Genomic DNA, 56,813 nt, shown 5'->3' with positions numbered 1-56,813 from the left:
GCGCTTGAGGTTGTCCGGCAGCCGTTGGGTCTGCAGAAAAATATCCAGCTCGTGCTGGTGCAAATCGGTCAGCAGGTGCTCCACGTACAGCGTCTTGAACTCCAGGTCCTTGAGCTTTCCCATGTAATCGCGCAGCAAGCGTTTGCTCGATTGCGCGTTATGCCCTTCACCGATCACCAGCCCCGAAAACTCGCTGTGACGGATTTTCTCCAGCAATGCCTCGGGGGTGTTCGGCAGGCCCAGGACGGATGGCTCGGGCCGGGCTGGCGGCACGTGGCTGGCCAGGTACGTGTCGGCATCCGCACTCAGGCGCGCGCGGGTATCCACAAACGCCCTGAAGGCTTCCTGATGCTCCGGATTCTGCGGGAAGTAGCGCGTGTCCAGGCCATGCCGTGTGCTGGTCTGTCGGACGATGCTATCCCGGAGCGGGACGGCAATGTCGTACTCGCTGTAATGCGCGGCGGCCGCAGGCGCAGTACTGGGCGATGCTGCCGGTTCGGGGGCTTTGTACGGGGTGCGCATGGCCAATCGGTAATCGCCCCTGGCCAGCGCTTCACCCGCCACGGGGGTGTCGATCCACACGCCCACGGGTTGGTCCGTACCCACATCCACCACGCGCAGCGCGACCGCGTCCTGCAGGTCCGCCAGGCCAGGCGTTTGCTCGAAAGTACGCAGCCGGGAATGATCCACCAGGGCCACCCAGCGTTCATCCTGCTCGTCGAGGGCATCGGCCTGAATGGCTTTGTGGGAGTAATAGTTTCTGATGCTGTTGCCGCGTGGCGTCGTCGGTGGGGTGTCGCCCATTTGCAGGGCGTCGTCCAGCAAGTACGAGGTTGAGGCATCCAGGGCCTTGATCTTCACGCCCTTTTCCTGAGCCTTGCGTACCAGGGCGACGTAGGAGTACTCGGCGTTCTCGGCCAAGCCAAAGGCTTTGTCGACGGTCTTCAGGTGCCGCTCGATGTGCTGCCAGGATTTTCCGCTGTTGAGCTTCTCCAGTTTTGGACGAAACACATCACCGGGCAGGTACTCGATATAAAGGTGTTTGAAACCCTTGCTGATCAACGCGTCCATGTGTGTGACCAGCAACTGTTTACTGGCAATGGAGCCGGGTACCGCGCCAATGACCAGGTTCTTGTTACCGCTGAAGGCATCGCTGGCGATCAGTTGTGCAAACGACGTGCTGGCGTCCAGGGCCGGAAGCTCGGCGCGGGCCGGCAACGGGTCAAGGGTCTTGAAAAAGTCCTGGGCGTCGGTGGCCAGGCGTTCGGCCTGTTGCAGGTAAGCGATGCGAAGGGATTTGAGTTCAATGGCGGCGCTTCCCAGGATCACGTCTTGCGAGCCGAAATCCCACTCCGACCGCAGCAGTATCCCGGTGCGCACATCCGGGTCGAGCACCAGTTCCAGTTTGTTGGCGTACTTTGCCGGCATCTCATAAGGCTTGAGCGGCTCCGGTGTGTCGGGCAATTTTTCATACTTGGGCGCGCCACCGGTGACGCCGGTGCGGCGCCAGACGCCTTGTGCATCGGGCGCGGCCACGCGAGTCGTGGAGATCAGTTTGCCGGTAGGCGGATCGAGTCGGTACAACAAATAACGTCCGATCGGGTCCGGGGTGTTCTTCGCCCAAAGCAACTCGCCATCGAACAACACCGCCTGCATGTCTGCCGGCGCCAGTGCCGGGGGTTGCAGGGGATGCACCAGTTTCAGGGCCTCGCTGGCCGCGGTGGCGCTCTGGGCGGCCTCGCGCAGGGCCGGTGTTGCCAGCTGTTTAAGGGAAACCAATGCCGGACGCAGGTCGGTGAATGCCGCGCCGGCGCTGTTCAGTACATAACCGATCAGGTGTGCCACGGCGGCGCTCGTGTCGCCTTGTTGATAGGCGTTCAGGGCCAGCATGCCGTCCTTGAACGCCAGCAGCATGCCCAGGCTCAGGCTGACGATGGGAAACGGTGCGGTAGCAATGGCGGTGACCCATTCCACGCAGGTCCAGAGGATGCCCGTGATCATCTGGGTGCGATTGGCCGTGGTGCCTTCAACGTCGTCGATCCTGCGCTGCAGCTTCATGTCGTACAGCGCCTGGCGCAAATCCAGCAGGGGCGGCTGGGCGCGGGTTGCGTCATAGCGTGCCGGGCTGGTGTCGGTTTTGTTCAGGTCCTCGGGCAACTGCGCCTTGGCGGTCTCCAGAAAGGTGCGCACGTTGGCCTGGGATTGGGCGCCGACCCGCAGGGTGAAATAGGCGACCATGCCGGGCACCTTTTTCAACAGGTAGTTGAACTGCCTGGCCTCGCGAAAGCTGATGCCATCCGGTGCGTTGGGGGTGTAGAGCAGCGTCGGAAAATCAGCATGGCTGAAGAGGAAAGTGCCCATCACCCATTCGCCATTGATCAGCAGGCGATGAATGGCGTAGGTGCCGCGTGTGTCGGTGGCCGTTTCATCCATGCTGGCGATACTGCGTTCCAGCCAGGTCCAATCGACCCCGGCGATGTGGCCCTCGAGCCGGCACTCCAGGGCGGCGTTCTGCATCTGGCGCTGGGTGATGCTCAGCGTTGCATTGCGCCGCAGGTCATAGTCCGCGCTGCCGACATTCAGCAATCGGGTCCGCACCTCGCTGATGTAGCGCGCGCCGACCCAGGTGCCGGTGACCGAGCGGGCGACTTTTTCCGCGGTCAACGCGCTCAGGTCAATCCCCTTGGGGCCTTTGAATTGGGCGGCGCGGGAGAACTTCTCGTCGAGGAACCCCACACCGTCGGCATAACCGTCGCGGTACAGCTGGGTATAGGTCAGGGGCGGCGGGGTCAATGAGCCGAGCAGCGCCGGCGGTGAAAATGCCCAGACGGTGTCGGGGTCGACATCGTTCTGAGGCCGTCCCAGCAGCAGGTTCAGGCGTTTTTTTGCCTGTTCATGCAGGTAGTCGGCGAAGCTGGGAAACTGCGCGTCAGACAGCGGAAAGTCCTGGTAGGTGAGCAACGCGCCTTCGCTGTCCTCGGCCAGTTTCAACAGCTTGCGGCGGTTGTCGGCGTGGGTGGAGCGGTACCAGTTCGGGGTGCTGAACTCGTAATCGTCGACGCGGCTCGCCAGCACATGGGCGGACATGGCCTTGAGGCAGTCGGCATGGCTGCCGACGTTGCCAAAGCTGATCTCTTGGTACTCGCGGTCTTGAACCTTGAAGCTCAAGCCGCTCAACACCCGCTTCATCGCTGCGCGAAAACGCAGGGCGACCCGCTTGATCAGGTAGTCGGTCAGGGTGCCAGGCGGATGTTTTTCACCGTTGTCCAGGCTCCAGCCGAGGATGTGCTGCTGGCACGCAAGCTCAGTGTCGAAGGCCTGGAATTGCTGCTCCCGTGGTGCCTCGGGCGTGCACAGCAGCAGGCGGGTGACCGTGCCGCTGGCGTCGGTTTGGCGCAATACCCATATGTCCTGCAACTGGGCCGCATGCAGTGACAGGGTGGCGGCGCTCAGGCGCGCGTCGGTGCCCTGGCGCAGATTCTGCACCAACTGAAAGTCCTCTTCACTGAGATGACCCTGGAGCATGGCGGTATAGGCCAGCGCGTTGATCCGCTGGTCGAGCATCTGTTCGATCGCGCGGCTGAGCGCAGGCTTGGCATGCATCTGCTGTTGCAACTCACCGAACTCGATACGCGGCTGCAGGGTGGTCAATACCTGTGCCAGCCAGGCGTGGGTCAGGTCCTGATAGGCCGGCGGCAGCGGTGCCTCGTGGTAGGTCAGCGTGGTTTTGTTCAGGAAGTCCGAACCCGGCTCGGCATCACCGGCCTGCAGCCCGCGCAGGGCCAGGTCAACCAGATTGCGGTCGTGTTCGTATTCACCGATGGGGTCGACGTAGCGCCGGGTGTTGACCAGCAGGTGTTCCGGCGCCAGGTCGTGGATGTCCAGCTCATCGCTCAAGCGTTCAAGCAGTCGATAGCGGGCCAGGGCCTCAGGGGTAGCGACCGGGCCCAGCACGTCGAGCAGATCCTGGCGCGCCGCGTTATAGCTCGCCAGGTGAGCGGCGAGCGCGGCCCGCCGCGGTTCGCTGGCGCTGCGATACCAGTCCCGTGCGCTGTGGCGCAGGTGACGCTCCAGCAGGCGTCGGCTGCGCCATTGCAGACGTGCTTCTAAGTCCGGCAAGGCCGCCGCGATGGCCTGGTCCAGGGCGTCGATCAGCACAGCGGCCTCGTGGGCCGGATTGTCTACCAGGCTCAAGGCGCGCTCGATGTCCTCGGTGCGCTTGTCGAGCAGGGCGTTGTAGGTGTGTTCGAACAGCGGTTTGTCGGTGATCGGCGTCAGTTGCAGCGGCCAGATGGCACCGGGCGTCACATCGCGATAACGCACGGGCAACAGTGCCATGAAGTCGCGTCGCTGCCCGGCATCCTCCAGGCCCTGGAGCACGTGCGTATTGAGTTGTGTCAGCGAGCCGAATGCCTCGATCCCGCGCGAAGGCGTGAACAGCATCACTTCCCCTACCGGCACAGCGCTCAGGTCGGTGACCACGGGGCGGGACGTTTCAGTCAGCACAAAGGCGCCGGCCAGCTCCACCGTCAGCTCCTGGTAACGAAAGCTCAGCGCATACAGGCCTGGGCGCAACGTGGCGCCCAGCGGTACACGCGCAAGCATGGCCTGTTGCTGCGGATGCAGCAGGCGGTCCTGGGTACTGACCGCCGTTTCATTGGCCAGGGCGGTGTAGCCGGCTTCAAAGGTCATGAAGGATTTGCGCGGCTTGCCGTCAATTTGCTCGTTGCGATCGAGTGCCAGCAGATAGGTATTCAAGCTGGACTTGAGTGCTTCGACTCGAGTGAGCAGATCGCCCTGGGTGATGTCCTGATAGAGCGCGCGGCTCTTGGCCAGGAACTGCTGGCGGTAACGCTTCAGGATGCCGTTGGTTTTTTCCAGGTAGGCCAGTTCGGTAGACGGTGTGTGTTCGGGCACCAGCGGCTTTTCGATCTGGAGCAGGTGGTGCCCGATCTGATTGAGGTGGCCTTTGATACCTTCAAAGGTCTGGGATGTTGTGCTCACAGGTACGCTCTCCATGCGGGGGTAAGAACCTTGAGCATGCGCAGGCGGGCCATTGGCAGGGAGGTAGATAATTAGTTTTTTGATTGGTGGGAATGAATCTACCCGACTGCGACCTGCATGTTTCCTACAACCCTTTCAGGTTGTCCCTAGGAACTCACCTCACTAACCTTCGCCAGTCGCTGCTTATTCAGCGACCGGGACTGCAAGCCCGCCGAAACCTCACCAGTTAGTCACAAGCGCCTTTATAATTGCGGCGCTTTTTCATGGTCATCCTATGGTGGCTGTGTGCGGGAGACCTTCGGGTCTACCGAGATTTACTGGTGATTCTCGGTCTTGCAGGCCTGCACACAGCTGCCACCCATCAACTGCAAGTGATGCTGGTAGCGCTTACTTCACACCAGAGGTTTACCATGATCAAAGACAGTCCAAATCCCCCATCCGCCTCTCAACCCACCGACCAACTCTTCACCGTACTTCCCCATCTGAACAGCGAAACCTTGCTTGCCAATGCATCCCAGGACCTGGCGTCCGTGCAGGCGCTTGCGGCCCATCTGGCGTTTGGCATCGACGGCTCGCAGCGTGATGCGGTGCTGGGGATTCACCGGATGGTGGAGGGGATCCAGTTGATGGTGGATCGAGTGCTGGATTTATCCGAGGTGCCTGCGCAGCAGTAATTCGGCGCCGATGAGGCCCATTCGCGAGCAAGCCGCTCCCACATTTTGATCGGTGCCCGACTTGGCAATACGATCAAATGTGGGAGCGGGCTTGCTCGCGATTGGCCAGTACGGTCACCGCAGCTCTATACCCCGGCGCCTACCTCACGACCACCAACCAAGCGCTCCAATGCTTCTCCCAACCCCGACGCCTGGTCACCCATCAACAGGTGCCAGACCCCGCTATCCAACTGGCGCACACCCTGGCAACCCAACGCCGTCAGTTGCGCTTCGGACACCACCGAATCATCGCCCAACTCCACTCGCAGCCGGGTCATCGCCACCGCTTCCAGCTGGCGCACATTGCCTCGACCGCCCAGTGCGGCCAGCCATTGTTCGGCTTCCTGCACATTCACCGCAGCCGGCTTATCCACAGGCGCAGGCATTACGGGAGCGAGGGCCGCAAACCCTGGCATCGCCAACCGAATCTCATCGGCAATGCTGTCCGCCAGCGGCCCGACCACCACCTGCAAACTGCCGCCATTGCCGGGGCGAACCACGGCCATGGCGCCCAGGGCTTTCAACTCGGCATCCATGGCCTTGTTGCGGTCGACCATGTCCAACCGCAGGCGCGTGGTGCAGGCGCCCACACTGAGCAAATTGGCCGCACCGCCCAAGGCCCGGATATAAGCCGTGGCGCGCTGGTTATCAGTCATCGCTTCAGCCTGTGCCACCTGGATATCCTCACGGCCCGGGGTCTTCAGGTTGAAGCGGCGGATGCAGTAGCTGAACACGCTGTAGTAGATCGCCGCGTATGCCAGGCCCACCGGGACTACCAGCCAGCCATTGGTGGATTTGCCCCAGCCCAGCACCATGTCGATAAACCCACCGGAGAAGGTAAAGCCCAGGTGGATATTCAGCAGATTGGTCACCGCCATCGACAGGCCGGTGAGCAGTGCATGGATCAGGTACAGGAACGGCGCGAGGAACATGAAGGCGAATTCGATCGGCTCGGTCACCCCGGTGAGGAACGACGTCAGGGCCATCGACAGGAAAATCCCGCCCATCACCTTGCGCCGCTCCGGCAGGGCGTTGCGGTACATCGCCAGGCAGGCGGCGGGCAGGCCGAACAGCATCACCGGGAACATGCCGGTCATGAACTGGCCGCCTTTGGGGTCGCCGGCAAAATAGCGGGTCAGGTCGCCGGTGACGACGGCACCGGTGACGGGGTCGGTGAAGGTACCGAACACAAACCACGCCATATTGTTGAGGATATGGTGCAAACCGGTGACGATCAGCAGGCGGTTGAACACGCCAAATACGAACGCGCCGAAGCTGCCGCTCTCCATCAGCAATACGCCGAAGCTGTTGATACCGTGCTGGATCGGAGGCCAGATCAGGCCAAAGATCACTCCCAATGCAACGGCCGAGAACCCGGTGACAATCGGCACAAACCGCCGCCCGCCGAAGAACGCCAGGTATTCCGGCAGCTTGATGTCCTTGAAGCGGTTATACAGCGCACCGGCCATCAGGCCGCTGGCGATACCGGCGAGCATGCCCATGTTGATGCTGCTGTCCATCACCTTGAGGGTGGAGATCATCACCAGGTAACCAATCGCCCCGGCCAGTCCCGCCGTGCCGTTATTGTCACGGGCAAAGCCCACGGCGATGCCGATGGCGAAGATCAGTGCCAGGTTGGCGAAAATCGCCTGCCCGGCGTCGTGCATCACCGCGATGTTCAACAGGTCGGTGTCACCCAATCGCAGCAGCAGGCCGGCAATCGGCAGGATGGCGATGGGCAGCATCAGCGCGCGGCCCAGGCGTTGCAGGCCTTCGATGAGTAATTGGTGCATGGCGGGTCTCCTTTTTCTTGTTGTTGTCAGCTCAGCGGCCAGTGGTGTTGACAGGCTTGGCGAACCGCCCTGGCGCTGCTCAGGTCAAGCAGGCCAAGGCTCAGTTGCCGGCATTGCGCCGCGTCCAAGTGACGGACGCGGTCCTTGATTTCTGCGATCTGCGGCGGGCTCACCGACAGTTCGCTGACTCCCAGGCCGATCAACACCGGCGTGGCCAACGGGTCGGACGCCAGGGCGCCGCACACGCCGACCCAACGTCCGTGTTTCGCCGCGCCGGCGCAGGTCTGGGCGATCAGCCGCAACAGCGCCGGGTGCAGGGCATCGACACGCGCGGCGAGGCCCGCATGGTCGCGGTCCATGGCCAGGGTGTACTGGGACAGGTCGTTGGTGCCGATGGACAGGAAGTCCGCGTGCTCGGCCAATTGTTCGGCCATCAGCGCCGCAGCGGGCACTTCGATCATCACCCCCAGCTCGGGGCGCTGGCTCAGTTCCAGCTCTGCACACAACTCATCCAGGCGCTGGCGAATCTGCAGCAGTTCGTCGACTTCGCTGACCATCGGCAGCAGGATGCGGCAGCGCGCCAACGGGGAGACTTGCAGCAGCGCCCGCAGTTGCTGGTCGAGCAGTTCTGGACGTACCTGGGCCATGCGGATGCCGCGCAGGCCCAACACCGGGTTGGCTTCGGCGGGCAGCGGCAGGTAGTCGAGCTGCTTGTCGCCACCGACATCGATGGTGCGGATGATCACCGACTTGTCGCCCATGGCGTCCAGCACGGCTTGATAAGCGTGGCATTGTTCCTGTTCATCTGGCGCGGTGCGGCGGTCGACGAAGAGGAACTCGGTCCGCAGCAGGCCGACGCCGTCGGCGCCGTTTTCAAAGGCCACCTGGGCCTCGGCGCTGGAGGCGACATTGGCGGCCACTTCGATGTTCACGCCATCGCGGGTTTGCGCCGGTTGTTGGGCCTGGGCCTGTTGCTGCCGACGACGCAGTGTCTGCGCGTCGCGGATCCGGTGGACTTCGGCATGACGCGCCTCGCTGGGGGCCAGTTCCAGGCGGCCGTTGCCGGCGTCGAGCACCACGCGCTGGCCGTGCGGCACATCGAGTACCTCAGCGCCCAACGCGACGACACATGGCAAGCCTTTGCCCCGCGCCAGGATGGCGACATGGGACGTGGCGCCGCCTTCGGCCATGCAGATCCCGGCAGCCTGTTGCGCACTCAGGTGCAGCAAATCCGAAGGAGTCAGTTCATGGGCGCTGACAATCGCTCCCGCAGGCAATTCGAAATGCCAGGCTTCACCCAACAGTGCGCGCAGGACCCGTTGCTGCAGGTCGCGCAGGTCGTTGGCGCGTTCGGCGAACAGCGGCTTGCCCAGGGCCAGCAATACCGCGCACTGCGCCTGGATCGCATCGCGCCAGGCGTGGGTCGCGGCGCTGCCGTGTTCGATGGCGTCGGCGGCGGCTTCCAGCAGGGCGGGGTCTTCGAGCAGGGCCAGGTGGGCGGCGAAGATCTCTTCTTCTTCGACGGCCTTGCGTTGGCGCGCCTGGTCCAGGGTGCTGCGGATTTCACCGCGCACCTGCTCCAGGGCTGCGTCCAGGCGTTGCAGTTGTTCGTCAGTGACGTGATGGCCGGGGTCCGACGGCAACTCGATACCGGCCAGCCGAAACAACGGCCCGCAGACCAGGCCCGGTGCCGCGCACACGCCCTGCAACACATCAACTTCCGTCGTTGCCCGGCGCGGCATGGCGACGACCGGTGCGTGGTGTTCTGCCTTGACGGCGGCGGACAAGGCCGCGACCAGCGCCTGCAGCGCGGCCTCGGCGTCCTTGCCGCGACAGCTCACGCGCACCTCGTCGCCTTCGCCAATGCCCAGCCCCATCAGGCCGATCAGGCTGTCGCAGGCGGCCGACCTGGCGCCGAAGTGCACCTGCGCCTGGCTGCTGAAACCCTGGGCGGTCTTGCGGATCAACGCCGCCGGCCGCGCGTGCAGGCCGCCACGGTGAGTCACGCGCACGCTGGCGCTGGCTTCGGCGACGGCGTTATCCACCGCCGCTTGCTGCGCTGCGTTCGCACGCGGCACAACCTGCACCAGGGGGTCGCCCAGCCTGACGGTTTTCGCGGCCAGCGGGCGCAGTTCAAAGTGTTCGCCATTGGTGAGGATGATCAGGCTGACCAGGCTTTTGCACTGGCGGGCGATACGGTCCAGGTCAAAGCGCACCAGCGCCTGCCCATTGCTGACCCGGGCGCCGTCCTTGACCAGCAGGGCAAACCCTTCGCCGTTCAATTCGACCGTGTCGATGCCGATGTGCAGCAACACTTCGGCGCCGTTGTCGGCGCGTATCGTCAAGGCGTGGCCGGTGCGGGCGACATGGATGACCACACCATCGCACGGCGCATGCAGGCAATCGTTGAGCGGGTCGATAGCCATGCCGTCGCCCAGGGCGCCGCTGGCGAACACGTCGTCAGGCACGTTGCCCAGGGCCAGTAACGGCCCGCTGAGGGGGGCGTTGAGGGTCAGTTCATTATTGTTGTTGGGCATGGGCACGGTACTCATCAGGAAAGCGCGACTCAGTGAGTGCGGGTAACTTTGCTCAGGTGGCGCGGCTGGTCCGGGTCCATGCCTCGGGCGACGGACAGGCCGGCCGCCATGACATAGAAACTCTGGATCGCCAGGATCGGGTCCAGGCTCGGGTGTTCGGCGCGGCTCAGGGTCAAGTCGCGTTCGGCGATATCGTCCGGTGCTGCGAGCAGCACGCGGGCACCGCGTTGGCGCATATCGGCGGCCAGGCTCAACAGGCCGGCTTGCTCGGCACCCCGTGGTGCGAAGACCAGCAGCGGGTAGTCCGCGCCGATCAAGGCCATCGGCCCGTGGCGCACCTCGGCGCTGCTGAAGGCTTCGGCCTGGATCGCCGAGGTTTCCTTGAGCTTGAGCGCCGCTTCCTGGGCGATGGCAAAACCGGCGCCCCGGCCGATCACCATGAGTTGCTGGCAGCCGCGCAGCGCCTCGATTGCGTGGGTCCAGTCCTGCCTGGCGGCTTCACGCAGGCCTTCGGGCAGGGCCTGGCAGGCTTGCAGCAAGTCGGGCTCCTGGTTCCAGTGGCCGATCAACAGCGCGCTGGCGCTGAGGGTGGCGATAAAGCTCTTGGTCGCGGCCACGCTGAGTTCCGGCCCGGCGCACAGGGGCACATGGAATTCGCAGGCGGCTTCCAGCGGCGAGTCTTCGGCGTTGACCAGCGAGATGCTCAAGGCGCCACGCTTGCGCAACAGGCGCAGGCTGTTGACCAGGTCCGGGCTCTGCCCCGACTGGGAGAAACCGAACGCTACCTGGCCGCTGACTTTCATGGGTGCTTGCAACAAGGTCACCACCGACATCGGCAACGACGCCACCGGGATGCCGACATGCTGCATGGCCAGGTAGGCGAAGTAGCTGGCGGCGTGGTCCGAGCTGCCCCGCGCAATGGTCATCGCCACTTGCGGCGGCTGGCGGCGCAGGCGGCCGGCGACTTCTTCCAGCCGTGGGCCCAGGCGTTGCAGTTGCGCCGCGACGGCGTCACCGGAGGCCAAGGCCTCTTCAAGCATTTTTGAAGACAATGGTTTCTCCTTCGACCATGACGTCGGTGAGGTGCAGGGAGCGGTCCAGGCGCACGCAGTCGGCAAAGCTGCCGGGTTGCAGGCGACCGCGTTGTTCCAGGCCCAGGTAGTCCGCCGGAAATTGCGACAGGCGTTGTGAGGCTTCGCTGATGGGCAGGCCGATCTTCACCAGGTTGCGCAGCGCCTGATCCATGGTCAGGGTGCTGCCGGCCAGGGTGCCGTCGGCCAGGCGCACGCCGCCCAGGCATTTGGTCACGGTGTGGCTGCCCAGCTTGTACTCGCCGTCGGGCATGCCGGCGGCGGCGGTGGAATCGGTGACGCAGTACAGGCACGGGATCGCGCGCAGGGCCACGCGCATGGCGCCGGGGTGCACGTGGAGCAGATCCGGGATCAGCTCGGCGTACTTGGCGTGGGCCAGTGCCGCGCCGACGATGCCGGGTTCGCGGTGATGCAACGGACTCATGGCGTTGTACAAATGGGTGAAGCTGGTGGCGCCGGCGGCGAGGGCGGCGACGCCTTCTTCATAGCTGCCCAGGGTGTGGCCGATCTGCATGCGCACGCCGCGTTCGCTGAGGGCGCGGATCAGGGCGTCGTGGCCGGCGATTTCCGGGGCGATGGTGATCACCCGGATCGGCGCCAGGCGCAGGTAGGCTTCGACTTCGGCCATCAAGGCGGTGTGGGCGAAGTTGGGCTGCGCGCCGAGTTTTCCCGGGTTGATGTAGGGGCCTTCCAGGTGCACGCCGAGTACCCGGGCGCTGCCCGTAGGACGCTGCTCGCAGAAGCGCCCGAGTTGGCCGAGCACGCTGGAGATTTCATCCACCGGCGCGGTCATGGTGGTGGCCAACAGCGACGTCGTACCAAAACGCACATGGGTGCGGGTGATGGTCTCGAAAGCGTCGGCGCCTTCCATGATGTCTTTACCGCCGCCGCCGTGGACGTGCAGGTCGATAAAACCCGGCAGCAGGTAGGGCAAGTCGTTTTCAGCCGGGTCGCAAGGTTCGCCCTCGATGGCGATGACCTTGCCGTGCTGGTGCACCAGGCGGCCGCGCATCCAGCCGTGGGGCGTGAGGATATTGTCTTCGGACATGGGCAGTTCTCTAAGGCCGCAACTCGGCGGCAAAGTCATAACGGCGAAGCTCTGCGACAAAGTCGTAGTAGTCGTTGCGGCAGTAGGTGTCGGTGATTTCGATCGGCGTGTTGTCGGCGGTGTAGCCGACCCGGGTCATCAGCAGCATGGCGGTGCCGGGGGCGATGCCCACCAGCCTGGCGAATTCGTCCGAGGCGTTGATCGCCTGGATGTGTTGCAGGGCGCGAACGATGGGTTTGCCGATGCCTTCCAGGTATTCGTACAGCGAATGGCCGATGGCTTGCGGCTGCGGCAGTACCGAGGCGGGCATGGCGGTCATCTCGATGGCCATCACGGTGTCATCGGCCTTACGCAGGCGTTTGAGACGCGCCACCTTGTCGGTCGGCGACAGGCACAGGCGGATCAGTTCTTCGTGGGTCGGCGGGGTGATCTCGCGCTCGAGCCATTGGGAGCTGGGCACAAAGCCCTTGAGGCGCAACATCTCGCTGAACCCCGACAAGCGCGACAGCGGCTGTTCCAGGCGTGGCGTGATAAAGGTGCCGGAGCCCTGGCTGCGGCGGATCAGGCCTTGGGCGAATAACACTTCCAACGCTTTACGGGCGGTGACCCGCGAAATGCTCAGCTGTTCGCTGAGGGCGCGCTCCGAGGGCAGGGCCTGTTCGGATTTCCACTGGCCGGCATGGATCGCCGCTTCGAGGTTGCGGGCCAATTGCAGGTACAGCGGCGTGGATTGCTTGTCGTCGGGACGCAGCGTCAGGATGGGGTTCATCTATGAAGTTTCCGATGCGGTTATTGGAGTGTTGTCGCCCGGTATTGGCCGGAAGCTAATACCACTTAAATACCATGTCAATGCCGCTAAAACGGTGCAAGTACCGGTTTCAGGGCGCCTTAATGGTGCCTGGTATCAAGTGGTATTAGAGAGGTCTTTATCGCGCGCAGAAATGCGCAGCCCGCGCGGTGAACTGGTATTCACCGGCAGGCGTGGGAGGGGGAGGGAAATATTTTTAATTAAATTACGAACGGTCGAAGATTTACGGGCGGATCTCGATCAGCGTGCCGTCCTTGACCAGGTTCCAGACTTCGCGCATGTCGACGTTGCGCATGCCGATGCAGCCGTCGGTCCAGTCCAGGGTGTGGAACCACTGCTCCGGGTACTCTTCGGTGTCGGGCGTGCCGTGGATCATGATCATGCTGCCGGGCTTCACCCCTTCGCGGCGGGCGCGGGCGGCATCGCTGATATTCGGGTAGGAGATGTGCATGGACAGGTAGTAGCGGTCGCTGGTCTTGCGCCAGTCGATCCAGTACAGGCCTTCCGGCGTGCGGCGGTCGCCCTCGATCAGCTTGTGGCCCTTGGGGTTCTTGCCCAGGGAAATCCGATAGGTCTTGAGGGGCTTGCCGTCGTTGATCAACTGCAATTGGTGGGCGGACTTGAGCACCAGGACTTTTTCGACCGTCTTGCCGCCCAGGGTTTCCACGGTAGAGGCCGGCGAAAGCGTGGCGAACGACAGGCAGATCAGAGCAAGCAACCAACGCATTAAAACGGTATCCCTGTGGCGACGAGCTGCCGAATGGTTATTGGGCGGGCTTGGAAAGAGGTGGCACGGCTTCGCTGCGCACCGGGAACGACTGCTGGCGGCGGTCAGCGAAAAAGTATTCTAGGGTACGCCCGACCGTGCGGAAAGCCAGCTCGGACCAAGGGATGTCCGCCTCGTCGAACAGCTGCACTTCGAGGCTTTCGGGGCCTGCGGCGAAGTCCAGGTCGACCAGTTCGGCGCGGTAGAAGATATGCACCTGGCTGATGTGCGGCACATCGATCAGGGTGTAGAGGCTCAGGTTGCGCACCCGGGCGCAGGCCTCTTCCAGGGTTTCGCGCATGGCGGCCTGTTCCACGGTCTCGCCGTTCTCCATGAAGCCTGCGGGCAGGGTCCAGTAACCCAGGCGCGGCTCGATGGCGCGGCGGCACAGCAGCACTTTATCGCCCCATACCGGCAGGGTGCCGGCGACGATATTGGGGTTCTGATAGTGAATGGTCGAGCAGTGATCACACACGAAACGCAGGCGGGCGTCGCCTTCGGGAATGCGCTGGGTAACCGGTTTACCGCACTGGCTGCAGAAATTCATGCTGGGGTTCCTGGAAAGTGCGTCTATCTTGGCTTGGCTGGCAGGGCCCTGCAAGTTGTCGTTTAGCGACATGCTCCGGGTTTTGGGGTTGGGCGCCCGGCGGCTTTGGTGCATGATGCAAGGTAGCCAACAGACCGAGATGACTCATGCTGGACGAGCTACTTCGCCGGGTAAGCAATCACACCCCCCACACGCTGGAAACCGACGGGCGTTTCCCCGAGGCCGCGGTGCTGGTGCCGATTACCCGCAGTGACGAACCTGAGCTGATCCTGACCCTGCGCGCCAGCGGCCTGTCGACCCATGGTGGCGAAGTGGCCTTTCCCGGCGGGCGCCGCGACCCCGAAGACCCGGACCTGATCTTCACCGCCCTGCGTGAAGCCGAAGAAGAAATCGGCCTGCCCCCCGGCCTGGTGGAGGTCATCGGCCCGCTGAGTCCGTTGATCTCCCTGCACGGCATCCGGGTCACGCCCTATGTGGGGGTGATCCCCGACTATGTCGAATACCTGGCCAACGATGCCGAGATTGCCGCCGTCTTCAGCGTGCCTTTGGATTTTTTCCGACAGGACCCGCGCGAACATACCCACCGCATCGATTACCAGGGCCGCAGTTGGTACGTGCCCAGTTATCGCTTCGGCGAATACAAGATCTGGGGCCTGACGGCAATCATGATCGTCGAGTTGATCAACCTGCTTTATGACGACGCCCAGATCAGCCTGCACCAGCCGCCCAAGAGCTTCATCAATACCTAAGCCGTCGTTTGAACGGCCAGCCGTGAGGGAACAGCATGAAATACCGTCTGGGCGATGCCCGCGTCGAGACCCATCCGCACAGCTGGGTGGCGCCGAATGCCACGCTGGTGGGCAAGGTCAAGCTGGAGGAGGGCGCCAATGTCTGGTTCAACGCGGTGCTGCGTGGCGACAACGAGCTGATCCTGATCGGCAAGAACAGCAACGTGCAGGACGGCAGCGTGATGCACACCGACATGGGCTACCCGCTGACCCTGGGCACCGGCGTGACCATCGGCCATAACGCCATGCTGCATGGCTGCACGGTCGACGATTACAGCCTGATCGGTATCAATGCGGTGATCCTCAACGGCGCCAAGATCGGCAAGCACTGCATCATCGGCGCCAACTCGTTGATCGGTGAAGGCAAGGAAATCCCCGATGGTTCCCTGGTGATGGGCTCGCCGGGCAAAGTGGTGCGTGAATTGACCGACGCACAGAAGCGGATGCTGGAAGCCAGCGCTGCGCACTATGTGCATAACGCCCAGCGTTACGCGCGGGATCTGGCAGAGCAGGAAGAATGAGTGCAGTTGAACGACCTGTCGCATCGCCCTGCGTGAGTATTTGTGCGCTGGATGATGACGATATCTGCACCGGCTGCCAGCGCACCGTGGATGAGATTACGCGTTGGAGCCGCATGGACAACGCCGAGCGCCGGGTGGTGTTGGGTTTGTGTCATGAGCGGGCGGTGGCGGGTGGGTTGGTGTTTATGGCTTCTGGTAAATCCGGCGCCTGATGGATCGCCATCGGGGGCAAGCCCCCTCCCACATTTTGACCGCATTCCTACAGATTAAACGCGGTTAAGTGTGGGAGGGGGCTTGCCCCCGATGAGGTCCGCCCAGACGACATATTTCCAAATGTGAAGTACCCTGTGCCCCTTGTTCACAGGTCCCTCGCCCCATGCTCTTCCTGATCGCCTACATCAGCAGCGTCGTGCTGATCAACTTCGCCTTCTCCACCGCCCCGCACCTGGACGTCATCTGGTCGGCTTGGGGCGGCCTGGTGTTTATCCTGCGCGACATGGTGCAGACCCGCTTCGGCCATGGGGCGATCATCGCCATGCTGGCGGCGCTGGCATTGTCGTATATCACCTCCGATCCCTCCATCGCCCTGGCCAGCGCCACGGCATTCGCGGTGTCCGAGTGCATCGACTGGCTGGTGTTCAGCATCACCAAGCGCCCGCTCCACGACCGCCTGTGGATAAGTTCGGCGCTGAGCATTCCCCTTGATACCTTTATCTTCTTCGGCCTGATCGGTGCGCTCACCCCTGCCGTGGTGGGCACTGCCTTGGCGTCGAAGTTCGCCGGGGTCACGGTGGTGTGGCTGATCATGGCCTGGCGCATCCGCAAGCGGGCCGTCGCCAACTGAGGCCAATTTTTACAGTTCATGTAAAATGCCGGCCTTTCTCCCCATGATCCGCTCCCCTGAGGACCTGAGATGACCCGAATCGGAACTCCATTGTCGCCAACCGCGACCCGCGTTTTGCTGTGTGGCTGCGGTGAGCTGGGCAAGGAAGTGGTGATTGAACTGCAACGCCTGGGCGTTGAAGTGATTGCCGTGGATCGCTACGCCAGCGCGCCGGCCATGCAGGTTGCCCATCGCAGCCATGTGATCAACATGCTCGACGGTGCCGCCCTGCGTGCGGTGATCGAAGCGGAAAAACCGCACTTCATCGTGCCGGAAATCGAAGCCATCGCCACCGCCACCCTGGTGGAGCTGGAGGCCGAAGGCTTCACGGTGATCCCGACCGCCCGCGCCACGTCGCTGACCATGAACCGTGAGGGCATCCGTCGCCTGGCCGCCGAAGAGCTGGACCTGCCGACCTCGCCGTACCACTTCGCCGACACCTTCGAAGACTACAGCAAGGCCGTCCAGGACCTGGGCTTCCCCTGCGTGGTCAAGCCGGTGATGAGCTCGTCGGGCAAGGGCCAGAGCCTGCTGCGCAGCGTCGACGACGTGCAGAAAGCCTGGGACTACGCCCAGGAAGGCGGGCGTGCCGGTAAAGGCCGGGTGATCATCGAAGGCTTTATCGACTTCGACTACGAAATCACCCTGCTGACCGTGCGTCACATCGGCGGCACCACCTTCTGCGCGCCGGTCGGCCACCGTCAGGAGAAGGGCGACTACCAGGAATCCTGGCAGCCGCAAGCCATGAGCCCGGTTGCCCTGGCCGAGTCCGAGCGCGTGGCCAAGGCAGTGACCGAGGCGTTGGGCGGTCGTGGCCTGTTTGGCGTGGAGCTGTTCATCAAAGGCGATCAGGTGTGGTTCAGCGAAGTGTCGCCGCGCCCCCATGACACCGGCCTGGTGACCCTGATTTCCCAGGACCTGTCACAGTTTGCCCTGCATGCGCGCGCCATCCTCGGCCTGCCGATCCCGTTGATCCGTCAGTTCGGGCCTTCGGCTTCGGCGGTGATTCTGGTGGAAGGGCAGTCGACCCAGACCGCATTCGCCAACCTCGGCGCGGCCTTGAGTGAGCCGGACACGGCGTTGCGTCTGTTTGGCAAGCCAGAAGTGAATGGCCAGCGCCGCATGGGCGTGGCGTTGGCGCGGGATGAGTCGATTGAAGCGGCTCGTGCCAAGGCGACCCGTGCTTCCCAAGCGGTTGTGGTAGAGCTCTAAAAGCATCGGGAGCAAGCCCCCTCCCACACTCGAATGTGGGAGGGGGCCTGCCCCGATAGCTGTTTATCCGGCAACCCTGTTCAAATCATTATCCCGCGTCTCTTTCAGGCACAGCACCGCAATCAAGCTGAGCAACGCCGCCGCCGACACATACCCACCGACATAACTCAGCCCACCCATCGCCACCAGCTTGGTTGCGAAGAACGGTGCGGCCGAAGCACCCACGATCCCACCCAGGTTATACGCCGCCGAAGCCCCGGTATAACGCACGCGAGTCGGGAACAATTCCGGCAACAGCGCACCCATCGGCGCGAAGGTCACCCCCATCAGGAACAGCTCCAGGGCCAAAAACAGCGCTACGGCCCAGGTCGAACCGTGGGTCAGCAATGGCTCCATGGTGAAGCCCGACAGAATCGCCAGGACCGCGCCGACGATCAGCACCGGTTTGCGCCCGTAGCGATCACTGGCCAAGGCCGCCAACGGTGTGGCCAGGCCCATGAACAGCACTGCAAAGCACAGCAACCCCAGGAACGTCTCGCGGCTGTAGCCCAGGGTCGAAACGCCGTAGCTCAGGGAAAAGGCCGTGGTGATGTAGAACAGCGCGTAGCACACCACCATCGACGCGGCGCCCAGCAGGACCGGCAACCAATGCTGGCTGAACAGCTCCACCAGCGGCACTTTCACCGGGGCTTCCTTCGCCACGGCATTGGCGAACACCGGGGTTTCATGCAGCTTCAGGCGCGCATACAGGCCGACCATCACCAAGGCTGCGCTGAGGATGAACGGGATGCGCCAGCCCCAACTGCGGAACTGCTCGTCATTCAGGCTCATCGCCAGGATCAGGAACAAGCCGTTGGCCGCCAGGAACCCGATCGATGGGCCCAGTTGCGGGAACATGCCGAACCAGGCGCGCTTGCCTTTCGGTGCGTTCTCGGTGGCCAGCAACGCTGCACCGCCCCATTCCCCGCCTAGCCCCAGGCCTTGGCCGAAGCGCAGCACACACAACAGGATAGGTGCCCAGGCACCGATGCTGTCATAACCGGGCAGCAGGCCGATCAGCGTGGTGCACACGCCCATCAGCAGCAGCGAGGCCACCAGGGTCGACTTGCGGCCGATGCGGTCGCCGAAGTGGCCGAACAGCGCCGAGCCCAGAGGGCGGGCGATAAAGGCGATACCGAAGGTCAGGAACGACGCCAGCATCTGCGCGGTACCGGAAGTCTGCGGAAAGAACACCGGCCCGATCACCAGCGCGGCAGCCGTGGCATAGATATAGAAGTCGTAGAACTCGATGGCGGTGCCGACGATGCTCGCGGTGGCGACACGTGCGGTCGAGTTGGTCGGGGCGGCGGTCGCGGCCTCTTTATAGGTGGTGCTCATGGCGGTATCCCTGACGGTCATTGCGCGTTTGGACGCGGATTATTATTGGGTCGAACACCCTTGGATCAGGGTTGTGCGCGGGGCGGCTCGGGATGGGAGCGAACACCGGTCGGACATGGTAAAGCGGTGCCTGGACACGCTGAGTGCGGGTAGCACGCGGTCGGGCGGGGCTTGGGTAAGCCGCAGGGATTATAGGAAGGGGTTTGGAATTACAACAAGTGACTGGATTGCGGTTTATCAGGAAGTCATGCGGCCACAGGCATGTGGCTGGTATGCCAGATCAGCACCTTGCTGACGCGGTTATCCTCGGTCTCGAGGATTTCCAGGCGGTAGCGGCCGATCTTCAGGCACACCGCGCAATCCGGAATGGTTTCCAGGGCCTCGGTGACCAGGCCGTTGAGGGTCTTGGGGCCGTCGCTGGGCAGGTGCCAGCCCAGGCTCTTGTTCAATTCGCGGATCGACGCGGCGCCGTCGATGATATAGCGGCCATCGGGCTGCGCTTCGATATGCGGGTTGTCCGCACTTTGCTCGTTTTCGAATTCGCCGACGATTTCTTCGAGAATATCTTCCAGGGTGACGATACCCAGGACTTCGCCGTATTCATCCACCACCATGCCCAGGCGCCGCTGCTGCTTGTGGAAGTTCAGCAATTGCAGTTGCAGGGGCGTGCTTTCCGGGACGAAGTAGGGTTCGTAGGAGGCCTCGAGCAAGGCTTCCTTGGTCAGGCTGGCGTCCGGCAGCAGATGCTGGATCAGCCGGGTGTTCAGTACGGCCTCGACCTGGTTGATGTCACTGTGGAACACCGGCAGGCGAGTGCGCGGGGAGGTGCGCAGTTGCTCGATGATTTCTTCGATCGAGTCATCCAGGTTGATACCGTCCACTTCGCTGCGGGGCACCAGGATGTCATTGACGGTGATGTTGTCCAGGGCGTGGATGCCCGGCATGCCAGGGGTACGACTGTCGTCGGCCTCGGGTTGCGGTTCATCGTCGTGGTCGGGCTGTGGCTCGTCGCTGTTTTTCACCACGCCGGGCTTGCGGGCAAACGGGCGCAGCAGCAACAGGCTGATGCCATTGAGCAGCCAGGCGGCGGGATAGAGGATTTTCAATGGCACGCCCAGCAGCGTGTTGCCGAAGCCCAGCACCGCTTGCGGATGCCGGGTTGCCAGGGCGCGGGGCAGGTAGTCGGCCAGGATCAGCAGGACGGCGCAGGAGATCAGCCAGCCGAGCCACGGGCCGTTCTGTGCCCAGGCATAAATCGCCAGCAGGGTGCAGAGGATGACCACGGCCGCACGGCACAGGCTGTTGCACAGGATCAGGCTGTGGCGCGGGAAACTCAGGCGGGCGGCAGCCTTGTCGCCCTGGCGCGTACCGGGGCGCAAGGCCAGCAGGTGTTGTTGTGCGGCTTCGATGGCGGTAAACAGCGCCGCCCATAACACCAGCAAGGCGATTACCGCGAGCATCGGCCCCAGGGGCAAGTTGTCCATTTTGGCTGCCCGTCAGATATGCAGGATGTATTCGCGAACCAGCTTGCTGCCGAAATAGGCCAGCATCAGCAGGCAGAAACCGGCCAGGGTCCAGCGAATCGCCTTGTGCCCGCGCCAGCCAAGGCGGTTGCGGCCCCACAGCAATACGCTGAACACCACCCAGGCCAGGCACGCCAGCAGGGTCTTGTGCACCAGGTGCTGGGCAAACAGGTTTTCGACGAACAGCCAACCGGAAATCAGCGACAGCGACAGCAGCGTCCAGCCGGCCCACAGGAAACCGAACAGCAGGCTTTCCATGGTTTGCAGCGGCGGGAAGTTCTTGATCAGTCCGGAAGGGTGCTTGTGCTTGAGCTGGTGGTCCTGCAACAGCAGGAGCAAGGCCTGGAACACCGCGATGGTGAACATGCCGTAGGCCAGGATCGACAGCAGGATATGAGCGAGGATGCCTGGCTCTTCATCGATCACCTGCACCGTGCCGGTGGGGGCGAACTGCGCGAGCAGCACCGTCAGTACGCCCAATGGGAAGAGCAGGACCAGCAGGTTCTCGACAGGAATCCGATAACAGGCCATCAGCGTCAGCGCAATCACCGCCGCGGCGATCAGGCTGGCGGCGCTGAAGAAGTCCAGGCCCAGGCCAACCGGCGTCATCAGGTGGGTGAACAGGCTCGCGGCATGGGCCAGCAGGGCGAGGACGCCAAGGCCGACCAGCAGGCGTTTGTCCGCCTTGGCGCCTTGGGCCAGACGAGAGCCCTGATAGAGGGTCGCAGCGGCATACAAGATGGCGGCGGCGAGGCTGGGTAGCAAACTGGGTGACAAGGGGAGCATAAATCCTGATAGACAAGCCCGAAAGGCGCTGAGTTTGGCACACACCTGCGCTCCACGAAAGACTCCAGGGCCAGACAGCGGGTGTGCATGGGCGCAGTCTTCGCTATAATCCGCGACCAGCCCACGCCGCAGGCTCGCCGAACGCTGTGTTTAATAGCGATTTACCACAGCCTGGGCCGCCATTACCTCGGTCTACCAATGCATTTCGATGAATAGGGCCTGAAAGGATCGCGCATGTTTGAAAACCTGACTGACCGTCTCTCGCAGACGCTGCGCCATGTAACCGGCAAGGCCAAGCTGACCGAGGACAATATTAAAGACACCCTGCGCGAAGTGCGCATGGCGTTGCTGGAAGCCGACGTCGCCTTGCCTGTGGTCAAGGACTTCGTCAACTCGGTCAAGGAGCGCGCGGTCGGCACTGAAGTGTCCCGCAGCCTGACCCCGGGCCAGGCCTTTGTGAAGATCGTCCAGGCCGAACTCGAAAGCCTGATGGGCGCGGCCAACGAAGATTTGAACCTCAGTGCCGTGCCACCGGCCGTCGTGCTGATGGCCGGTCTGCAAGGTGCGGGCAAGACCACCACCGCCGGCAAGCTGGCGCGCTTCCTTAAAGAGCGCAAGAAGAAGTCCGTGATGGTGGTGTCGGCCGACGTGTACCGTCCGGCGGCCATCAAGCAGCTGGAAATGCTCGCGGGCGAAGTGGGCGTGACCTTCTTCCCGTCCGACCTGAGCCAGAAGCCGGTCGACATCGCCAACGCTGCTATTAAAGAAGCAAGGCTCAAGTTCATCGACGTGGTCATCGTCGATACCGCCGGTCGCCTGCACATCGATGAAGAGATGATGGGCGAGATCAAGGCGCTGCATGCCGCGATCAACCCGGTCGAGACGCTGTTCGTGGTCGATGCCATGACCGGCCAGGATGCGGCCAACACCGCCAAGGCCTTCGGCGACGCGCTGCCGCTGACCGGCGTGATCCTCACCAAGGTCGACGGCGACGCCCGTGGCGGTGCCGCGCTGTCGGTGCGTGCCATCACCGGCAAGCCGATCAAGTTCATCGGTATGGGCGAGAAGAGCGAAGCGCTCGAGCCGTTCCACCCTGAGCGTATCGCCTCGCGTATCCTCGGCATGGGTGACGTGCTCAGCCTGATCGAGCAGGCCGAAGCGACGCTCGACAAGGACAAAGCCGATAAGCTTGCGAAAAAGTTGAAGAAGGGCAAAGGCTTCGACCTCGAAGACTTCCGCGACCAGCTGCAACAAATGAAGAACATGGGCGGCCTCGGCGGCCTGATGGACAAGCTGCCGAACATCGGCGGCGTGAACCTGGCGCAAATGGGCAATGCCCAGGGCGCGGCAGAGAAGCAGTTCAAGCAGATGGAAGCCATCATCAACTCCATGACCCCGGCCGAGCGCCGCGACCCTGAGCTGATCAGCGGTTCGCGCAAGCGTCGGATCGCCATGGGTTCCGGCACCCAGGTGCAGGACATCGGGCGCTTGATCAAGCAGCACAAGCAGATGCAGAAGATGATGAAGAAATTCTCCGCCAAGGGCGGAATGGCCAAGATGATGCGCGGCATGGGCGGTATGTTGCCCGGCGGCGGCATGCCGAAAATGTAAAGTATTCGAGCGGGAGTTCACTCCTGCTCCGACCCACAGGGATGTGGGATCTCCAGCAAACCCGCCGTTGGCGGGGGCTGACCTGCCGTTTTAACCGACGGCTCTCTAGCAGATCTGAATGGCACGCTGATAGGCGCCAGAAAAAGACATTTGCAAAAGTCCGGATATTCCTTAGAATATGCGGCCTTTCGGGCACCTATGCCCGCTGTGCATTTAGATTTGCAGCACCGACTACAGGAACGATGTTCACATGCTAACAATCCGTCTTGCCCTTGGCGGCTCCAAAAAGCGCCCGTTTTACCACTTGACCGTAACTGACAGCCGCAACCCACGTGACGGCTCTCACAAGGAACAAGTAGGTTTCTTCAACCCGATCGCTCGTGGTCAAGAAGTCCGCCTGTCCGTGAACCAAGAGCGCGTAGCCTACTGGCTGAGCGTTGGTGCACAACCGTCTGAGCGTGTTGCCAAGTTGTTGAAGGACTCGGCTAAGGCCGCAGCCTGAGCAATATGAACGCGACGCCAACTGTTGCTGATGATTTGATCGTTATCGGCAAGATTTATTCTGTTCATGGCGTTCGCGGCGAAGTGAAGGTGTATTCCTTTACTGATCCGACTGAAAACCTGTTGCAGTACAAGACCTGGACGCTCAAGCGCGAAGGTAGTGTGAAACAGGTCGAGCTGGTCAGTGGACGCGGGAGCGATAAGTTCCTGGTCGCGAAGCTCAAGGGTCTTGATGATCGTGAAGAAGCTCGTCTTCTGGCCGGTTATGAGATCTGCGTGCCGCGCAACCTGTTCCCTGAATTGACCGACGGCGAGTACTACTGGTACCAGCTGGAAGGTCTGAAGGTTATTGATCAACTCGGGCAATTGTTCGGGAAAATCGATCATCTTCTGGAAACCGGCGCCAATGATGTAATGGTGGTCAAGCCTTGCGCTGGCAGCCTGGATGATCGCGAACGCCTGTTGCCCTATACCGAGCAATGCGTGTTGGCTGTTGACCTGGCGGCGGGCGAGATGAAGGTGGAATGGGACGCGGACTTCTAAGCGTGGCTAATTTGCGCATTGAAGTGATCAGTTTGTTTCCCGAGATGTTCTCCGCCATCAGCGAGTACGGCATCACCAGTCGGGCGGTGAAGCAGGGGCTGTTGCAGCTCACCTGTTGGAACCCGCGAGACTACACGACGGATCGACATCACACTGTGGACGATCGCCCATTTGGCGGTGGCCCGGGCATGGTGATGAAGATCAAGCCCCTGGAAGATGCGTTGGTTCAGGCCAAGGCAGCCGCCGGGGAGAAGGCGAAGGTAATTTACCTGTCCCCTCAAGGCCGTCAGCTGAAGCAGGCTGGGGTCCGCGAACTGGCGAATGAGGAAGCACTGATCCTGATTGCCGGTCGCTATGAAGGCATTGACGAGCGTTTTATTGATGCTCATGTCGATGAAGAGTGGTCGATTGGGGACTATGTCCTGTCTGGCGGCGAGCTGCCGGCGATGGTCCTGATAGATGCGGTTACACGACTGCTGCCTGGAGCTTTAGGGCATGCGGACTCCGCGGAGGAAGATTCCTTCACGGACGGTTTGCTGGATTGCCCGCACTACACCCGACCGGAGGTGTATGCGGATCAGCGTGTTCCCGACGTATTGCTAAGTGGCAATCACGCACACATCCGGCGTTGGCGTTTACAGCAGTCCCTTGGTCGGACCTATGAACGACGCGCCGATCTTCTGGAAAGCCGCTCGCTTTCTGGAGAAGAGAAGAAGCTGCTCGAGGAATACATCCTCGCGCGGGACGATAGTTAACAACGTATCGATGGTAGGTCCATTGACTTACCTTAGGAGCACAGCATGACTAACAAAATCATCCTTGCACTCGAAGCAGAGCAGATGACCAAAGAGATCCCTACCTTTGCCCCGGGCGACACCATTGTCGTTCAGGTGAAAGTGAAGGAAGGCGACCGTTCGCGTCTGCAAGCGTTCGAAGGCGTGGTAATCGCCAAGCGTAACCGTGGTGTGAACAGTGCTTTCACTGTTCGTAAAATCTCCAACGGTGTTGGCGTAGAGCGTACTTTCCAGACCTACAGCCCGCAAATCGACAGCATGGCCGTTAAGCGTCGCGGTGACGTACGTAAAGCCAAGCTGTACTACCTGCGTGACCTGTCCGGTAAAGCAGCTCGCATCAAGGAAAAACTGGCTTAAGTCCAGCTTCCCGATGCAGAAAAAAGCAGCCTACGGGCTGCTTTTTTGTGCCCGCGATTTGAGGTCCGGGATAGGATCTACCTGATTCCGCCACTTTTCTGTTCGAGTCCCTATGCCTGCCATCGACCACCCCCTGATCGACCGTTTCCTCGATGCCCTATGGCTGGAGAAAGGCCTGTCAGATAACACCCGCCAGGCCTACCGCAGCGACCTGGCGCTGTTCAACGGCTGGCTGCAGGAAAAAAACCTGGAACTGATCAATGCCGGTCGCGAGCTGATCCTCGATCATCTGGCCTGGCGCCTGGAACAGAATTACAAGCCCCGTTCCACTGCACGATTTCTCTCCGGTGTGCGTGGGTTTTATCGTTATTTGCTGAGGGAAAAACTGATCGCCCTCGATCCGACCCTGCAAATCGATATGCCGCAACTGGGCAGGCCCTTGCCCAAATCCCTGTCGGAAGCCGACGTCGATGCCTTGCTCGCTGCGCCCGACCTCAGCGAAGCCATCGGCCAGCGTGACCGCGCCATGCTGGAAGTGTTGTATGCCTGTGGCCTGCGGGTCACGGAGCTGATCAGCCTGACCCTGGAGCAAGTCAATCTGCGCCAGGGGGTGCTGCGGGTAATGGGCAAGGGCAGCAAGGAACGGCTGGTGCCGATGGGGGAGGAAGCGATTGTGTGGGTCGAGCGCTACATGCGCGATGCCCGTAGCGAGCTGCTTGGCGGGCGGCCCAGCGATGTGCTGTTTCCCAGCCAGCGTGGCGAACAGATGACCCGCCAGACGTTCTGGCATCGCATCAAACACCAGGCCAGGGTCGCGGGGATCGGCAAGAGCCTGTCGCCCCACACCTTGCGCCATGCATTCGCCACCCATTTGCTCAACCACGGTGCGGATTTGCGCGTGGTGCAAATGCTGCTCGGGCACAGCGACTTATCCACCACCCAGATCTACACCCATGTGGCGCGTGCGCGCTTGCAGGATATGCATGCCAAGCACCACCCGCGAGGCTGAAAAGCGCCAATTTATGCCGCCACGGGCTGCCCTGCGGCCCAACTGTGGTAGGCTTTGCCGGTTAGCAAAGGGGACCGCCCGCACTCGTGTTTCCGTATTGGCGCGCCTGCACCCGTCCCTGCATCTGCCTTCAGGAGTTTCCATGCGCTTGACCCAGATTATTGCCGCCGCAGCCATTGCGTTGGTTTCCACCTTTGCCGTCGCCGATGACGCTGCCGAGCAGACCATCCGCAAGAGCCTGGCCAACCTGCAGCTCGATACCCCAATCGAAAGCATCAGTGCCAGCCCGATGGCCGGCCTGTATGAAGTCAAGCTCAAGGGCAGCCGCGTGCTGTACGCCAGTGCAGACGGTCAGTACATCGTCCAGGGCTACCTGTTCCAGCTCAAGGACGGCAAGCCGGTCAACCTGACCGAGAAAGCCGAGCGCCTGGGCGTGTCCAAGCTGATCAACGGCATCCCGGTGGCTGAAACCGTGGTTTACCCGGCCATCGGCGAGACCAAGACCCATATCACCGTGTTTACCGACACCACGTGCCCGTACTGCCATAAGTTGCATGCCGAAGTGCCTGCGCTGAACAAGCTGGGTGTGGAAGTCCGCTACGTAGCGTTCCCGCGCCAGGGCCTGGGTTCGCCGGGCGACGAGCAGTTGCAGGCCGTATGGTGCTCGGCCGATAAGAAAGCGGCCATGGACAAGATGGTCGATGGCAAGGAAATCAAGGCCGCCAAGTGCGCCAACCCGGTGTCGAAGCAATTTGCCCTGGGCCAGTCCATCGGCGTCAACGGTACACCGGCCATCGTTTTGGCTGACGGCCAGGTGATTCCGGGCTACCAGCCGGCACCACAAGTTGCCAAACTGGCGCTGGGTGCCAAATAAACCAGCATCGTCGAACCTTTGACGATCATGGCCTGTGGATAAGTCGACGGGCCATTAATTGAAAGCCGCAGTTGTGCGGCTGTTTTCCACGGCCGACCTAGCGTCGGCCGTTTCATGGGGAGTTCTTCAGTGAAACCGGTCAAAGTAGGCATCTGTGGGTTAGGGACCGTCGGTGGCGGCACCTTCAACGTACTTCAGCGTAATGCTGAAGAAATTTCCCGCCGTGCAGGGCGCGGGATTGAAGTGGCGCAAATTGCCACGCGTTCGCCAAAGCCTCAGTTCCAAACGACCGGTATTGCGATTACCAACGATGTCTTCGCCGTGGCCACCAACCCTGAAATCGATATCGTCATCGAGCTGGTGGGCGGTTACACCGTGGCTCGTGAGCTGGTGCTCAAGGCGATCGAAAACGGCAAGCACGTGGTCACCGCCAACAAGGCGCTGATCGCTGTACACGGCAACGAGATCTTCGCCAAGGCCCGCGAGAAGGGCGTGATCGTGGCGTTCGAAGCCGCGGTTGCCGGCGGTATCCCGGTGATCAAGGCGATCCGTGAAGGCCTGTCCGCCAACCGCATCAACTGGGTGGCTGGCATCATCAACGGCACCGGTAACTTCATCCTCACCGAAATGCGCGAGAAGGGCCGTACCTTCGAAGACGTACTGGCCGAAGCCCAGGCCCTGGGGTACGCCGAAGCCGACCCGACATTCGACGTGGAAGGCATCGACGCGGCGCACAAGCTGACCATCCTGGCGTCCATCGCCTTTGGTATCCCGCTGCAGTTCGACAAGGCCTACACCGAAGGCATCACCAAGCTGACCACTGCCGACGTGAACTACGCCGAAGCCCTGGGCTACCGCATCAAGCACCTCGGTGTCGCACGCAGCACCCCGGCGGGTATCGAGTTGCGTGTGCACCCGACGCTGATCCCGGCCGACCGCCTGATCGCCAACGTCAATGGCGTGATGAACGCCGTGATGGTCAACGGTGACGCTGCCGGGTCCACCCTGTTCTACGGCGCCGGTGCCGGCATGGAGCCGACCGCTTCGTCGGTGATCGCCGACCTGGTGGACGTGGTTCGCGCCATGACCAGCGACCCGGAAAACCGCGTGCCGCACCTGGCCTTCCAGCCGGATTCGCTGTCGGCCCACCCGATCCTGCCGATCGAGGCCTGCGAAAGCGCCTACTACCTGCGCATCCAGGCCAAGGATCACCCGGGCGTGTTGGCCCAGGTGGCCAGTATCCTGTCGGAGCGCGGTATCAACATCGAGTCGATCATGCAGAAGGAAGTCGAGGAGCAGAACGGCCAGGTGCCGATGATCCTGCTGACCCACCGGGTGCTCGAGCAGCACATCAACGATGCCATCACCGCGCTGGAAGCCTTGCAAGGCGTCGTGGGCCCGGTGGTGCGGATTCGCGTCGAACACCTGAACTAACCGATCTGTTCCAGAGGCCCCGTGTGTGCGGCGGCCTCTGTTCGAGAATGTTTTAGAGGAGCCAGTCATGCGTTACATCAGCACCCGCGGCCAGGCACCGGCCCTGAATTTCGAAGACGTCTTGCTGGCAGGCCTTGCCACCGACGGCGGCCTGTACGTGCCGGAAAACCTGCCACGCTTTACCCAGGAAGAAATCGCTTCGTGGGCCGGCCTGCCGTACCACGAGCTGGCGTTCCGGGTGATGCGCCCATTCGTCACCGGCAGCATCCCCGATGCTGATTTCAAAAAGATTCTGGAAGAGACCTACGGCGTGTTTTCCCACAGCGCCATCGCGCCTCTGCGCCAGCTCAACGGCAACGAATGGGTGCTCGAGCTGTTCCATGGCCCGACCCTGGCGTTCAAGGACTTCGCCCTGCAACTGCTGGGTCGTCTGCTGGACTACGTGCTGGAGAAGCGCGGCGAGCGCGTGGTGATCATCGGCGCCACCTCCGGTGATACCGGTTCGGCCGCCATCGAAGGCTGCAAGCACTGCGAAAACGTCGACATCTTCATCCTGCACCCGCACAAGCGTGTGTCGGAAGTACAGCGCCGCCAGATGACCACCATCTTCGGTGAGAACATCCATAACATCGCCATCGAAGGCAACTTCGATGACTGCCAGGAAATGGTCAAGAACAGCTTCGCCGACCAGGGCTTCCTCAAAGGCACACGCCTGGTGGCGGTGAACTCGATCAACTGGGCGCGGATCATGGCCCAGATCGTCTACTACTTCCACGCCTCGCTGCAGTTGGGCGGCCCGGCGCGCTCGGTATCGTTCTCGGTGCCGACCGGCAATTTCGGCGACATCTTCGCCGGCTACCTGGCCCGTAACATGGGGCTGCCGATCAACCAGTTGATCGTCGCCACCAACCGCAACGACATCCTGCACCGCTTCATGAGCGGCAACCAGTACGTCAAGGAAACCCTGCACGCCACCCTGTCGCCGTCCATGGACATCATGGTGTCGTCGAACTTCGAACGCCTGCTGTTCGACATGCACGGTCGCAACGGCGCAGCCATCGCCGGTTTGATGGACACCTTCAAGAGCGGCGGCGGTTTCAGCGTTGATGAAGAGCGCTGGACCGAAACCCGCAAGCTGTTCGACTCCCTGGCCGTGGATGACGCGCAGACCTGTGAAACCATCGCCGAGGTCTACGCCCAGACCGGCGAGTTGCTCGACCCGCACACCGCCATTGGGGTCAAGGCCGCCCGCGAATGCCGTCGCAGCCTGGATATCCCGATGGTGATCCTCGGCACCGCCCATCCAGTGAAATTCCCGGAAGCGGTGGAGAAGGCGGGTGTCGGCAAGGCGCTGGAACTGCCGGTGCATCTGACCGACCTGTTCGAGCGTGAAGAGCGCTGCACGGTGCTGCCGAATGACTTGAAGGCGATGCAGGCGTTTGTCAGCCAGCATGGCAATCGTGGCAAGCCTTTGTAAGGCAGGTCACCCAGACAAAAACGCCGCTTTCCCTTCCTTGGGTCAGCGGCGTTTTTTGTTTCTGGCAGGCCCGACGGCGTGCCGGTTACAAGAGCAACTTAATCGCTACTCCAGTAATCGAAGCAATCGTTGCGACCACAGCCATTGCTACGCCCATGGGGTACCAGAAAGTTTCACAGTTTATTTCCAGGGATTCCGATCTGAGCTTGTCTTGCTCAGCCTGCATGCGTGATATTTCTGCGTAGATGCGCCTTACATCGGCATGCATTTTCTCCATCGTCGCCAGTCGCTCATCGTTTTCCACCATCGCATTCCTCCTTCGCAATAAGGGCCTTTGGCATACGCTTTACCCACGTGGCACCGTGATCAGCGCTCATCGAGTATAGGATTCACCCATGGCCTGCGCGGCAGGGGGAGCCCAAAACAGCAGCCCATTGCGTAAGCATTTATGTGCCGCCGTTTTTTGCCTGTCATGTTGCAAGCGCATGCTGGAAACGTCATCCCCCGACAACCCCGCATAAACGAAAAAGCGAACTTTCCTACGTCACAACCAGTCACTTAGGATAGATGCAGCTCCCGTTTACAAGAATGTTTGCGAACTATTGAGTGGTGATCGAGATGGAAAGTATCAGCCTATTGCTCGAAGAAGCACTGAGCCCTTATCAGGTGACATTGACCACCGCAGGTGTGCAGGACGAGTGCCTGGTAACCGTAAAGAACCCCGCCGGTGCGATCATGGTCGAGCGTGAAGTCGACCGGGCGCAATTGCTCGATAAGCGCCTATTGGTGGATGTGGTGGATTGCCTGCTGCGTGACCTCAAGATCGCTGAAGGACGCCTGGAACCCTCGGTCATCGCGGCCTTGCGCAATGCCGCCCAGACCCGCAGCGCTGCCGTTGCATGAAGAATTGTTTATAGATGGAAACTTCCCACGTCATGGCCGGTCAGATTTCGTAACAGCAAGAGCAAACATTGTGCTCCGGTGTTTGTGCCTTGTTGTACTGGTCTTTGTAGGCCACGTTTAACCCCGAAGTGTCTCCCCACTCTTCGGGGTTTCTTTTTGCCTGGGATTTGTCACGGCGCTGGCGAGTCCTGGAAAAAGCTCGGGTTGTCTCGCAGGTAGTGTTCACGCATGGCAGGGTCCAGCCAGGCAGCGTAGGACTGCTGTACGTGTTCCAGCGGGAGGCTGAGCAGGACCTGGTTGATCCGTTCCATGGCCTCGCGCCCCTCAGGTGTATCCGAGCAGCCGATATGCGTGCGCTGGTAAGGCGCTGTGCCCTTGATGGGGTAGAAGCTGAGGTCGTCGGCTGCGATCCCCTGTTGCATCGCGTGGTAGCGGATTTCCGGCCAATAGCCCAGCACCGCCTCCAGCCGGCCCAGGCGCTGCATCTGCAGCAAGCTGCCAAGGGCATCGTTGCCGTAGTGCAGTGCGAGTTTGTGTGTGTCGGCCTGTTTCAGTCGCTCATCGATAACGGCGCCGTAGCTGCGTTCCGCGATCGCGCCGACCCTTGCCTCATGGGCGTCGAAGAAGGCCTGCAGGTCGAACTGGCCGTCTACGATAAACGCCGCCAGGGCGCCCTGTTGGCTGCGCCGGATCGTGATGCCATTACTGGCGACCACAAACGCCTGCCTGGAAAATACGATGTACCTGGCCCGCTCGGCCGTCCACAGCAAGGATGGATCGCAGGTGAGCGTGGGCTCGCGCAGCATCTGCATGCCGCGCGCGCGATTGACGTGCATTACCTGATGGCGATACTCCGGCAAGTGTCCGATCAGTATCGGCAGCAACTGGTCCAGGGCACCCTGGCCTTTGCCTGGCCCTTCGAAGATGGTCAGCGGCGGCAAGTCGCGCAATAACCAGATCAACGTGCCCTCTGCACTCGCCGGTACGGACCAGCCGCTGGCCAGCATGGCGGCCAGGTACAGCGCAATGAGCCAGTGTTTGCAGCCGTGGGGCATCAGATTGCACCTTGCTCACGCAGGCGGACAATGGCGGCGGCGTCGTATCCCAGCTCGCCCAGCACCACGCCGTTGTGTTCACCCAGTTGCGGCCCCACCCATTCGCAACTGCCCGGTGTGTCCGACAGCTTGGGCACGATGCCCGGCATCTTGAAGTCCTTGCCGCCGGGAAGCCGGGCCTTGAGGAACATCTCGCGCGCGAGGAATTGCGGGTCGCCCAGCATGTCCTCGGCACTGTAGATACGGCTGGCGGGCACTTCAGCCTTGTTGAGTTGCTCCACCACCTGCTCCAGCGGCAGCGAGTTCACCCAGCGATCAATCACGCCATAGAGTTCATCGCGACGGCTGTCGCGCCCGTCATTGCTGGCCAATTGTGGATCGTTCGCCAGGTCTTCCCGGCCGATGGCGCTCATGAAACGTTTGAAGATGGCATCACCGTTGGCACCGATCTGTACGTGCTTGCCGTCCGCGCTGGTGTGGATCGACGACGGCGTAATGCCGGGCATGATGTTGCCGGTACGTTCGCGAATAAACCCGAATACGTCGAACTCGGGGATCATGCTTTCCATCATGGCGAAGATGGCTTCATACAGCGCCACATCGACCACCTGGCCCACACCGCCGTTAACCTCGCGATGACGCAGCGCCATCAAGGCGCCGATGACCGCCCACAGCGCGGCGATGGAGTCGCCAATGGAGATTCCGGTGCGCACCGGCGGGCGATCTTCGAAACCGGTGATATAGCGCAGCCCACCCATGGACTCACCCACGGCACCAAACCCGGGCTGGTCTTTCATCGGTCCGGTCTGGCCAAAACCCGAGAGGCGCACCATCACCAGTTTCGGGTTCAGCCCATGCAGGGTTTCCCAGCTCAGGCCAAGCTTCTCCAGTACGCCGGGGCGGAAGTTTTCGATCAGGATGTCGGCGTCTGCCAGCAGTTGCTTGAGAATCGCCAGCCCGTCCGGGTGCTTGAGGTTCAACGTCAGGGACTTTTTGTTGCGCGCCTGCACAAACCACCACAACGAGGTGCCTTCGTACAGCTTGCGCCACTTACGCAACGGGTCGCCGCCGTCCGGGGACTCGACCTTGACCACCTCGGCACCGAATTCAGCACAAATGCGTGAGGCGAAGGGGCCGGCGATCAGGGTGCCGAGTTCGATGACTTTCAGGCCGGCAAGCGGTTTGGCATTAAACGACATGGGGATCCTTGTCTGCGCGGAACGGTGGTGTGAAGCCTTTTAACATAGGCGAGCAGCCCAGGGATAAGGATGATGCAGCGCAGGATTCGTTGAATGACCTCGCCATCGGTTAGACTGGCCGCCTTTCCCTGTCTCTAGAAGCCCGTTCATGGCCCAGCCGTCCACGACCTACAAATTCGAACTCAACCTCACCGACCTCGACCGTTCGGTGTACGAGAGCGTCAAGCAGACCATCGCTCGCCACCCCTCGGAAACTGAAGAACGCATGACCGTGCGCCTGCTGGCCTACGCCCTTTTTTACAACGAACAGTTGGCGTTCGGTCGTGGCCTGTCAGATGTAGACGAGCCAGCCCTGTGGGAAAAAAGCCTGGATGATCGGGTTTTGCATTGGATTGAAGTCGGCCAGCCGGATGCCGACCGCCTGACCTGGTGCTCGCGTCGCACTGAGCGTACCAGCCTGCTGGCATACGGCAGCTTGCGCGTTTGGGAAGGCAAAGTGGTGCCGGTGGCGAACACCCTGAAGAATGTCCACATCGCAGCAGTGCCCCAGGAGATTCTGGAGGTCCTGGCCAAGGACATGCCCCGCGTGATCAAGTGGGACGTGATGATCAGTGAAGGCACGATCTTCGTCACCGACGACCGTGGCCAGCACGAAGTGCAACTGCAATGGCTGGTCGGCGAACGCGGTTGAAAATGTGGGAGGGGGCTTGCCCCCTCCCACATTTGATCTGTGTTCCCTTCAGAGTTGTCGTTTAACCGTTGTATTAAAGAGAAGCTCCCGTCACCCATGCGTATCGATCCCCGCCCGTTGCCCGCCGTCCTGCCCTTCCTGGGGGAATTGCCACCGCTGTTGACCCGTCTCTACGCCGCACGTGGCGTGCGGTCCGAGGCCGAGCTGGACAAGAGCCTGGCGCGGTTGATTCCCTATCAGCAGCTCAAGGGTATCGACGCGGCGGTGGACTTGCTGGTGACGGCATTGGAGCAGCGCCAGCGCATCCTCATCGTCGGTGACTTCGACGCCGATGGTGCCACCGCCAGCACCGTAGGCACCCTGGGCCTGCGTTTGCTCGGTGCGGCCCATGTCGATTACCTGGTGCCCAACCGCTTCGAATACGGCTATGGCCTGACCCCGGAAATCGTCGCGGTGGCCCTGCAGCGCGAGCCGCAGTTGCTGATCACCGTGGACAATGGCATCTCCAGTGTCGAAGGCGTGGCGGCGGCAAAAGCGGCGGGGCTGAAGGTGCTGGTGACCGACCACCACTTGCCCGGGGATGAGCTGCCGGCGGCGGATGCCATCGTCAACCCGAACCAGCCGGGCTGTGAGTTCCCGAGCAAGGCCCTGGCCGGCGTGGGCGTGATCTTCTACGTACTGATGGCCCTGCGCGCGCGTTTGCGCAGTTTGGGCTGGTATGAAAACAAGCCTCAACCCAACATTGGCGAGCTGCTCGACCTGGTCGCCCTGGGCAGCGTCGCCGACGTGGTGCCCCTGGACGCCAATAACCGCATCCTCGTGCATCAGGGCCTGGAGCGTATTCGTGCCGGTCGCGCACGGCCGGGGATCAAGGCGATCCTCGAAGTGGCCAAGCGGGATGCGGCGCGCATCACCTCCACCGACCTCGGCTTTATCCTCGGGCCACGCTTGAACGCCGCCGGGCGCCTGGACGATATGAGCCTGGGCATCGAATGCCTGCTCACCACGGATTTCGCCGCGGCACGGGAAATGGCCGCACAACTGGACGGCATGAACCAGGACCGCAAATCCATCGAGCAGGGCATGCAGCGCGAAGCCCTGGCTCAGCTCAAGGACTTGCCGGTGGACTCAATGCCCTACGGCTTGTGCCTGTTTGATCCGGACTGGCACCAAGGTGTGATCGGCATTCTTGCGTCGCGCATGAAGGAGCGCTATTTCCGCCCCACCATTGCCTTCGCCGATGCAGGCGATGGGCTGCTCAAGGGCTCAGGGCGCTCTGTGCAAGGCTTCCACATCCGCGATGCCCTGGCGGTGGTTGCGAGCCAGCATCCCAACCTGATCGCCAAATACGGCGGCCACGCCATGGCGGCGGGGTTGACCTTGCCCGAGGAAAATTTCCCACTGTTTGCCGAGGCCTTTGACGCCGAAGTGCGTCGGCAGCTGCGCGAAGAAGACCTCACCGGGCGCCTGCTGTCCGACGGTACCCTGGCGGTGGAAGAGTTTCACCTGGAGCTGGCGCGCGCACTGCGCCACGCCGGACCGTGGGGGCAGCACTTTCCCGAACCGTTGTTCCATGGCGTGTTCCAGCTGGTCGAGCAGCGGGTAGTAGGGGAACGGCACCTGAAAGTGGTGCTCAAGAGCGAATGCGGGTCGGTGAAGCTCGATGGCATTGCCTTCGGCGTCGACCGGGAAGTCTGGCCGAACCCGACCGTACGTTGGGTGGAGTTGGCCTACAAACTGGATGTGAACGAGTTTCGTGGCAATGAAACCGTGCAACTGATGATTGCCCACATCGAGCCGCGCTAGATCTTACCGACGCCGCAAAAAACTGTGGGAGGGGCTTGCTCCCGATAGCTGAGTGTCAGTCAACAATGCTGTGACTGACCTACCGCTATCGGGGGCAAGCCCCTCCCACAGTTTGTTTGGCGTACCGCCCGGAATTACTCGGACTTGGCCTGATGCTTCACGATGATGTCTACCAGACGCTTGGCCAGTGCCGGGTAGTTCTCATCGAAGTGATGCCCGCCCGGCAGTTTCACCGCCTCGCCCACGGCGGTCTTGTCGGTGCAGCCACTCTCGTCGACTTCTTCGGCACCGTAGATGCACACCACCTTGTCAGCCGGCAGCTTGGCCATTTCCGGGCCGGTCGCGGCTTCTTTGCCGGCGTTGCCCAGCCAGCCTTCCACTTCGATTTCAAAGCTGCCGGTGCGGGCGAAGGCCAGCAGGATGATGACGTCCACACGCTGTTGTTCGTTTTCCGGCAGGCGGTTGTAGATCGCCGGCAGGACGTCCGCGCCGAAGGAGTAACCGGTCAGCACGAAGCGCTTGGTGCCCCATTTCTGCCGGTAGTGCTGCATCAGCTCGGTGAGGTCCTTGGCGCTTTGTTCCGGGGTCTTGTGCTGCCAGTAGTAGCGCAGGGTGTCGATGCCGACCACCGGGTAGCCGATCTTGGCCATTTCGCCGGCCACGTCGCGGTCGAGGTCACGCCAGCCGCCATCCCCGGAAAGGAACAGCGTCACGGTGTCCTTGGCCTGGCCAGCCGGCACTTCCACCACGGGAATCGCCAGGCCGCCGTTGTCCGAACCCACCAGTTGCTTGCGCAGTTCGTTGTTCAGCACTTGCGGATAGTGAATGTCGTAGTCGCTGATACTGGTGGTGGCGCGCGGGGTGTCACGTACGAAACTGGCGCTTTCATCGTCAGGGTTGTCGTTCCAGGCCACCAACCAATTACCGTGTGCGGCGGTTTTCGGCAGTGGGTCCTTGCACCCTTCCTGCACCAACGCGAAGCCGACGGAGATGGCGTTGGCCTTGTCGTCGCTCTGAGTGGCCAGCCAGCGCCAGGCGAGGGCGGCGCCAGGGCCGATGCCGCTGACCAGGGTCGCGGGGCCCTTGAGCTGGCCCAGGGCGCTTTGCAGCGCTTGTTCCTGCAGCTTGCAGTCATCCTTTGGCAGGATCACCTGGACGATCTGCGCCTTGCCGCCCTGGCTCAGGGTAATCAACTGGCTATCGGTCAGTGTTTCGTCAGCCATCACCGCCACCGCGACGCGGGCTTTCGGGGTGCCGGCCGGGGTCACGCGGGTCATCACCGAGCCGTCGGCCTGGGGCAGTTGCTCCAGGGTCGGCTGCGGGGCAGGGCGGTTCCAGAACCAAAAGCCGCCACCCAGGACCAGGGCGAGCAGCACTACAAAGGCCAATACATACCGCCAGGAGCGTCGAATCATCAGCGTTTCACCAATCCAGTCAAGCCGCCCGCGATCAGGGCGGCGGTATCGGCCAGTGCCACCAGCGGGTCAAGTCCTGCGGGCACGGCCATGTAACGGGGTTCCCAGTCAGGCTGGAACTTGTCTTTGAAGCGGCGCAAGCCTTGGAAGTTATACAGTTGCTCGCCGCGACGGAACACCATCGAGCCCAGGCGCTGGGTCAGTGGCGCGCCGCGTCGCGGTTGCAGGCCCGACAACGGCACCATGCCGAGGCTGAAGCGGGCGTAGCCGTGATTCTTATAGTGTTGAATCAGGCCGACCATCATGAATTCCATGGTCAACTTGGGCGCATCCGGGTGGGCGCGCATCAGGTCGAGGCTGGCCAGGTCGTGGTTGTAGGTCTCGAGCAGGTTGGCGAAGGCCACCGGGCGGCCTTCGAAGCGAATGATCGCGATACGAAAGTGCTTGAGGTAGTCGTCGCTGAAGCGTCCGAGGGAAAAGCCTTTTTCCCGCACATTCTTACCGGTAAGCCAGGCGTCCGAGATGACTTTTAATTCATCCATCGGTGCCGTGCCGGGTTCAAAGATCTCCAGGGACAGGCCGTCCCGGGTGCCACGGTTCCAGGTGTAGCGCAGGTCCTTCATCTCTTTGCCCTTGGCTTCCAGGTCAAAGCGTTTCAGGTCGACGCGCGCCTCTTCGCCCAGCTTGATCGCGGTGAGGCCGATGTCCATGTAATAGGGCAGGTTCTCGGCGCGTACCTGATAGAACACCGGGCGTGCATGATGGATGTCGCACAGATCGCGGAACTGCCAGATCATTTCGGCACGGGGCTGGGTCGGACCGATCGGGTCATACAAGGCCACCAGGCTGCGGCCGCGACGGGCATACATCAGGAACGCTTCGTCATTCGGATGGAACAGCAGCGCCTTGTCGCCGGTCAGCGCCAGGCCGCCGTCGGGTTGCGACGATGCCATCAGGATCTTGCTGGCGCGTTCCAGCTCCTCGGGAGTCGGCAGGTGGATCACCGGGCGTGCGGTGCGCAGCAGCCAGGTCAGCGAGACGATGACCAGCAGCACGGCGGCGCCCAGCAACGAGCGCAGGCCGCGCGGGGCGTTGGCGTCGAGAGTGAACTGCCACCACAGTTGATGGCTGTACGGTACATCTTGATACGCGAACAGCAGCAGCCAGATAGAAGCCCCCAGCACACAGACGCTGGCTACCAGGTACAGCGGTGAGAAAGGCAGCTCGGTCAGGCGGCTGGCGCGATAGAACGAGCGGCGGAAGATCGCCAGCAGTATCGCCGTCATGGTCATCAGGCTGGCTTCTTCCCAATCGAAGCCCTTGAGCAGCGAGAGCAGGGCGCCCACCAGCAGCAGCACCATGGTCAGCATCCACGCAGCCGACAGGCGTCGACGCAGGCCCTGGGCCAGCAACAGGCACAGCACGCCGATCAGGCTGGCACCGAAGTGCGAGGCGTCAATCAGGCGGTGGGGAATCAGGAAGCCGATGTTTTCCAGGCGTGAGTCGATTTCTGGCGTGGCGCCGGAAAACAGCAGGACCACGCCGGACAAAAAAACCAGTACGGCCAGCACCGGCGCCGCCAAACCCGAGGCTACCCGCAGGCTTTGCTGAGTCTGGAACAGGCGCTGGGCCTCGTTGACCAGCAGGAACACACAGGCGATCAGCAGCGGCAGGACCACGTAGATCATTCGGTACAGCAGCAGGGCGGCGGCCAAGGGCGCGGCGCCGAGCTTGTCGGCGAATGCGGCGAGCAGGATGGCTTCGAATACGCCCACGCCCCCTGGCACATGGCTGAGTACACCGGCGGCCAACGCCAGCAGATACACCAGCAGGAACGGGCCGAAAGGCGGTGCTTCCGGCAGCAGCATATAAAGGACGGTAGCGGCGGCGGCAACGTCCAGTGCGGTGATGATCAGTTGCAGGAATGTCAGGCGGCGACCGGGCAGACGCAGGGTTCGACGCCCGGCCTTTACCAGCAGGTTGTCCGGGTAGGGTTGTTCCGGCAGGCGGCGGCGATAGATGCCGATGCACAACATGGCCGACAGTAACAGCACTGCACCGGCAACGCCGCCGAGCACCGTTTGTGGCAAATGCAGGTAGGTCGACGCTGCCGGCAAGTTGCTCAACGTGGCCAATGCAGCCAGCGGGGGCAGGGCGCAGCCCAGTGCCAGGCTGGCGAACACGGTCATGTGGGCGACTTCCGAAGCCCCGATGCCGTGGCGTGCATATAAACGGTAGCGTACCGAGCCGCCCGAGAGCATTGACAGACCAATGGCATTGCCGATCGCAAAGGCAGTAAAGCCGCCAAGGGCCAAGGTCTTGGCAGGCAGGTTCACCCCGGCATAACGTGCGCCTGAAAACTCATAGCCCAGCAGAATGACGAACCCGGCGACGGCGGCGGCGAACGCACCGAGCAACGCGGGTTTGGGCACTTCCAGGATCGAGTCGTGGAGGGCGTAGAGATCCAGCTCCAATAGCAGGTGCCGACAGGCGATCAGGGCGATTGCGAACAGCAACAAGGTCACGGCCAGCCCGATGGGTTGCCGGTATTTGCTCAACAGATCCAGCCAGCGCAAGCGGGTGGGGGCGATAGGTTGTTCTGCTGTGACGGTGTCTTGTGGTTCAGACGAGTTGGCGCGCATCAATCACCTCGTGGATTGTGCGCGACAGGATGGAGGTATCCAGCCAAGTTACCAATCCCTATGGACAAAATAATTACAAATATTAACGCGGATCACCGGGTGCGGCGACTGCGGCCATTGGTCGTAGAGGCGTAAGCATAGCGTGCAATGAGATGGACTCAACAAACCGCGTACGGTTTCATGAAAGATGCCATACCATTGTTTCAGAAGAACTTTTTCATCGGATACAAAAAAGGCCACTCTTTCGAGTAGCCTTTTTTGATGTTTGGTTGCGGGAGCCGGATTTGAACCGACGACCTTCGGGTTATGAGCCCGACGAGCTACCAGACTGCTCCATCCCGCGTCTGTGGGCGGCATTCTACAGCCAGATGGCGAGGTGTCAACCGTTAATGAGCCGATGGGTCAAATAAGTGTGAAATAGCTGACATGTAACCTAAGTTCGCGATTGAAAACGCTTTTTGTAGTGAGCGGGCTTGCCCCGCGCCGGGCTGCGGAGCAGTCCGTGGTGAAGTGCACACTATCTTGTGTGGGGCTGCTTGCCAGTCCAGCGCGGGGCAAGCCCGCTCGCTAAAACAAAAAAGGCCACTCTTTCGAGTAGCCTTTTTTGATGTTTGGTTGCGGGAGCCGGATTTGAACCGACGACCTTCGGGTTATGAGCCCGACGAGCTACCAGACTGCTCCATCCCGCGTCTGTGTGTCGGCATTCTACAGAGGATCGCGAGTGTGTCAACCGTTGAATCGAAGAAAAGCGCTTGTGGTTCAATCGGTTAGCTCTCCATGTAGAGCCGTTTGAGGGGTTCGGGCCAGTGGGGCCAAGGGTTTCAGCTCTATTGGAAGGCTGATTTCGATTGAGAAAATAAATTCATCTGGGAAATTTCCTACCACTCAGGCGGAAGATTCAAACTACTGGTGCTATATACAGGGGTGAATGCGATACTGGCCATCCGTTGGATTACACCCGCCTTTCTACTTATGACGCAGCGCAAAATCATCCACGTTGACTGTGATTGCTTCTACGCCGCCATTGAGATGCGCGATGACCCGAGCCTGGCGCAAAAGCCCCTGGCGGTAGGTGGGTCGGCAGATCGAAGGGGCGTGATCGCTACATGCAACTACGAAGCGCGGGCGTATGGGGTGCGTTCCGCCATGTCGTCGCGGCATGCCCTGAAGCTCTGCCCGGACCTGACCATCGTCAAGCCGCGCATGGATGCCTATAAGGAGGCGTCGAAGGAAATCCAGACGATCTTTCGCGACTACACCGACCTGATCGAGCCCCTGTCGCTGGACGAGGCCTACCTGGATGTCTCCGACAGCCCGCACTTTGGCGGCAGCGCCACACGCATCGCCCAGGACATTCGGCGCCGGGTCTCCAACCAATTGCACATCACTGTGTCCGCCGGCGTGGCGCCGAATAAGTTTTTGGCCAAGATCGCCAGTGATTGGAAAAAGCCCAACGGCCTGTTTGTCATCACCCCGGATCAGGTCGAGGACTTTGTCTCCCAACTGCGGGTAAGCAAGTTGCACGGCGTGGGCAAGGTGACGGCAGACAAGCTGGCGCGCCTGGGCATCGAAGACTGCCTGCAATTGCGCGAATGGAACAAGTTGGCGCTGGTGCGTGAGTTCGGCAGCTTTGGCGAGCGCTTGTGGAGCCTGGCCCGTGGGATAGATGAACGTGTGGTGCAGAACGACAGCCGGCGGCAGTCCATCAGTGTGGAAAATACCTACGATGTGGATTTGCCGGATCTCTCAAGCTGCCTGGCGAAACTTCCAGAGTTGATGGAGACCCTGGCAGGGCGCATGGCGCGTATCGACAGCAGCTACAAGGCGGGCAAGCCGTTCGTTAAGGTGAAGTTCCATGACTTTACCCAGACGACGCTGGAGCAGGCGGGCGCGGCGCGGGATTTGGAGAGTTATCAACAGTTGATGACCCAGGCGTTCAATCGCGGTGGGAAACCGGTGCGGTTGTTGGGGATTGGGGTGCGGCTGCTGGACCTGAGTGGCGGGAACGAACAGTTAGAGTTCTCCTGGTAGAAGCCGGGAAAAAATGTGGGAGGAAGCAAGCCCCCTCCCACATTTGGATCTGCAGCGTTTTCGAAGCCTCAGCGTGCTCCGGGATCCGCCACCAACCGCCCTGCATCCTTGGTCAACGCCTGCAGGAATTCCTGCTGCAGCTCGGGATCATTGCGGGTCAGTTCGATCAGGCTTTGTTCCAGTTCGCTGGCTTCTTCCTCCAGGCCCAGCTCCGACAGGCGCTTGACCCGGTGCACCCACTGGCTGACTTCATCGTCTTCCAGGTCGTCGTAGATCAGGCCGTGGGCTTCCAGCAACTTGCCGCGCAGGGTGCTGCTGATCGCCAGGGTCGAGTCCGAGTGCACGTCGTCCTGGCCATCTTCCACGCTGATCTTCAAGGTCGTGACGCGGTTCAGGTCCTGCTCGGCAAACGGGCTGTCCAACAGGTTCAGGCGCAGCACGCCGTTGCGGTCGGTGGTCAGCTCATGGGTCTGTTTGCCGGCGGTGACCTGGACCGGGCGCTCGCTCCAGGGCAGGCTCGAATACTCCACGCGTTTGTCGCGCTGGACTTCATCGATACCCGCCAGGTTCTGTTGCGCGCGCCCATGGGATTGCACGTTCATGAACGGGTTGAGACCGTCCACGCCGTAGGTCAGCCAGTCGTGGGTCATGCTGGTCGGCAGGTTGCCGAGGGCGAAGATGTTCGCCACGTTGGCGCCCGCACCCGCGACCAAAGCCACTGCACCCAGGGGCATCTCATAGAGTTTGCGCCAGGGCTGGTAAGGCGTGTAGCGATCGTAACGACGGGTAACTTCGAATTCGGTGACCTCAAAGGTCTTTTGCTCGTGAATGCGAACCCGGCGTTGCGGCAGTTCCAGCACTTTGGGTTCGCCTACATCGATCTGCAGGCTGTGGTCGAGCAACTTACGCTCGACCCGCTCCTCGTGCTCACTGCGTTGCGACATCTGATTGGCGCAGCCGCTGACCAGCAGGGCGCCGCACAAGGCGGCGCCCCCCAGGGCTCTGGTGTTTCGCTTGAACATGACTTCTCTTGATCTGGTTTTCAGCGACGAATACGCGCCTGGAGGAAAGACAGCACGTCAGCCACCGGCAAGGGTTGGGCTTCGGCTTCGGTCCGGCTCTTGTATTCCAGATTGCCATCGGCCAGGCCGCGGTCACTGACCACGATCCGGTGCGGGATGCCAATCAGCTCCATGTCGGCGAACTTGATGCCCGGGCTGGTTTTCTTGTCGCGGTCATCCAGCAGCACTTCAAAACCAGCGGCCGTGAGTTCGGCGTACAGTTTGTCGGTGGCTTCGCGTACTTGCTCGGTTTCGTAACGCAGCGGTACCAGGGCCACCTGGAAAGGCGCCAGGGCGTCACTCCAGATAATGCCTTTCTCGTCGTTGTTCTGCTCGATGGCAGCGGCAACCACGCGGGAAACGCCAATGCCGTAGCAGCCCATGTCGAGGGTGATCGGCTTGCCGTTCTCGCCCAGCACTTCGCACTTCATCGCCTTGCTGTACTTGTTGCCCAGCTGGAAGATGTGCCCGACTTCGATGCCGCGCTTGATTTCCAGGGTGCCCTGGCCGTCCGGGCTTGGGTCGCCAGCAACGACGTTGCGCAGGTCGGCCACGGTCGGCACCGGCAGGTCACGCTCCCAGTTCACGCCGAAGTAGTGCTTGTCGTCGATGTTCGCGCCGATACCGAAGTCGCTCATCAGCTCGACCGAACGGTCGATGATGATCGGCAGCGGCAGGTTCAGCGGGCCGAGGGAACCGGCACCGGCGCCAATGGCGTCGCGCAGTTCGGCATCGCTGGCCATGACCAGCGGGCTGGCCACGCCAGGTTGCTGGGCGGCCTTGATTTCGTTGAGTTCGTGGTCGCCACGGATCACCAGGGCGATCAGCTTGCCTTCTTCTTCGGCGTGCACGATCAGGGTCTTGATGGTCTTTTCAATCGGCAGATTGAATTTCTCCACCAGGGCCGCGATGGTCTTGGTCTCTGGCGTATCCACCAGGCGCAGTTCTTCAGCCGGGGCTGGACGGGAGGTTTCCCGTGGCACGGCTTCGGCTTTCTCGATGTTCGCCGCGTAGTCGGAACCGTTGCTGAACGCGATATCGTCTTCGCCGGACTCGGCCAGCACGTGGAATTCGTGGGAGCCGGCACCGCCGATGGAGCCATTGTCCGCTTCAACCGCCCGGAACTTCAGGCCCAGGCGCGTGAACACATTGCAGTAAGCCTGGTGCATGCGGTCATAGGTGACCTGCAGCGATGCCTGGTCGGCGTGGAACGAATAGGCGTCCTTCATGATGAATTCGCGGCCGCGCATCAAACCGAAGCGTGGGCGGATTTCATCGCGGAATTTGGTCTGGATCTGATACAGGTTCAGAGGCAACTGTTTATAGCTGCTCAACTCGTTGCGCATCAGGTCGGTGATCACTTCTTCATGGGTCGGGCCGGCGCAGAAGTCGCGGCCATGACGGTCCTTGAAGCGCAGCAACTCAGGGCCGTACTCTTCCCAGCGCCCGGATTCCTGCCACAGCTCGGCCGGTTGGGTGCTCGGCATCAACACTTCGAGAGAGCCGGCGGCGTTCATTTCTTCGCGAACGATGGCTTCGACCTTGCGCATCACCTTCAAGCCCATGGGCAGCCAGGTGTACAGGCCCGAGGCCAGTTTGCGAATCATGCCGGCGCGCAGCATCAGCTGGTGGCTGATCACGACCGCATCGGAAGGCGTTTCTTTCTGTGTGGCGAGCAAATATTGACTGGTACGCATGGTAGGCCGTTGTCGGTTGCTTGAACTTGAAATGACTTGGGATTGTACGGGCGCAAACTGCCGCCGTACAGGCATCAGAATGCAGGGCTGTCTTTAGGCGCAGAGCTTGCTCGCGATGGGGCGCCGCGGTCTGGCTTTTAAAGGGCCCCCAGAATCAGTCCTCTACCGGCGGATTCAACCGCATCCGCCGATTTTCCTGATACCAGTGCAACGCAATCAGCAGCAGTGTCGGTACGCCCAGCATGCAGGTGATCAGGAAGAAGTTGTGGTACCCGAACTTCTCCACCATCACCCCCGAGTACCCGCCGATCAGGCGCGGCAGCAACAGCATGATCGAACTGAGCAGCGCATATTGGGTGGCGGAAAACTTGAGGTTGGTCAGGCTCGACAGGTAGGCCACGAATGCCGACGTGGCCAGGCCCGAGCTGAAGTTATCCAGGGAGATGGTAAAGATCAGCATCTGCAGGTCGGGGCCCATGTCGGCGAGCATCACGAACAGCAGGTTGGTCCCCGCCGACGCCACGCCGCCTATAAACAGGATCGGCAGGATGCCGAAGCGCACGATCAGCAGGCCGCCCATGCCGGCGCCGAGCAGGGTCATGATCAGGCCGAAGATCTTGCTGACCCCGGCGATCTGGTCCTTGGTAAAACCCTGGTCAATGTAGAACACGTTGGCCATCACGCCCATCACCGTGTCGGACATACGATAGGTGGCGATCAGCCCCAGCAGCAGCAATGCCTGCCAGCGGTAGCGCAGGATAAAGTCGTTGACCGGCGTGAGCACCGGCGCCAGGCCCCGCCGGCCCATTGCCGACAGGCACAGCGTGGTGAGAATGATATAGAGAATGGCGCGCAGGAACGCGCGGTCGTCCATCAGCAAGTCCCACAGGCTGACGCCGTGAAACAGCACGCTGGCGAAGTCGGTGTTGAACAACTGGGTGAACATCGCCGGTACGGATACCAGCAACACGATCAGCACAAACACCGACACCAGTTGATGCACGAAGCTATAGCGCCCGGCCTGCAACTGGGTGCGCAGCGGTACATTCGGTTCGCGCATGAACAGCGTGGTCAGCAGCGCCGGGATCATCAGCACGCCGAACAGCACATAGGTACCGGTCCAGGCCGAGTGCTTATAGTTGAAGCCGGTGGAGCCGAAGCCTTCGGCAAAGAACAGCGCACCGGCCGTGGCCAGCAGGGCGGCGATGCGGTAGCCGGACATATAGCTGGCGGCCAGGGCAGCCTGGCGGCTGTCGTCGGCGATTTCCAGGCGATAGGCGTCGACCGCGATGTCCTGGGTGGCGGAAGCGAAGGCCACCACGACGGCAATAGCGATCAGCCAGGACAGGTGTTTCTGCGGGTCGCAGAACCCCATGCCGATCAATCCGAGGATCACCAGCGACTGTGCAAGCACCAGCCAGGAGCGACGACGTCCGAGTTTACCGAGCAGTGGCAGGCGCCATTGGTCGAGCAGCGGCGACCAGACCCATTTAAAGGCATACGCCAAACCGATCAGGCTCGCATAGCCGATGGTCTCGCGGGCCACACCGGCCTCACGCAGCCACACCGAAAGCGTCGAGAACACCAACATGTAAGGCAAGCCGGCGGCAAAGCCGAGCAACAACAGCACTAACGTCGAGGGGCTGGCATAGGCGGCGAGCGCGGCGCGCCAGGTTTTACGGGGCATGGGCTGGAGTCTGCCTCAGATTCACGGAAACAAAGCGCGCACTCTAACCGCTGTGCTCTACCGGGCGCCAGCCATGGCGCTGAATATCCACGCGATTGTTGCGCACCGTGACCCCCTCATCGCGCAAGCGCGCCCGTTGCTCGTCGCCCGAGGCGCTGCCCACCGGCAGACTTATCCGACCACCGGCACCCAGCACACGATGCCAGGGTAATGTGGTGCCCTCGGGAAGTTGGCTCAAGGTACGACCCACCCAGCGCGCGGCGCGCCCCAGCCCGGCCAGTTGCGCCAGCTCGCCGTAACTCACCACGCAACCGGCGGGGACTTGCGCCAGGGTCAGGTACAGCGCGGTGCGGCGCATTTCGGCGGGGGTTTGCGGGGCATCGGCAGGCTGATTCACTGTGGGCATATCCGTTGGGATCGTCGGTCTTTTGTAAGAAACGTCTGTAAGTATGCTGTTGAGAATTGAACTCAACACAAATCCTTGAGTCAGTCCTAGCTATCTAACACGATAATCGCCCCTTTTCGCCAACCTTGAGCTCCCCATCCGCTTATGTTGTCCAGAACCCTGCTGTGCCTCGCTGTCTTCAGTGCCTCCACGCCCCTGCTGGCCGATACCGTCTGGTTAAAAAACGGTGACCGCCTGACCGGCAAGATCAAGGTCTTCGACGGTGGCAAGCTGCTGATCCAGACCGACTACGCCGGCGCCATTCCGGTGGACTGGAAGCAGGTGAAAACCCTGGAGAGCGACCAGGAGCTGCTGGTCAAGCAGGACGCCTACACCGGCGAGAAGGCCAAGTCCCTGCAGGCGGCGGACGATGGCAAGGTGGTGCTGGCCAATGGCGAGGCGCCCAAGACCGTCGAGCTGGCAAGTATCCAGCAGATCATCAAGCCCAAGCCGGTGATCGAAGACCTGGTGTGGAAGGGCAATGTCGACATGGCGCTGGACTACAAGCGCGCCGAAAAAGACACCAACGACTACGACATCGACTTCAAGACCACCGCGCGCCATGGCCAATGGCGCCATACCGGGCAGGGCGAATACAACCGCGAGTTCCAGGACGACGTCACCACCACCGACAACTGGGCGCTGGAGTATGACCTGGACCGCTTCATCACCGAGCACTGGTTCTGGCAGGGGCGCCTGACCTACAAACGCGACAAGGTTGAAGACCTGGCGCGCCAACGTACCGTCGGTACCGGCCCGGGCTACCAGTTCTGGGACGACGAGCTGGGGGCATTCTCCCTCGGCTCGCTGGTCAACCGCACCGATTACGAGTACGCCGATGGCGGCAAGGACAACTTCTATTCCCTGGCCATGAAGTGGAACTACAACCGCTACCTGGTGGGCAAGACCGTTGAGTTCTTCACCAATGGCGAGGTGGGCAAGCCTATCGACGGCCCGGCCGAGTACTCCCTGGATGCGGAAATGGGCCTGCGCTATAAAGTCACAGAGTGGGCATCGCTCAACCTCAAGGCCGAGCGCGACGTGATCAGCGGCGATTCGGAAAGCAGCCTGAGCAAAACCCGCTATACCGCAGGCTTCGGCGTCGCCTGGTAATCGAGCCCTGGCAACCGGCGCGTAGATTGATTACCTTGTGTTGAGATCCATTCCCATACGCTATGGGCGGCTGAATACCCGAGGAGTCATACGTTGAGCGCGCAGGTTGCCAAGAACGCCCGAGAGCTGTTGCTCAAGGAATACCGTGGGGCTCTCTCCACACTCTCCAAGGCCATGCCCGGCTTTCCGTTCGGCTCGGTCGTGCCGTATTGCCTCGACGAGCAGGGCCGCCCGCTGATCCTGATCAGCCGTATTGCCCAGCACACCCATAACCTGCAAAAAGATCCCAAGTGCTCGCTGCTGGTCGGCGAGCGCGAAGCGGATGACGTGCAGGCCGTGGGGCGCCTGACCTACCTGGCCGAAGCCGAGAAACTCGAGGACCCGGCCGCCATCGAAGCAGCGGCCGAGCGCTATTACCGCTACTTCCCCGATTCGGCCAACTACCACCAGGCCCACGATTTCGATTTCTGGGTGCTCAAGCCGGTGCGCCACCGTTATATCGGCGGGTTTGGCGCGATTCACTGGATCGACCAATTGACCCTGGCCAACCCCTTCGCGGGCAAGGCCGAGCGCAGCATGATCGAGCACATGAACAGCGACCACACCAAGGCCATTGCCCACTACGTCGAGTTGGCCGGCTTGCCTGCTTTCGAACCTGCGCAATTGGCCGGCATCGACAGCGAAGGCCTGCACCTGCGCATCGGCCAGGCTTTGCACTGGCTGCCGTTTGCGGCATCTTGCAACACGCCGACACAAGTACGCGAAGCCCTGGTTTCATTGGCCCACGCTGAGGTCTGGCCGAAAAAAGCCGCCGCTGAAGCTTGAATTCACGAAACGGCGACGTCATCTAAGGTGGACTGGCAAGGCATTCTTGCGTTGAGGAACCTTTTGATGCGCCCTTTTTTATTGCTCTTTCTGCTGTTCCCGGTGTTGGAGCTGTTCGTATTCGTTCAAGTCAGCGGTGCGATCGGGTTTTTCCCGGCCCTGTTGCTGATCATTCTCGGCTCGATGCTCGGCGTCCTGGTGCTGCGTGTCGCCGGCCTGGCCACGGCGCTGCGCGCCCGTGAGAGCCTGAACCGCGGCGAACTGCCGGCCCAGACCATGCTCGAAGGCCTGATGATGGCGTTGGCGGGCGGCCTGTTGATCCTGCCCGGCTTTATCAGCGACGTAGTGGGCCTGGTGATGCTGCTGCCGTTCACCCGCAAATTGCTGGCGGGCAAGATGCGCCAGCGCGCCGAAGAGGCCGCTCTTCGCCAACGTGCGTTCGCCGACGACCTGCAACCCCGTGGCGGCCCGGCTCCGCGCCAACCGTTGGGGCGAGAAGGCGACGTGATCGAAGGCGAGTTCGAACACCGCGACAGCAAATAACCGCTTCACTGGCACGGCACCTTCGGGTGCCGTGCTGCTTTCATAGGCTGGCAGACGCAAAAAAAATCATCGCCGGCCCCTTGTAATAAGCTTATGCGCCCTTATGTAACGGTCACCGCAAGGTTTCTGGTGGCGACACCGGACAGACTTCCGTGTTTCGCCCAGCGAACCGCGACCGGCACTGCCGGAATACAACCCGCCGGTATCGATACCGGCCGATGAAAAACACAATTAGGAGAGATCGACAATGAGCAAGCTTCGTCCTCTGCACGACCGCGTCGTAATCCGTCGCAGCGAAGAAGAAAAGAAAACCGCTGGCGGTATCGTTCTGCCAGGTTCGGCTGCTGAAAAAGCCAACCACGGTGTGATCGTCGCTGCAGGCCCAGGCAAGACTCTGGAAAACGGTGACGTACGTGCGCTGGCCGTTAAAGTCGGTGACAAGGTTGTATTTGGCCCTTACTCCGGCAGCAACACTGTGAAAGTCGACGGCGAAGACCTGCTGGTTATGGCTGAGAACGAGATTCTCGCCGTTCTGGAAGACTGATTTCCCCGCTCATTTTCCCGTTACTACAAAGTATTTAAGGAATATCGATCATGGCTGCTAAAGAAGTTAAATTCGGCGATTCCGCCCGTAAGAAAATGCTCACCGGTGTCAACATCCTGGCTGACGCAGTAAAAGCGACCCTGGGCCCGAAAGGCCGTAACGTGATCATCGAGAAGAGCTTCGGCGCTCCGACCATCACCAAGGACGGCGTTTCCGTCGCCAAAGAAATCGAACTGGAAGACCGTTTCGAAAACATGGGCGCGCAGCTGGTCAAAGACGTTGCCTCCCGTGCCAACGATGACGCAGGCGACGGTACTACCACCGCCACCGTTCTGGCTCAGGCGATCGTCAACGAAGGCTACAAGGCCGTTGCTGCCGGCATGAACCCGATGGACCTCAAGCGCGGCATCGACAAGGCCACCATCGCCATCGTCGCTGAGCTGAAGAACCTGTCCAAGCCTTGCGCCGACACCAAGGCTATCGCCCAGGTAGGCACCATCTCCGCCAACTCCGACAGCTCCATCGGCGACATCATTGCCGAAGCCATGGAAAAAGTCGGTAAAGAAGGCGTGATCACCGTTGAAGAAGGCACTGGCCTGGAAAACGAACTGTCGGTTGTCGAAGGCATGCAGTTCGACCGTGGCTACCTGTCCCCGTACTTCGTCAACAAGCCGGAAACCATGGTTGCCGAGCTGGACAGCCCGCTGATCCTGCTGGTCGACAAGAAGATCTCCAATATCCGCGAAATGCTGCCAGTGCTGGAAGCCGTTGCCAAAGCCGGCCGCCCACTGCTGATCGTTTCCGAAGACGTTGAAGGCGAAGCCCTGGCGACACTGGTTGTGAACAACATGCGTGGCATCGTTAAAGTCGCAGCCGTCAAGGCTCCAGGCTTCGGCGACCGTCGCAAGGCCATGCTGCAGGACATCGCCGTCCTGACCGGCGGTACCGTTATCTCCGAAGAGATCGGCCTGAGCCTGGAAAGCGCCACCCTGGAAAACCTGGGTAGCGCCAAGCGCGTGACCATCTCCAAGGAAAACACCATCATCGTTGACGGTGCTGGCGTTGACGGCGACATCCAATCGCGCATCACTCAGATTCGTGCCCAGGTTGCCGAGACGTCCTCGGACTACGACCGTGAAAAACTGCAAGAGCGCCTGGCCAAACTGTCCGGCGGCGTTGCAGTGATCAAGGTTGGCGCGGGTTCCGAAGTTGAAATGAAAGAGAAGAAAGCCCGCGTTGAAGACGCCCTGCACGCAACCCGCGCAGCCGTCGAAGAAGGCGTGGTACCTGGCGGTGGCGTTGCGCTGATCCGTGCCCTGGAAGCCCTGACCAACCTGACCGGCGACAACGCTGACCAGAACGTCGGTATCGCTGTGCTGCGTCGTGCGGTTGAAGCACCGCTGCGCCAGATCGCTGCCAACTCCGGCGACGAGCCAAGCGTTGTGGTCAACGAAGTCAAGAACGGCAAAGGTAACTACGGTTACAACGCTGCGACTGGCGTCTACGGCGACATGATCGAAATGGGCATCCTGGACCCTACCAAGGTGACTCGTTCCGCGCTGCAGGCCGCAGCCTCCATCGGTGGTCTGATCCTGACCACCGAAGCTGCAATCGCTGACAAGCCGAAGGCTGAAGGCTCGGCTGGCGGCGGTATGCCAGACATGGGCGGCATGGGTGGCATGGGCGGCATGATGTAAGCCAGCCTTACCCCTGTACTGAAAAAGCCCCGCCTGCAGTGATGCAGGCGGGGCTTTTTTGTGGGCGCTGTCTTTGGCTTCAGGTGGGCGTTGCGCGCGTGGAGGGCCGGTACAGCAACAGGCAATACAGCCCCAGGCAGATCAGCCAGCAGAAAATTGCCGTCCACACGTTATGGGAAAAGAAGTGTGCGCCTTGCATCATGCGGCTGACGGAAAACACGCTGCCCAAGCCGACGGCGAAGATGAATGCGTAGCGCGCCACCCGTGGCTGCCGGTCACGCAGTGCAAAAAACAGGGCAAACAAGGCGAACCCGGTGGCGGCATGACCGCCTGGCCAGCAGCGCCCGGGTTTATCGGTGGGCGGGCGAGGGCTCAGCAATTTGCTGTAGGTTTCCTGACCGCCGAATTCCTGGACGCTCCACGGGCACTGGACGCCGGTGATGGTTTTCAGCGGAGCGACAAACGCGGTCGCCAGCCCGAGTGACAGCACCAGGCAGCCCAGTTCACGACGATAGGGTTTGAGCCGTCGGAGAATAAACGTGCCGGCAAATCCCAGGATCGCCAGGACCGAGAACAGGATGACCAACTGTTTGGCACGATCATGCAGGATGTCTTCGAGGAAGAAACTGTAACGTCCGATGAAACCGCCCTCCGCACCGTTGTAGAACAGCTTGGCGAGGTCCATGTCCAGTGAGGTCAGCTCCAGCAGCAGCAATAGGAGCGCAGCGCCGCCGGGGATGCCCAGGCAGAGCCATAGGTTGAGAGGTTTGGAGACGGGGACGGCGGGGGTTGTGCCCATGGTGGACCCTGGTGAAAAACGTCCCGTACTGACCTGTACGGGACGTTTTGGTTAGCGCGTGCTCAGTGCCGGGGCCTCTTCCTTGGGCGCTCTCCAGCTCAGCAACTGTTGTTTGAAGCCATAGCTGGCGGCCTGGTAGTAGGTGATCGCCCGCTGGATCAACGGGTCATCGCTGCCGACCCGCAACTCCTGGCTCTCACCCAGGGCCTGGTCGTGGCGGCGCAGGCCCAGGCGTGGGCTGAGAATGGCCAGGTCCTTGCCGTCGAACAGGCCCAGGTGCTGGTAGTTGCCGACCACCACCCGAGGTGGCAGTGGGTTGTCCTGCAACAGGTTGCGACCAAAGAAGGTGGATTCGTAGCTCAGGTTGAGCAGGCCCAGCAGCGTGGGCGCCAGGTCGATCTGGCTGGCCAGTTGTGCGCTTTCCCGTGCGTCGATCAGCTTGGGCGCATAGATGAACAGCGGAATCTGGTAGTTGGTGATGGGCAGGTCTTCCTTGCCTGCGCTGCCGGCGGTGTGGTCGGCGACGAAGATGAAGATCGTGTTATCGAACCAGGGTTTTTGGCGGGCGGCTTCCAGGAATTGGCCGATGGCGTGGTCGGTGTATTTCACCGCGCCGTCGCGGCCATTCCCGGATTTGATGTCGATACGCCCATCCGGGTAGGTGTAGGGGCGGTGGTTGGAGGTGGTCATCAGTTGCAGCAAAAAGGGCTGCTGCTTGGCGTAGTCGGTGTCGGCCAGTTTCAGGGTTTGGTTGTACAGGTCCTCGTCGGCCATGCCCCAGGCGTTCTTGAACGAGATTTCTGACTCGGGCACGCTGCTCTGGTCCACGACGCGATAACCATTGCCGCTGAAAAACGCGTTCATGTTATCGAAGTACCCGCGCCCGCCGTACACAAACACGCTGTCGTAACCGACGGCCGTGAGCTGTTGCCCCAGGCTGGCGAAGCCGCTTTCACGACCGATGCGCTTGACGATCGAGCGCCCGGGCGTGGGTGGAATCGCCAGGGTGATCGCCTCCAGGCCACGGTCGGTGCGGGTGCCGGTGGCATAGAAATTATTGAAATACAGGCTCTGTTTACGCAGCGCATCCAGGTTAGGCGTGAGGTTGCGCTCGTCGCCGTTGCTGCCCATGTACTTGGCGCTGAAACTTTCGATGGTCACCAGCACGACATTGGGTTTGCGCGGCGTGCCCGGATTGGTGATGGCGCGGCGGATATCCAGCGGGTCCTGGCCGATAAAGCGGGCGTTGGGTTCGCTCAGCTCTGCACGCAGTTGCGTGGCGATAACCTCAGTCGGCAGGGTTTTGTAGAACTGTGGGTAATCCAGTTCGTTGTTACGGAATGCGGCGAAAAACTGATACGGACCATTGCTGGCCAGTTCGTTCTTGTAGGCATTGCCGCCCTGAGCACGCGGGCTGTCCTGGCTGATCAGTTGCAGGCTGAGGCCGGCAACGACCAACAGGGCCAAGGCATTCACTAGCCGGCCACGCATCGGCGGCAGTGGGGCGCTCATCGCTGCATTGAACGGTTTGCGCAAGGCCAGGCTCAAGACAATCGCCAGCATGGCGAGCAGGCTCAGCAGTTTGCCGATCGGGTAGGACTCGAGCAGGTTGTTCAACACCTCGTCGGAGTACACCAGGTAATCGACGGCAATGAAGTTGAAGCGCACGCCGAACTCATCCCAGAACAGCCACTCGGCCACCGAGGTAAACAGCATGGCGAACAGGCTGACGGTGAGCACGGCCTGCAGGAACCAGCGGTGACCGCGACGGCGCCACAGCGCGGGCGGGCACAGCAGCAAATACAGGCCCAGCGGCAGTGCCGCGTAGGCGAGGAAGCCCAGGTCGTATAGCAGGCCCACGCCAAACACCGGCAGCAGGTTGCCGCCGACTTCATCCAAATGGGTGATGAGCAGCACGCTGCGAGTGAGCAGGAAAATAACCAGCCAGGCACCGGTTACCAACAGCAGATAGCGCATTGGCGCCGTCTTGAGAAACCCCATGTCCATGTTCCTTATATCAATGGGTGGCGATCTTCTGCCTGACACTGTAGTCAGTTTGTGAAGCTATAGTGAAAAACTCGTTGGTAGGCCGAATCGGTTGAAAACCTTTATTGGTACGCCTTTCCGCTCTATCCCTGAGCCACACTTGGCCTTAAGCTGCGCGAGCCAACACGGCCGTTACCGCGTACGGAGACACTGCCCATGCGAATTCTATTGGTTGAAGACAACCGCGATATTCTGGCCAACCTGGCCGACTACCTGGGGCTAAAAGGCTACACCGTGGACTGTGCGCAGGACGGTTTGTCGGGCCTGCACCTGGCCGCCACCGAGCATTACGACTTGATCGTGCTCGACATCATGCTGCCTGGCATCGATGGCTACACCTTGTGCAAGCGCCTGCGTGAAGACGCCCGCCGCGACACGCCAGTGATCATGCTCACCGCCCGCGACCAGTTGGATGACCGGCTGCAGGGCTTCAAGTCCGGTGCCGACGATTACTTGCTCAAACCGTTTGCCCTGTCGGAACTGGCCGCGCGCATCGAAGCGGTGCTGCGCCGTGCCCAAGGCGGCGGTCGCCGCGCCCTGCAAGTGGCCGATCTGAATTACGACCTCGATACCCTGGAAGTGACCCGCGAAGGGCGCCTGCTCAAGCTCAACCCGGTCGGCCTCAAGCTGCTCGCGGTCTTGATGCAGAAAAGTCCCCACGTACTGCGTCGGGAAGTGCTGGAAGAGGCCCTGTGGGGCGATGACTGCCCGGACAGCGACAGCCTGCGCAGCCACGTGCACCAATTGCGCCAGGTGATCGATAAGCCGTTCGCCAAGCCGTTGCTGCAAACCGTGCATGGTGTGGGTTACCGCCTGGCCGAGGGCCGTGATGGAGTTTAAGCAAAGCCTTGCCCAGCGGATCATCATCGCCTTTGCCTTGATGAGTGCGTTGGTGGCGGGGGCCTTCGCCATGGGCATCGTCGCCACCGTGCACCTGGTGGAAGAGAAGCTGATCTCGGCAGGCTTGGGCGGTGACCTGCAGCGCCTGCTGCTGATGGACACCGTCGAGGACTGGCGGCACCGGCCCGAGCCCGACCAGCTGTTTTACTTCAGCGGTGGCCCGGGGGATTTTGAATTGCCCAAGGACCTGCGGCATCTGGAACCAGGGTTTCATGAGGTGTTTCGCGAGGCGCTGTCGTACCACGCCATGGTCGAAGTGGTCGACGGTCGGCGCTATGTGCTGCTGCAGGATCAAAGCGATTTCGAAGAGCGCGAGCGCGTGCTGTTTGCCGTGGTGCTGGTGGGCTTCGTGCTCAGCCTGGCGCTGGCGGTATTCCTCGGCTGGGTACTGGCCCGTAAAGTGATGGCGCCGGTGGTGCGCCTGGCCCGCCAGGTGCGGCACCGCGACCAGTTGCTGGGCCTGGCGCCGCCCCTGGCCCCGGACTACGCAGCCGACGAAGTGGGTGAGCTGGCGGTGGCCTTCGACGCCACGCTGGGGCGCCTGCGCCAGGCATTGTCCCGTGAGCAGTTGTTCACCAGCGATGTCAGCCACGAACTGCGCACGCCTTTGATGGTCCTGGCCAGCTCCTGCGAATTGTTGCTGGAAAACCCGGCTATCGATCAGCGTGGGCGTAACCAGGTCGAGCGAATCGCCCGGGCCTGCGAAGAAATGCGCGAACTGGTACAAACCTTCCTGATGCTGGCCCGGGCTCAACATGATGACGGCAGCATGTCACCCAAGGCCAATCTGTCCCAGGTCGCTGATGATCTGCTCGGCATCTGGCGCGAGCCCATCGAGCACAAGGGCCTGGAGTTGATCTACCAGCCGGGCGACCCGCTGGATACGCGCTACAACGCGACCTTCCTGCATGCCGTGATGGGCAACCTGTTGCGCAATGCCCTGCATTACACCGAAAGCGGCTTCATCCGGCTGACCCTGGAGCCGACCGGGTTTGTGGTGGAAGACAGCGGCGTCGGCATTCCCGAAGACAAGCGCGAAGCGATGTTCGAGCCGTTCGTCCGCGGCAGTGAGAAGCGCGGTGAGGGCCTGGGGTTGGGGTTGTCACTGGTCCAGCGCATCTGCGAGAACCAGGGCTGGAGCGTTACCCTCAGCACCATGGAGCCCAATGGCTGTCGCTTTCACGTCCAGTTGAGTCAGGTCAACGCCTGAGCGTTCCCCCTGCCGTTATCCTGCCAGAGATCCCCGTAAATCGGCGAAGATGGCCCCATGATATTGCTTGTGTCTGTAAAGTCTTGAAATGTATGGGATTGGACAGGACAAGTTTTTCACAAGGGGTTGACCTGTTGATCACAGGACGCTGCTTAAGGTTGTAGGCATCAGCAACAGGAGATCCGTTGATGCCTACCCCGATCAAGCTCGAATTTTCCGAAAAGTACGACGACCAGCACGCCCACGAATATTTGCTCAAGCATCAGGACAATCTGGCGCGCCGGTTGTCCCACAAACGCGACGAGCAACTGGCCCGTGGCGCGTTGGCGATGGCCGGCGAGCCAGGCCTGGTGCTGGACCTGCCGTGTGGCGCCGGGCGCTTCTGGCCGCTGCTGGCGGAAAAACCCAACCGTGTGATCATCGGCGCCGACAATTCGGCCTCCATGTTGAAGGTCGCGATGGCCGCCCAGCCCGCAGAAGTGGTGAAACGGGTACGGCCCTTGCAGA

General features: G+C 61.6%; 49 protein-coding genes and 2 tRNA genes (2 of these 51 running past the window's edge). 27 read left to right on the top strand and 24 right to left on the bottom strand.

All coding sequences use genetic code 11. The annotated features are described in order from the left end of the window. Nucleotides 1-5,004, bottom strand: the 5' portion of a protein-coding gene (locus tag C8K58_RS26775; protein ID WP_108574631.1) for a membrane-targeted effector domain-containing toxin. Its footprint begins 714 nt before the window's first position; the window shows 5,004 of its 5,718 coding nt (coding positions 1-5,004); it begins with the start codon at nucleotides 5,002-5,004; the stop codon falls past the left edge of the window. 410 nt (nucleotides 5,005-5,414) lie between these two features. On the opposite strand from C8K58_RS26775, the gene C8K58_RS26770 reads away from it, so the two are divergent. Further along, nucleotides 5,415-5,678, top strand: a complete 264-nt coding sequence (locus tag C8K58_RS26770; protein WP_108574642.1) for a DUF6124 family protein — start codon at nucleotides 5,415-5,417, stop codon at nucleotides 5,676-5,678. A gap of 125 nt (nucleotides 5,679-5,803) precedes the next feature. On the opposite strand, the gene nagE is transcribed toward C8K58_RS26770, so the two are convergent. The 7 genes from nagE to C8K58_RS26735 all read right to left on the bottom strand — a co-directional run bounded on the left by nagE (nucleotide 5,804) and on the right by C8K58_RS26735 (nucleotide 14,307). Continuing rightward, a complete protein-coding gene (gene nagE / locus C8K58_RS26765; protein ID WP_108574630.1) occupies nucleotides 5,804-7,510 on the bottom strand; it encodes an N-acetylglucosamine-specific PTS transporter subunit IIBC in 1,707 nt (568 codons plus the stop codon). Between the two features lie 26 nt (nucleotides 7,511-7,536). After that, complete coding sequence (gene ptsP / locus C8K58_RS26760) at nucleotides 7,537-10,047, bottom strand: phosphoenolpyruvate--protein phosphotransferase (protein WP_108574629.1); 2,511 nt, start codon at nucleotides 10,045-10,047, stop codon at nucleotides 7,537-7,539. 29 nt (nucleotides 10,048-10,076) lie between these two features. Then, nucleotides 10,077-11,087, bottom strand: coding sequence for an SIS domain-containing protein (locus C8K58_RS26755; RefSeq protein ID WP_371914536.1), 1,011 nt, complete (start codon nucleotides 11,085-11,087; stop codon nucleotides 10,077-10,079). Continuing rightward, nucleotides 11,080-12,186, bottom strand: coding sequence for an N-acetylglucosamine-6-phosphate deacetylase (gene nagA / locus C8K58_RS26750; protein WP_027605446.1), 1,107 nt, complete (start codon nucleotides 12,184-12,186; stop codon nucleotides 11,080-11,082). Before nagA ends, C8K58_RS26755 begins: the two co-directional genes overlap by 8 nt. 10 nt (nucleotides 12,187-12,196) lie before the next feature. Continuing rightward, nucleotides 12,197-12,955: a GntR family transcriptional regulator gene (locus C8K58_RS26745; protein ID WP_027605447.1), complete on the bottom strand. Its 759-nt coding sequence runs from the start codon at nucleotides 12,953-12,955 to the stop codon at nucleotides 12,197-12,199. A 262-nt stretch (nucleotides 12,956-13,217) separates the two neighbouring features. Then, complete coding sequence (locus C8K58_RS26740; protein WP_027605448.1) at nucleotides 13,218-13,721, bottom strand: murein L,D-transpeptidase family protein; 504 nt, start codon at nucleotides 13,719-13,721, stop codon at nucleotides 13,218-13,220. 37 nt (nucleotides 13,722-13,758) lie between these two features. Continuing rightward, a complete protein-coding gene (locus C8K58_RS26735) occupies nucleotides 13,759-14,307 on the bottom strand; it encodes an NUDIX hydrolase (protein ID WP_027605449.1) in 549 nt (182 codons plus the stop codon). 146 nt (nucleotides 14,308-14,453) lie between these two features. Here C8K58_RS26735 and C8K58_RS26730 point away from each other — a divergent pair, with 146 nt between their 5' ends. The 5 genes from C8K58_RS26730 (at nucleotide 14,454) to purT (ending at nucleotide 17,711) form a co-directional block, all read left to right on the top strand. Next, nucleotides 14,454-15,056: a CoA pyrophosphatase gene (locus C8K58_RS26730; protein ID WP_015885706.1), complete on the top strand. Its 603-nt coding sequence runs from the start codon at nucleotides 14,454-14,456 to the stop codon at nucleotides 15,054-15,056. A gap of 35 nt (nucleotides 15,057-15,091) precedes the next feature. Beyond that, a complete protein-coding gene (locus tag C8K58_RS26725) occupies nucleotides 15,092-15,616 on the top strand; it encodes a gamma carbonic anhydrase family protein (RefSeq protein ID WP_027605450.1) in 525 nt (174 codons plus the stop codon). Next, nucleotides 15,613-15,828: a DUF1289 domain-containing protein gene (locus C8K58_RS26720; protein ID WP_027605451.1), complete on the top strand. Its 216-nt coding sequence runs from the start codon at nucleotides 15,613-15,615 to the stop codon at nucleotides 15,826-15,828. Before C8K58_RS26725 ends, C8K58_RS26720 begins: the two co-directional genes overlap by 4 nt. Before the next feature lie 164 nt (nucleotides 15,829-15,992). Next, nucleotides 15,993-16,460 (top strand): VUT family protein, encoded by a 468-nt coding sequence (locus C8K58_RS26715; protein WP_027605452.1) that lies wholly within the window; start codon nucleotides 15,993-15,995, stop codon nucleotides 16,458-16,460. Nucleotides 16,461-16,529: 69 nt separating this feature from the next. Then, nucleotides 16,530-17,711, top strand: coding sequence for a formate-dependent phosphoribosylglycinamide formyltransferase (gene purT / locus C8K58_RS26710; RefSeq protein WP_027605453.1), 1,182 nt, complete (start codon nucleotides 16,530-16,532; stop codon nucleotides 17,709-17,711). 63 nt (nucleotides 17,712-17,774) lie between these two features. Here the strand turns inward: purT and C8K58_RS26705 are convergent, their stop codons facing one another. The 3 genes from C8K58_RS26705 to C8K58_RS26695 all read right to left on the bottom strand — a co-directional run bounded on the left by C8K58_RS26705 (nucleotide 17,775) and on the right by C8K58_RS26695 (nucleotide 21,397). Next, nucleotides 17,775-19,088 (bottom strand): MFS transporter, encoded by a 1,314-nt coding sequence (locus C8K58_RS26705; protein ID WP_027605454.1) that lies wholly within the window; start codon nucleotides 19,086-19,088, stop codon nucleotides 17,775-17,777. Nucleotides 19,089-19,333: 245 nt separating this feature from the next. After that, on the bottom strand, nucleotides 19,334-20,572 hold the full coding sequence (locus C8K58_RS26700; protein ID WP_027605455.1) for a transporter associated domain-containing protein: 1,239 nt from the start codon (nucleotides 20,570-20,572) through the stop codon (nucleotides 19,334-19,336). Between the two features lie 12 nt (nucleotides 20,573-20,584). Further along, a complete protein-coding gene (locus C8K58_RS26695) occupies nucleotides 20,585-21,397 on the bottom strand; it encodes an inner membrane protein YpjD (protein ID WP_065939219.1) in 813 nt (270 codons plus the stop codon). A 234-nt stretch (nucleotides 21,398-21,631) separates the two neighbouring features. Between C8K58_RS26695 and ffh the strand changes: the two genes are divergently transcribed. The 9 genes from ffh (at nucleotide 21,632) to thrC (ending at nucleotide 29,997) form a co-directional block, all read left to right on the top strand. Next, on the top strand, nucleotides 21,632-23,008 hold the full coding sequence (ffh, locus tag C8K58_RS26690; RefSeq protein ID WP_003175900.1) for a signal recognition particle protein: 1,377 nt from the start codon (nucleotides 21,632-21,634) through the stop codon (nucleotides 23,006-23,008). A 250-nt stretch (nucleotides 23,009-23,258) separates the two neighbouring features. Further along, the gene (gene rpsP, locus C8K58_RS26685; RefSeq protein ID WP_003238923.1) at nucleotides 23,259-23,510 is read left to right on the top strand and encodes a 30S ribosomal protein S16; all 252 of its coding nucleotides are present in this window, start codon (nucleotides 23,259-23,261) and stop codon (nucleotides 23,508-23,510) included. Nucleotides 23,511-23,515: 5 nt separating this feature from the next. Further along, entirely contained in the window at nucleotides 23,516-24,052 is a 537-nt protein-coding gene (rimM, locus tag C8K58_RS26680; protein WP_027605457.1) for a ribosome maturation factor RimM, read from the top strand. Next, entirely contained in the window at nucleotides 24,034-24,807 is a 774-nt protein-coding gene (gene trmD, locus C8K58_RS26675; protein ID WP_177327730.1) for a tRNA (guanosine(37)-N1)-methyltransferase TrmD, read from the top strand. The genes rimM and trmD overlap by 19 nt, the downstream gene beginning before the upstream one ends. Before the next feature lie 45 nt (nucleotides 24,808-24,852). Beyond that, nucleotides 24,853-25,203 carry a 50S ribosomal protein L19 gene (rplS, locus tag C8K58_RS26670; protein WP_003175895.1) on the top strand — a complete coding sequence of 117 codons (351 nt, stop codon included), beginning with the start codon at nucleotides 24,853-24,855 and terminating at the stop codon, nucleotides 25,201-25,203. A 112-nt stretch (nucleotides 25,204-25,315) separates the two neighbouring features. Continuing rightward, a complete protein-coding gene (xerD, locus tag C8K58_RS26665; RefSeq protein ID WP_027605459.1) occupies nucleotides 25,316-26,212 on the top strand; it encodes a site-specific tyrosine recombinase XerD in 897 nt (298 codons plus the stop codon). Nucleotides 26,213-26,354: 142 nt separating this feature from the next. Then, complete coding sequence (locus tag C8K58_RS26660) at nucleotides 26,355-27,086, top strand: thioredoxin fold domain-containing protein (RefSeq protein WP_027605460.1); 732 nt, start codon at nucleotides 26,355-26,357, stop codon at nucleotides 27,084-27,086. Between the two features lie 129 nt (nucleotides 27,087-27,215). Continuing rightward, the gene (locus C8K58_RS26655) at nucleotides 27,216-28,520 is read left to right on the top strand and encodes a homoserine dehydrogenase (protein ID WP_027605461.1); all 1,305 of its coding nucleotides are present in this window, start codon (nucleotides 27,216-27,218) and stop codon (nucleotides 28,518-28,520) included. Nucleotides 28,521-28,587: 67 nt separating this feature from the next. After that, a complete protein-coding gene (gene thrC / locus C8K58_RS26650) occupies nucleotides 28,588-29,997 on the top strand; it encodes a threonine synthase (RefSeq protein ID WP_027605462.1) in 1,410 nt (469 codons plus the stop codon). An 85-nt stretch (nucleotides 29,998-30,082) separates the two neighbouring features. Here the strand turns inward: thrC and C8K58_RS26645 are convergent, their stop codons facing one another. Continuing rightward, the gene (locus C8K58_RS26645; protein ID WP_108574628.1) at nucleotides 30,083-30,304 is read right to left on the bottom strand and encodes a hypothetical protein; all 222 of its coding nucleotides are present in this window, start codon (nucleotides 30,302-30,304) and stop codon (nucleotides 30,083-30,085) included. Nucleotides 30,305-30,615: 311 nt separating this feature from the next. Between C8K58_RS26645 and C8K58_RS26640 the strand changes: the two genes are divergently transcribed. Continuing rightward, a complete protein-coding gene (locus C8K58_RS26640) occupies nucleotides 30,616-30,900 on the top strand; it encodes a DUF3509 domain-containing protein (protein WP_027605464.1) in 285 nt (94 codons plus the stop codon). Between the two features lie 170 nt (nucleotides 30,901-31,070). On the opposite strand, the gene C8K58_RS26635 is transcribed toward C8K58_RS26640, so the two are convergent. Next, nucleotides 31,071-31,955: a TIGR02285 family protein gene (locus C8K58_RS26635; RefSeq protein ID WP_027605465.1), complete on the bottom strand. Its 885-nt coding sequence runs from the start codon at nucleotides 31,953-31,955 to the stop codon at nucleotides 31,071-31,073. Beyond that, nucleotides 31,955-33,154 (bottom strand): CaiB/BaiF CoA-transferase family protein, encoded by a 1,200-nt coding sequence (locus C8K58_RS26630; RefSeq protein ID WP_027605466.1) that lies wholly within the window; start codon nucleotides 33,152-33,154, stop codon nucleotides 31,955-31,957. The genes C8K58_RS26635 and C8K58_RS26630 overlap by 1 nt, the downstream gene beginning before the upstream one ends. A gap of 148 nt (nucleotides 33,155-33,302) precedes the next feature. Here C8K58_RS26630 and C8K58_RS26625 point away from each other — a divergent pair, with 148 nt between their 5' ends. Next, nucleotides 33,303-33,845, top strand: coding sequence for a YaeQ family protein (locus tag C8K58_RS26625; protein WP_027605467.1), 543 nt, complete (start codon nucleotides 33,303-33,305; stop codon nucleotides 33,843-33,845). Nucleotides 33,846-33,941: 96 nt separating this feature from the next. After that, entirely contained in the window at nucleotides 33,942-35,651 is a 1,710-nt protein-coding gene (recJ, locus tag C8K58_RS26620) for a single-stranded-DNA-specific exonuclease RecJ (protein ID WP_027605468.1), read from the top strand. A gap of 134 nt (nucleotides 35,652-35,785) precedes the next feature. On the opposite strand, the gene C8K58_RS26615 is transcribed toward recJ, so the two are convergent. From C8K58_RS26615 to C8K58_RS26600, 4 genes are all read right to left on the bottom strand, one after another. Further along, the gene (locus C8K58_RS26615) at nucleotides 35,786-37,066 is read right to left on the bottom strand and encodes a virulence factor family protein (protein ID WP_027605469.1); all 1,281 of its coding nucleotides are present in this window, start codon (nucleotides 37,064-37,066) and stop codon (nucleotides 35,786-35,788) included. Beyond that, nucleotides 37,066-39,708 (bottom strand): bifunctional lysylphosphatidylglycerol flippase/synthetase MprF, encoded by a 2,643-nt coding sequence (gene mprF, locus C8K58_RS26610; protein WP_027605470.1) that lies wholly within the window; start codon nucleotides 39,706-39,708, stop codon nucleotides 37,066-37,068. Before mprF ends, C8K58_RS26615 begins: the two co-directional genes overlap by 1 nt. A gap of 266 nt (nucleotides 39,709-39,974) precedes the next feature. Then, nucleotides 39,975-40,051 (bottom strand) — tRNA-Met (locus C8K58_RS26605). Between the two features lie 269 nt (nucleotides 40,052-40,320). Then, nucleotides 40,321-40,397, bottom strand: a tRNA-Met gene (locus C8K58_RS26600). Nucleotides 40,398-40,680: 283 nt separating this feature from the next. Here C8K58_RS26600 and dinB point away from each other — a divergent pair. Further along, entirely contained in the window at nucleotides 40,681-41,739 is a 1,059-nt protein-coding gene (gene dinB, locus C8K58_RS26595) for a DNA polymerase IV (protein ID WP_027605471.1), read from the top strand. Nucleotides 41,740-41,807: 68 nt separating this feature from the next. Here the strand turns inward: dinB and C8K58_RS26590 are convergent, their stop codons facing one another. From C8K58_RS26590 to C8K58_RS26575, 4 genes are all read right to left on the bottom strand, one after another. Further along, nucleotides 41,808-42,761, bottom strand: coding sequence for a hypothetical protein (locus C8K58_RS26590; protein WP_065925011.1), 954 nt, complete (start codon nucleotides 42,759-42,761; stop codon nucleotides 41,808-41,810). Nucleotides 42,762-42,781: 20 nt separating this feature from the next. Beyond that, the gene (locus C8K58_RS26585) at nucleotides 42,782-44,497 is read right to left on the bottom strand and encodes a proline--tRNA ligase (RefSeq protein ID WP_092358356.1); all 1,716 of its coding nucleotides are present in this window, start codon (nucleotides 44,495-44,497) and stop codon (nucleotides 42,782-42,784) included. 154 nt (nucleotides 44,498-44,651) lie between these two features. Beyond that, complete coding sequence (locus C8K58_RS26580) at nucleotides 44,652-46,184, bottom strand: AmpG family muropeptide MFS transporter (RefSeq protein ID WP_027605474.1); 1,533 nt, start codon at nucleotides 46,182-46,184, stop codon at nucleotides 44,652-44,654. Between the two features lie 43 nt (nucleotides 46,185-46,227). Continuing rightward, nucleotides 46,228-46,590 (bottom strand): MGMT family protein, encoded by a 363-nt coding sequence (locus C8K58_RS26575; RefSeq protein WP_043293512.1) that lies wholly within the window; start codon nucleotides 46,588-46,590, stop codon nucleotides 46,228-46,230. A 144-nt stretch (nucleotides 46,591-46,734) separates the two neighbouring features. Between C8K58_RS26575 and C8K58_RS26570 the strand changes: the two genes are divergently transcribed. The 5 genes from C8K58_RS26570 to groL all read left to right on the top strand — a co-directional run bounded on the left by C8K58_RS26570 (nucleotide 46,735) and on the right by groL (nucleotide 51,351). Further along, a complete protein-coding gene (locus tag C8K58_RS26570) occupies nucleotides 46,735-47,742 on the top strand; it encodes a DUF481 domain-containing protein (RefSeq protein WP_027605476.1) in 1,008 nt (335 codons plus the stop codon). Nucleotides 47,743-47,835: 93 nt separating this feature from the next. After that, on the top strand, nucleotides 47,836-48,567 hold the full coding sequence (locus C8K58_RS26565; RefSeq protein WP_027605477.1) for a HugZ family protein: 732 nt from the start codon (nucleotides 47,836-47,838) through the stop codon (nucleotides 48,565-48,567). Between the two features lie 66 nt (nucleotides 48,568-48,633). After that, nucleotides 48,634-49,110, top strand: a complete 477-nt coding sequence (locus C8K58_RS26560) for an FxsA family protein (RefSeq protein ID WP_027605478.1) — start codon at nucleotides 48,634-48,636, stop codon at nucleotides 49,108-49,110. Nucleotides 49,111-49,357: 247 nt separating this feature from the next. Beyond that, complete coding sequence (gene groES, locus C8K58_RS26555; RefSeq protein ID WP_003175874.1) at nucleotides 49,358-49,654, top strand: co-chaperone GroES; 297 nt, start codon at nucleotides 49,358-49,360, stop codon at nucleotides 49,652-49,654. Between the two features lie 50 nt (nucleotides 49,655-49,704). Beyond that, nucleotides 49,705-51,351, top strand: coding sequence for a chaperonin GroEL (groL, locus tag C8K58_RS26550; RefSeq protein WP_027605479.1), 1,647 nt, complete (start codon nucleotides 49,705-49,707; stop codon nucleotides 51,349-51,351). A gap of 79 nt (nucleotides 51,352-51,430) precedes the next feature. Here the strand turns inward: groL and C8K58_RS26545 are convergent, their stop codons facing one another. Continuing rightward, nucleotides 51,431-52,150, bottom strand: a complete 720-nt coding sequence (locus C8K58_RS26545) for a phosphatase PAP2 family protein (protein ID WP_108574627.1) — start codon at nucleotides 52,148-52,150, stop codon at nucleotides 51,431-51,433. A gap of 51 nt (nucleotides 52,151-52,201) precedes the next feature. After that, nucleotides 52,202-54,151, bottom strand: a complete 1,950-nt coding sequence (locus C8K58_RS26540) for an LTA synthase family protein (protein ID WP_027605481.1) — start codon at nucleotides 54,149-54,151, stop codon at nucleotides 52,202-52,204. A gap of 201 nt (nucleotides 54,152-54,352) precedes the next feature. Here C8K58_RS26540 and colR point away from each other — a divergent pair, with 201 nt between their 5' ends. The 3 genes from colR to C8K58_RS26525 form a co-directional block, all read left to right on the top strand. Beyond that, nucleotides 54,353-55,036: a two-component system response regulator ColR gene (gene colR / locus C8K58_RS26535; RefSeq protein WP_027605482.1), complete on the top strand. Its 684-nt coding sequence runs from the start codon at nucleotides 54,353-54,355 to the stop codon at nucleotides 55,034-55,036. Continuing rightward, nucleotides 55,026-56,306, top strand: coding sequence for a HAMP domain-containing sensor histidine kinase (locus tag C8K58_RS26530; protein WP_027605483.1), 1,281 nt, complete (start codon nucleotides 55,026-55,028; stop codon nucleotides 56,304-56,306). Before colR ends, C8K58_RS26530 begins: the two co-directional genes overlap by 11 nt. 188 nt (nucleotides 56,307-56,494) lie before the next feature. Beyond that, on the top strand, nucleotides 56,495-56,813 hold the start of the coding sequence (locus tag C8K58_RS26525) for a class I SAM-dependent methyltransferase (protein ID WP_027605484.1). It continues 362 nt past the right edge of the window; 319 of the gene's 681 nt are visible here — the first part of the coding sequence; the start codon lies at nucleotides 56,495-56,497; its stop codon lies off the right edge, out of view.

Origin of the sequence: Pseudomonas sp. GV047 (assembly GCF_003058245.1) — a bacterium.
GTDB classification, from domain to species: domain Bacteria; phylum Pseudomonadota; class Gammaproteobacteria; order Pseudomonadales; family Pseudomonadaceae; genus Aquipseudomonas; species Aquipseudomonas marginalis.
Note: the sequence above shows the minus strand (reverse complement) of the source record. Positions and strands in the feature narration are given on the sequence as shown.

What these genes read in the sequence shown, in the direction of transcription:
- C8K58_RS26615 (WP_027605469.1), bottom strand. Translation starts at nt 37,066, where the DNA reads ATGATTCGACGCTCCTGGCGGTATGTATTGGCCTTTGTAGTGCTGCTC.
- C8K58_RS26755 (WP_371914536.1), bottom strand. Translation starts at nt 11,087, where the DNA reads ATGCTTGAAGAGGCCTTGGCCTCCGGTGACGCCGTCGCGGCGCAACTG.
- groL (WP_027605479.1), top strand. Translation starts at nt 49,705, where the DNA reads ATGGCTGCTAAAGAAGTTAAATTCGGCGATTCCGCCCGTAAGAAAATG.
- dinB (WP_027605471.1), top strand. Translation starts at nt 40,681, where the DNA reads ATGACGCAGCGCAAAATCATCCACGTTGACTGTGATTGCTTCTACGCC.
- C8K58_RS26630 (WP_027605466.1), bottom strand. Translation starts at nt 33,154, where the DNA reads ATGTCGTTTAATGCCAAACCGCTTGCCGGCCTGAAAGTCATCGAACTC.
- ptsP (WP_108574629.1), bottom strand. Translation starts at nt 10,047, where the DNA reads ATGCCCAACAACAATAATGAACTGACCCTCAACGCCCCCCTCAGCGGG.
- C8K58_RS26720 (WP_027605451.1), top strand. Translation starts at nt 15,613, where the DNA reads ATGAGTGCAGTTGAACGACCTGTCGCATCGCCCTGCGTGAGTATTTGT.
- C8K58_RS26580 (WP_027605474.1), bottom strand. Translation starts at nt 46,184, where the DNA reads ATGCCCCGTAAAACCTGGCGCGCCGCGCTCGCCGCCTATGCCAGCCCC.
- rpsP (WP_003238923.1), top strand. Translation starts at nt 23,259, where the DNA reads ATGCTAACAATCCGTCTTGCCCTTGGCGGCTCCAAAAAGCGCCCGTTT.
- C8K58_RS26560 (WP_027605478.1), top strand. Translation starts at nt 48,634, where the DNA reads ATGCGCCCTTTTTTATTGCTCTTTCTGCTGTTCCCGGTGTTGGAGCTG.
- C8K58_RS26575 (WP_043293512.1), bottom strand. Translation starts at nt 46,590, where the DNA reads ATGCCCACAGTGAATCAGCCTGCCGATGCCCCGCAAACCCCCGCCGAA.
- colR (WP_027605482.1), top strand. Translation starts at nt 54,353, where the DNA reads ATGCGAATTCTATTGGTTGAAGACAACCGCGATATTCTGGCCAACCTG.
- C8K58_RS26735 (WP_027605449.1), bottom strand. Translation starts at nt 14,307, where the DNA reads ATGAATTTCTGCAGCCAGTGCGGTAAACCGGTTACCCAGCGCATTCCC.
- rimM (WP_027605457.1), top strand. Translation starts at nt 23,516, where the DNA reads ATGAACGCGACGCCAACTGTTGCTGATGATTTGATCGTTATCGGCAAG.
- C8K58_RS26770 (WP_108574642.1), top strand. Translation starts at nt 5,415, where the DNA reads ATGATCAAAGACAGTCCAAATCCCCCATCCGCCTCTCAACCCACCGAC.
- C8K58_RS26715 (WP_027605452.1), top strand. Translation starts at nt 15,993, where the DNA reads ATGCTCTTCCTGATCGCCTACATCAGCAGCGTCGTGCTGATCAACTTC.
- trmD (WP_177327730.1), top strand. Translation starts at nt 24,034, where the DNA reads ATGGGACGCGGACTTCTAAGCGTGGCTAATTTGCGCATTGAAGTGATC.
- C8K58_RS26700 (WP_027605455.1), bottom strand. Translation starts at nt 20,572, where the DNA reads ATGGACAACTTGCCCCTGGGGCCGATGCTCGCGGTAATCGCCTTGCTG.
- C8K58_RS26625 (WP_027605467.1), top strand. Translation starts at nt 33,303, where the DNA reads ATGGCCCAGCCGTCCACGACCTACAAATTCGAACTCAACCTCACCGAC.
- purT (WP_027605453.1), top strand. Translation starts at nt 16,530, where the DNA reads ATGACCCGAATCGGAACTCCATTGTCGCCAACCGCGACCCGCGTTTTG.
- recJ (WP_027605468.1), top strand. Translation starts at nt 33,942, where the DNA reads ATGCGTATCGATCCCCGCCCGTTGCCCGCCGTCCTGCCCTTCCTGGGG.
- C8K58_RS26570 (WP_027605476.1), top strand. Translation starts at nt 46,735, where the DNA reads ATGTTGTCCAGAACCCTGCTGTGCCTCGCTGTCTTCAGTGCCTCCACG.
- ffh (WP_003175900.1), top strand. Translation starts at nt 21,632, where the DNA reads ATGTTTGAAAACCTGACTGACCGTCTCTCGCAGACGCTGCGCCATGTA.
- C8K58_RS26640 (WP_027605464.1), top strand. Translation starts at nt 30,616, where the DNA reads ATGGAAAGTATCAGCCTATTGCTCGAAGAAGCACTGAGCCCTTATCAG.
- groES (WP_003175874.1), top strand. Translation starts at nt 49,358, where the DNA reads ATGAGCAAGCTTCGTCCTCTGCACGACCGCGTCGTAATCCGTCGCAGC.
- C8K58_RS26540 (WP_027605481.1), bottom strand. Translation starts at nt 54,151, where the DNA reads ATGGGGTTTCTCAAGACGGCGCCAATGCGCTATCTGCTGTTGGTAACC.
- C8K58_RS26705 (WP_027605454.1), bottom strand. Translation starts at nt 19,088, where the DNA reads ATGAGCACCACCTATAAAGAGGCCGCGACCGCCGCCCCGACCAACTCG.
- C8K58_RS26645 (WP_108574628.1), bottom strand. Translation starts at nt 30,304, where the DNA reads ATGGTGGAAAACGATGAGCGACTGGCGACGATGGAGAAAATGCATGCC.
- C8K58_RS26635 (WP_027605465.1), bottom strand. Translation starts at nt 31,955, where the DNA reads ATGCCCCACGGCTGCAAACACTGGCTCATTGCGCTGTACCTGGCCGCC.
- nagA (WP_027605446.1), bottom strand. Translation starts at nt 12,186, where the DNA reads ATGTCCGAAGACAATATCCTCACGCCCCACGGCTGGATGCGCGGCCGC.
- C8K58_RS26740 (WP_027605448.1), bottom strand. Translation starts at nt 13,721, where the DNA reads ATGCGTTGGTTGCTTGCTCTGATCTGCCTGTCGTTCGCCACGCTTTCG.
- C8K58_RS26585 (WP_092358356.1), bottom strand. Translation starts at nt 44,497, where the DNA reads ATGCGTACCAGTCAATATTTGCTCGCCACACAGAAAGAAACGCCTTCC.
- thrC (WP_027605462.1), top strand. Translation starts at nt 28,588, where the DNA reads ATGCGTTACATCAGCACCCGCGGCCAGGCACCGGCCCTGAATTTCGAA.
- C8K58_RS26545 (WP_108574627.1), bottom strand. Translation starts at nt 52,150, where the DNA reads ATGGGCACAACCCCCGCCGTCCCCGTCTCCAAACCTCTCAACCTATGG.
- C8K58_RS26530 (WP_027605483.1), top strand. Translation starts at nt 55,026, where the DNA reads ATGGAGTTTAAGCAAAGCCTTGCCCAGCGGATCATCATCGCCTTTGCC.
- C8K58_RS26590 (WP_065925011.1), bottom strand. Translation starts at nt 42,761, where the DNA reads ATGTTCAAGCGAAACACCAGAGCCCTGGGGGGCGCCGCCTTGTGCGGC.
- C8K58_RS26725 (WP_027605450.1), top strand. Translation starts at nt 15,092, where the DNA reads ATGAAATACCGTCTGGGCGATGCCCGCGTCGAGACCCATCCGCACAGC.
- mprF (WP_027605470.1), bottom strand. Translation starts at nt 39,708, where the DNA reads ATGCGCGCCAACTCGTCTGAACCACAAGACACCGTCACAGCAGAACAA.
- rplS (WP_003175895.1), top strand. Translation starts at nt 24,853, where the DNA reads ATGACTAACAAAATCATCCTTGCACTCGAAGCAGAGCAGATGACCAAA.
- nagE (WP_108574630.1), bottom strand. Translation starts at nt 7,510, where the DNA reads ATGCACCAATTACTCATCGAAGGCCTGCAACGCCTGGGCCGCGCGCTG.
- xerD (WP_027605459.1), top strand. Translation starts at nt 25,316, where the DNA reads ATGCCTGCCATCGACCACCCCCTGATCGACCGTTTCCTCGATGCCCTA.
- C8K58_RS26695 (WP_065939219.1), bottom strand. Translation starts at nt 21,397, where the DNA reads ATGCTCCCCTTGTCACCCAGTTTGCTACCCAGCCTCGCCGCCGCCATC.
- C8K58_RS26745 (WP_027605447.1), bottom strand. Translation starts at nt 12,955, where the DNA reads ATGAACCCCATCCTGACGCTGCGTCCCGACGACAAGCAATCCACGCCG.
- C8K58_RS26660 (WP_027605460.1), top strand. Translation starts at nt 26,355, where the DNA reads ATGCGCTTGACCCAGATTATTGCCGCCGCAGCCATTGCGTTGGTTTCC.
- C8K58_RS26730 (WP_015885706.1), top strand. Translation starts at nt 14,454, where the DNA reads ATGCTGGACGAGCTACTTCGCCGGGTAAGCAATCACACCCCCCACACG.